The organism is Flavobacterium algoriphilum (assembly GCF_048158655.1).
Classification (GTDB): domain Bacteria; phylum Bacteroidota; class Bacteroidia; order Flavobacteriales; family Flavobacteriaceae; genus Flavobacterium; species Flavobacterium algoriphilum.
This window is the reverse complement of the sequence record NZ_JBLNKY010000004.1, coordinates 173015-230685: the sequence shown is the minus strand read 5'-3', so window position 1 is coordinate 230685 and position 57671 is coordinate 173015. Positions and strand designations below refer to the sequence as shown.

The window sequence follows — 57671 nt, the reverse complement described above, 5'->3', positions numbered from 1 at the left end:
GTTCCGTTTTTTCCAATGATTCCAATGCGTTCCCCACGTTGAAAATCAAAACTGAAATTATTCAAAATCACATGATCTTTGAATTTCTTGGAGATTTTGTGAAGCTCGATAATCTTGCTTCCCATGCGTTCCATGTTAATTTCCAGCTCTACTTTATTTTCACGACGGCGACTTTGCGCTTTTTCCTTGATGTCATAAAAATCATCCTGACGCGATTTCGATTTTGTCGTTCTCGCTTTTGGCTGACGGCGCATCCATTCCAATTCTTTTACAAAAAGATTCTGCGCTTTATCCACACTCGAATTCTCTGATGCGATGCGTTCCTCTTTTTTCTCTAAATAATAAGAGTAATTTCCTTTGTATTGGTATAATTTTCCGTTGTCTAATTCTATGATTTCGTTACAAACACGCTCTAAAAAGAAGCGGTCGTGCGTCACCATAAACAACGTAATGTTTTCTTTAGCAAAATAACTTTCCAACCATTCAATCATCTCTAAATCCAAGTGATTAGTAGGTTCATCCAGAATTAATAAATCAGGACGATTGATCAAAATGATAGCCAGTGACAACCTTTTTTTCTGTCCACCAGAAAGATTTTTCACTTTCAGTTTGAAATCTTCCAACTTCAGTTTGAACAAAATTTGCTTATACTGCGTTTCAAAATCCCACGCATTGTGCTGATCCATTCCGTCAAAAGCTTTTTGGTACGCTTCTTCGTCTTCAGGATTTTCTAATGCTTTTTCATACGCCTCAATCACTTTCAAAGTCTCATTATCCGAAGCAAAAATGCTTTCTTCGATGGTCAATTCGTCTTGCAAATTGTTATTTTGCGAAAGGAAAGCCATTTTTATGCCTTTTCTCAAAACTACTTGTCCTGTATCAGACTCTTCTAAACCATTAATAATACTCATAATGGTAGTTTTTCCAGAGCCGTTTTTGGCTATGAAGGCAATTTTTTGGTCTTTATTGATTCCAAAAGAAATGTTTTCAAAAAGCGTTCTTTCTCCAAAAGATTTCGAGATATTTTCGACAGATAAGTAATTCATGGTATAATAGTTCTTAAAATAAAGCTTTTATGTGTGTTTAAAATGAAGAGGTCTTTAATTAGGTCTCTAATTTTAAATAGGAGTTTAATATTGACGGTGCAAAGATACCTTTTTTGAATCAAACAAAAAAGATAGCTTTACACTATCCAGAGAAACGCATCAGTTTTATTTTAAAAAATTATTAATTTAAGAAAGAAATAACTTGTTAAATAAACTTAAAATTGTTTTATTAAACAATTTTTAATCAATAATATAGGTGTTTTATGACAGGTAAAATATTAATAGAGCTGCTTGAAATTGAAAATGGCATCTTAACCTTTGATATTATGGGGTATCAGACTGATATTACAGATAAAATCATTGAGAAAAAAGCGGATTATGTTTAGCTGTAAAAGGGAATCAACCAAAACTGCTTGAAGAAATTGAAGATGAATTCAGATTTACAAAAGATATTAGCCACTCCGAAACTATGGAAAATATGAGCAGAAAAATAATTGAAAATAGAACCCATAACTTTTTTGTTAATTACTAAAATAGCACTAAATTTTTTAGAGAATGACAATTCTTCAAAATTAGGAATTAAAGGAAAACACCTTAAAGCTGGCTAGAGTAACAGTTATCTTGAAAAATTATTGGGTATTAATAAAAAACTCATGCGTTTGCCCTGTTACACTATCTCTTACGTTAAATTTTTAATAATTTATTGACCTTATACCTTTTTCTATTACTAAAGGTCAATATACGTTTATCTTTGAAAATATTTCATATTTCCCAATTGTGTTTTAACTAGTAATTCCTAAAACCAGCATTGTTTCTTTAGTAGTTCCATATTGTTCTATAATTTATTTTTTTAAATACTCGATCTCCAATTTATTACTCATTGAATTATTTAATGTTTTAGAAATATAATCCGAAGGTGACAGTTTGAAGTGTTTTTGAAAATTCCTTCCAAAACTAGTTTGTGATTTATAACCCACAATATCAGCGATTTCATACATTTTATAATCATCATTCAACAACAATTCAGCAGCTTTTTTTAGCCTAACCAAGTTGATTAATTCATTCGGGCTCATATTTGAAATATCTTTAATTTTTCTATATAACGTAGATCTACTCATATTCATTATTTCAGAAAGTGATTCAACACTTAAATTTTGATCCGCAATATTTTTTATAATTTCTTCATCTAATTTTTTTAAAAAGTTTTCATCTGTCTTATTGTTTGCCATGCTTTTGATATGAGAAAGAGGAGAGCTAGCATAATAATTCATTATTTGTTTCCTGTTTTCGATTAGATTTGAAGACTGAACTTTTAAGTATTCCATAGAAAAAGGTTTAGCAACATACGAATCTGCTCCAACTTCTAACCCGTCAATTTGGGATTTTAGGGAATTTTTTGCGGTTAGTAATATTACAGGGATATGACTTGTTTCAAGATTGGTTTTAATTTTTTTACATAGTGTAATTCCATCCATAATAGGCATTTCTATATCGCTTATCACTAATGCAATATTTTCGTTATGAATTATTTTAAATGCCGCTTCTCCATTATTCGCTTTTAAAACAAAATAAAACGGCAGCAATTCTTTGGTTATAAAATTTAATAAATCTTCATTATCTTCTACAACCAGTATAGTCGTTTTTTTATTTTTTATTACGGGTTCTATTACTTCACTCTCATTACTATCGATGTCTTTGGCAAGACCGTCATATAGCATAAATTCTTCTTCTTGACGTAAAGGAACGACGAACTCAAATACATTCATTTTTGGTTCAGAAAAAACCAGCTGCAAACTACCATTATGAAGCTGCGTTAAGGACTTTACTAAAGACAATCCAATTCCGGTTCCGGAATTATTATCCATATTGTCTACTCTAAAAAAAGGTTCAAAAATCTTGTCTTTCAAATAACTTGGAATTAAATCCCCATCGTTTTTAACTGTTAATTTTAGTTTTTTATCGTCTCTGATTAAACTCACAATAACTTTGTTTTCTGAATATTTGATTGCATTATTGAATAAATTACTGAGTATTTTTTTTAAGGCTTCTTTGTCTATATAAGCGTAAATGTCTTTATCGCTTAATTCTAATTCAAAATCAATATTTTTCTCTTCAATAAGTTGACTAAATCTCAAATGCATGTTCCTGACCAATGCTGATATATTTACTTCAACAAAGGTTAGTTTTAAACCGCCAATTTCTGTTTTTCTAAAATCTAAAAGTTCATTTACAAGTTTTAATAATCTTGAGGTATTCTTTTTCATTATAGAGAGATTTTGCGGAATCTCGGGAGTTTGATATTCAAACTTTAAAAGTTTTTCTAAAGGGCTTATAATAAGTGTTAGCGGTGTCCTGATTTCATGTGCAACATTTGTGAAAAATTCTATCTTGGCTTGATATATTTCTTTTTCTTTTTCGTCATTTAAATGTTTAATTTTCCTGTCATTTTTTTCTTGGCTTAAATTAGTAGAATAGCGAATAATCAGGAACAAGCCGTAACAGATTAATATAAAATACAATAGATAAGCATAAGTGCTTGCCCAAAATGGAGGTAGTATTTTTATTTTAACAGCAATTTCTTTACTCCAAACACCAAAACTATTGCGTGATTTTACTTTAAAAACATAGGAGCTGGGAGAAAGTTCAGTAAAGAAAACTTTATTGTTTCTTTCTAAGTAAACCCATTCCTTGTTTACATTTTCTAATTTATACCAATATTCTGTCAACTCTGCTCCGGTATAATTTAATGCTGAAAATTCAATATTAAAAGAAGATTGATTGTGTTTTAATTCTAGTTCGTCTATATGCGAAATAGATTTTTTTATGGGAGAGTCAATATCGTTTGGTTGCACTTCTTGATTATTTATCTGTAAACTAGTTATAAAGATTTTTGGAGCGTATTTGTTTTTACTAAAATGTTTAGGATTGAAGCTAATCATACCGTTTAAGTTGCCAAAATACATATCTCCATTAGTGTCCTTAAAAGCAGAATTGTAGTTAAATTGATCACTCAATAAACCATTTGCGGTTGTGTAAATTTTAACACTATTGTTTTTAGGATTAAACTGGACTAATCCTTTAGAGGTTGTTATCCATAAATTTTTCTTGTCATCTTCTAAAATAGAATAGTAAACATTGCTTGGAAATCCTTTTTTGGTGTTGAATTTTGTAAAAGTTCTTGTTCTTTTGTCAAATAGATTTAAACCGTTTTCTGTGGCAATCCATAAATTTTTCTTGGTGTCCTCAAAAATGGAGTTGATAGAATTATTGCTTATTCCTTTACTATCTTTATAATTGTATCTAAAAATTTCTTTTTTCTTATTTTTAGAATTGTAAAATAATAATCCATCTCTATAGGTTCCCGCCCAATAATTCCCATCATTATCTTCCTTAAATGAAGTATAATGCATGTTTTCAGGGAAATTCTTTAAAACATCAAAATTGTCATTTGTTTGATTGTATTTGTAAATTCCAACGGAGGTTAACACCAAAAAATCTTTATTTTTAGTTTCATAGAAACTAAAAATAAAATTACTTTTAAGAGCTCCTATTTCATTGCGCGCATTGTAATGTTTAATTACTTTTCCGGATTTACGATCCATTACATCTAAACCATGTTCAAAAGTACCTATCCAAATATTTTCTTTTCGAGGCAGTAAAGCATGAATGTTGTAATAGGATACTGAACCAGAAGTACCCTTTGTTTTATAAGTAGTAAATACCTGAGTTTTCGGGTTGAATTTATTGAGTCCTGCGTCTTCAGTTCCTATCCAAAAATCGCCTTTATCATCTTTTTGGATTTCTCTGACAGCGCTTCCGCTAATCGAATTTTGATTGTTCTTAGGGAAGTATTTTTTAAATTGCGTGTATTGTTTCTGATGATAGTTGATACCTCCAAAATAAGTTCCAATCCAAACTCCATTTTCTTTATCAATAGTAATAGAATAGGCCGCATTATCTGAAATACTAAAAGGGTCGTTGAAATCTTTTTTTAGATTCGTGTGTTTTTTTGTTTGAAGATTATAAATATAAACGCCTGATTCGCTTGCTATCCAAATTTCATTTTTCCCATTTTTTTTGAATTGTCTTACAAACAAAGGATCTTTAGTGGCAAAAGGTAAGCAAGATGTACTTTTATCTATGCGATTATAGGAAAGAACACCACGATCTTGTGTTCCTATCAAAATATTGTTTTTGTCTAAAGCATAAATTACTGTTATTCTATAAGGTGCGTTATTATAATTTAATGGTACGGTCTCGAATGATAAACTTTCCTCTGAATAATGATATAACTTGTTTAAAGAAGAAACCCATATTTCTCCTCTTGTATCTCTGGTAATAGAAGTAGCTATGAAATAATTATTTGGATTAAATGTAGTGGTTTCGTTTTTTGCAGTTGAATATTTATAGAGAATATTCCCTGAAATGAACCATATATTGCCGTGTTTATCATGCTCAATTGCTGCTATTCTATCATTAATGGCTTCGTTCTGAATACTAAAACTATCTAGCTTTTTATTGTATTTATACAATCCTTTGTCAGTTCCTACCCAAATAATACCTTTGTATTCATGCAAAGATTGAATGTAATTGCTTCCTAAACTATGAATCGGGTCTGAATTACTTCGATAGGTCTTGAAACGATACCCGTCAAATCTGTTTAAACCATCTTTTGTCCCAAACCACATAAATCCATCTTCATCTTGTAATGATGTCAAAACAGTATTATTTGAGAGACCTTCTTCTACTTGATAATGCTTAAAATAATATTCTTGCGCTTGCAAAGAATCTATGGTAAAAATAAAAAAAATACAAAAAAATAAGAATTTACGCATATTAATGATTTTGATGTTTTATACTGACTTCAACGAATCGTCTCAATTGTATTCCAAATGATGCAAATGTCTATTTTATTTGAACTAAACAGATAATTTGCACCAATAGTAGGAAATATTGACACAAATGAATTGATTTTTTTTGAATAAAAATGACCTAATTTGAATTTTAAATTAAAAGATATTGATAATTAATTGGCTTTAAAATTATTATATCTATAAAAAAAATCAACAAAAATTCACATTATTAATTTACAAAAAAAATGAAACACATTTTATTGGAGAGCAACATGAATTGCTTTTTTGTTCGAATCAGAGACGATTAAACTCTCGCAATTATTTAATAAACCAAAATAAATTAAAACTATTTAATATGAAAAATCAATGAAAACAAAAATCAACCAAATTTTAAAACAGAGATATTACCTCTTACTTTTTTTTAGTTTTTTACTACAACAAAGTTATGCTCAAGAGCAAATTAAAATTACGGGAAAAATAACAGCTGCTGTCAATGGAGATGGTATTCCACTTGCCAATATTCTTGTGAAAAATACTTCAAACGGTACCGCAACAGATTTTGATGGAAATTTCTCCATTATGGCTAAACTAGGCCAAGTGCTTGTTATTACCTATCAAGGTTACAAAACGAAAGAGGTTACTGTAAATAAAGAAACTGTAATCAATATTTCTTTGGCTGAAGATATTCTTGCTTTGAATGAGATTGTAATCGTAGGATATGGCTCGCAAGAAAAGAAAAATCTTACTGGCGCAATTTCAATAGTCAAAGCGGACGAAATTCAAAAAAGACAAGTCACTACAATGGCCGAAGGCTTACAAGGTTTAGTTACCGGTGTTAAAGTTCGAGGCGGAGGAAGACCCGGTCAGGAAGCCAGTATTGAAATTCGTGGACTTAAAAATCTTCAAAACGCAAACCCTCTTTATGTTGTTGATGGGTTAATTACTACTGCAAACAGAGATTTTAATCCAAACGACATTGAAACCATTCAGGTTTTAAAAGATGCTTCTGCAGCTGCAATTTACGGTTCCAGAGCCGCAAACGGTGTAATTATTATTACCACTAAAAAAGGTAAAAAAGGTCCTATGAAAATTGAAGTTTCTTCAAAAACAAGTTTTTCAACAATGCCGAAATATGATTTGATGAGAACAGAAGAATTTTCGAAATTTAATTTTCAAGCCTATGATAACGCCGTTATTCCGAGACAAAACTTAAACCTTGGCGTAAACACGGATTGGCAAAAAGAGATTTTTAAACAAGGATTGCTTCAGGATTATAACGCCAGTTTTTCAGGCGGTGGAGACAATTCAACTTTCTTCATGTCAGCAAACTATTTTGGAAATGAAGGAACTGTAATCTCAACTGATTTTAATCGTGTTTCTTTTAGAGTTAATTCAAGCGGTACTAAAGGAATTTTTAGTATTGGTGAGAACTTGGCTATCAGTAATTCAAGAACTGATGAAATGTCAGGTAATCCAATCATAGATTCATACCGATTATTCCCAACCATACCTGTTTATGATGAAGCTAATCCGGGTGGTTTCGGTTATGGAAAACAAGGCGTTGCAAATACTTTTGGAACAAATCCAATTGCACTTGCCAATTTATTAGACACTAAAAATGAGAATTTTAGAATTAGAGGAAATTTATGGTCTGAAGTTAAATTGGCTTCTTTTTTAAAGTATCGCTTTAATTTTGGATACGAAACCAGTTTCGACAGTTACAACTTTATTAGAAAACTAGGAAACTGGACATTAAATCAACCATATGAACAATCATTCATTAACCAAAATAAAGGTCGTTCAGAAACTAAATTATTTGAAAACACATTGACTTTCAAAAAAGAATTTGGAAAACATGATATTACCGTTTTGGTAGGTCAAACATTTCAAAAAGACAATTACGAACAAATTTATGGTACCAAAAGAAATCTTTTAGTTAACCCAAGTACAGGTCAATATTTTGATGTTTTAAATTTAGGAGACCAAGCAGAAGTTGGTGGTTTTAGAAATGAAGCTGCATTAACCTCTTATTTAGGAAGATTAGAATACAACTATGACGACCGTTATTTATTTAATGCTGTTTTCAGACGTGACGGTTCTTCAAAATTTAGTGATGCTAACAAATGGGGGAATTTCCCGTCGGCTTCATTAGGATGGAGAATAAGCAACGAATCCTTCTTTAAATCTGAATTTATAAATGATTTGAAACTAAGAGCCAGTTATGGTGAATTAGGAAGTGGGAATATTGGAAACTACGAATACCAAGGATTTATAAATACTTTTGGGGCTATTGTTCTTGGAGATGGACAAACTTTATATCCATCAGCAACTCAAGTGCGATTAGCAAACGCTGAATTGCGTTGGGAAAAATTAAAACAAACCAATATTGGAGTGGATTTAGGAATGCTTGATAGCTCTTTGCGTTTAACTGCTGATTATTTTATTGCACGAACCGAAGATGTTTTGTTTGGATTTCCAATATTAATGACAACTGGTAATGACGGAGGAAATCCTATTTCGAATGCAGCTACAGTAGAAAACAAAGGATTTGAATTGGATTTAAGCTACAGTAAAAAAATCAATGATTTCTCATTCAATGCTTCTATAAACTTTACAAAAGTAGATAATAAATTGGTTTCTCTAGGTAACGGACAAAACGAAAGCATTCAAGGAAACACGATGACAAGAGCTGGGAATGCTGTAGGAATGTGGTATGTATTAAAAACTGACGGATTATTTCAAAATCAACAAGAAATTCAAAATTATGTGAATTCAGCAGGAGCAATAATTATGCCAAATGCACTACCTGGTGACATTCGATTTAAAGATGTTAACGACGACGGAGAAATTACAAACGAAGACAAAGACATTGTAGGCAGTCCTTGGCCGGAATTTGAAATGGGTTTTAATGCCGGTGCTTCATACAAAGGATTTGATTTTTCTATGAACTGGATTGGTTCACACGGAGCAACTGTTTACAATGGTTTTAGAAGTACGGTTGACCGTTTTGATGATGACAGTAACTACAGAACTGGAATTCAACCTTGGACACCTGAAAATCCAAACACAGATTTTCCTAGAATTGTAAAAGGAACTACCTTAAATGCTAGAGGTGATAGTGACCGATTTTTAGAAAGCGGTGATTTCATCCGACTTAAATACATTGGATTTGGTTACAACTTACCTGAAAATATTTTACAAAAAGTAGGTTTAACAAGTGCCCGATTTTCTTTATCTGCACAGAACGTGATTACAATTACAAAATATTTAGGATTAGATCCTGAATTCAGTAATGGTAATATTTTTGAAAGAGGTGTAGATGTAGGTTCTTTTCCAAACCTAAAAACCTATTCGTTCGGTGTGGAGTTTAGTTTTTAATTTTAAAAAAATAGCATAATGAAAAAAATATTTTTAATAACTGTAGTTTTTCTCAACCTCCTATCCTTGTCTTCATGTGATAACGAGTTGGAACTTGACAATCCAAATACATTAACAACAACTCAATATTGGGCTACAGAAAGTGATGCGCAAGCAGGAATAAACTCTGTTTATGCAATGTTTTACAAAGATGGTTTGTGGGCAAGATGGATTTATTTCCGTCTGGATTTAACCTCCGATGAAGGCTATAGCCAAAGTCCGTGGATAGAGTTAGCAGACTGGACCCGATTTAATTACATCAATTATAATTTCTGGGAAGGAAACAGCGTAACCTGGAGAGATACTTACAAAGCCATTTTTCGATGCAATCAGGTTATTGCTAATGTTCCAAAAATTGAATTCAAAAATGAAGACGACAAAAAGAAAATTTTAGCAGAAGCAAAATTTTTAAGAGCATTACATTATTATTATGCTGCAATCCTTTGGGAAAATATTCCAATTGTTTTAGAGCCGTCAACACCAAATGATCGTCCAGAACAAAAAAACATCACGGAAGTTTGGACACAAATAGAAAAAGATTTAAATGATGCCTATACTGATTTACCTACTGAATGGGCTGGGGATCAAACGGGAAGACCAGACAAAGGTGCTGCAAAAGGAATGCTTGCAAAAGTATACATGCAACAACGCAAATGGACGGAAGCTAAAGTTGCTTTAGAATATTTGATTTCGGGTGCTGGAGCAAAATACAGTTTGGTAGCTAATTATAGAGATAACTTTACCGCTGTAAATGAAAACAACAATGAGTCTGTTTTTGAAATTCAGTTTGGAGACCAAAGAAAAGGTGGGACTGACGAAGGTCCAAGTGCTGCAGTTTCGAGTAACCGTGCCCAATTTTTTGCCCCAAGAAGTATTGGATGGTCAGACGGACAAGCCAGATTTTGGTTAGTTGACGCTTTCAAAAAAGAAAAAAACAAAAATGGAGGTTTAGACATCCGATTAAAATACACCTTGTTTTATCCTGATTTATTGGCCGATTTTGGTGACAAAACATACAATAAAACCTGGCAGTGGGGAACTGAAGCTTGGTTCAGAAAAGGCAGTAGAGATTATTACAGAGACAATGAGGATTATTATAGTCAAGTAAACTACCGATTAATTCGCTATGCAGATATTTTATTGCGTTACGCTGAAGTCTTGAATGAAACCGGAAACACTGCCGGTGCTTACCAATATGTAGACATCGTAAGAGCTCGTGTAAATTTAACAACTTTGAAACTTGCTCATCCAGAAATTGGAAATGATAAAGCTAAATTCTTGGAGCGATTAAAAATGGAACGCGTTCTAGAATTGGCTGGTGAAAGTGTTCGTTGGGAAGATTTAAAACGTTGGGGAGATTTAGACTCACAAGCTGCTGTAGATAAAATTTCATTACGTGATCCTGATTTTAAAAACTTTAAGGTTGGTAAAAATCAAAGATTACCAATTCCTCAAGTAGAGGTTGATAACAACCCTAATTTAAGCCAACATCCTGAATATTAACTAGTAATTTTTATGGGAATGGTTATAGAATCATTCCCATAAAATTAGCAAACACAGATTTGTTCCAATAAAATAAATTATAATGAAAACGACTAAACTTTACCTGGCACTTGTGCTGGCAGGAATACTATTCCTTAGCTGCAACAAAACTAAATCAAGTTCAGAGGGGAATAATACTCCGGCAACAGCCGCAGTTGAAAAAAGAGAAATTTGGACAAAAGAACAGGCTAATTCATGGTATGCAAAACAGCCGTGGCTTGTAGGATCAAATTACAATCCAAGTACCGCCATAAATCAACTGGAAATGTGGCAAGAGGAAACTTTTGATCCTAAAAGAATTGATGAAGAACTAGGTTGGGCAGAACAAATAGGAATGAATACCATGCGTGTTTATTTACATGATTTATTACACAAAGATGATGCTGAAGGTCTTTACAAACGAATGAATATCTTTCTAGAAATTGCTGATAAACATCATATAAAAATTTTATTTGTGCTTTTTGATTCTTGTTGGGATCCATTTCCAGAATCAGGGAAGCAAAGAGCTCCAAAACCACATGTTCACAATTCAGGGTGGGTACAAAGTCCAGGACAAAAAGCATTGCAGGATGAAACACAATATCCTCGTTTAGAAAAATACGTAAAAGAAACGGTTACTCATTTTAAAGAGGATCAAAGAATATTAGGTTGGGATGTTTGGAATGAGCCTGATAACATGACAGGTCCTTCTTATGAAAAAGTTGAGATCGCCAACAAGGTTGATTTAGTGTACACTCTTTTGGGGAAAGTATTTAAATGGGCTAGAGAAAGTAATCCTTCACAACCACTAACCTCTGGTGTTTGGGCTGGTGATTGGACAGAGGCGAATTTAAAACCCATTTTTAAATTACAGTTAGACCAATCGGATGTGATTTCTTTTCATTGTTATGATAAACCCAAAGATTTTTTAAAACGTATAAATGAGCTAAAACGCTACGGAAAACCAATGTTGTGCACGGAATACATGGCGCGTCCTAATGGAAGCACATTCGAAGGATTCTTGCCAATTGCAAAAGAAAATAAAATTGCTATGATCAATTGGGGTTTAGTTGATGGTAAATCACAGACTAAATACTCTTGGGACAGTTGGACTAAAAAATACGATGCGGAACCCCAATTATGGTTCCACGAAGTATTTCATACGGATGGTACGCCGTATAAAAAATCAGAAACTGATTTAATTAAAAAAATGACTTCTGAGGCTAATGACAAATAAAAGAAGTTAAAAACTAACCCTATTTTAATTCCTTAAAATAGGGTTATAATACCCAAAAGAATGAAAAACAGGATTCTAAATACGGTTTTAATACTCGCAGTTTTAGTATTAGAAACAGCATTATTTGCACAGCAACCTAATCCGCCGGGGCAAGTACAAAATGGTTCAAAAGCAAAGAACGAAGCTTATTTATTTGCACACATGACGCATACGGATTACGGAAGATTGTATTATTCAGTAAGTCTTGATGGCTTACATTGGACTAATTTAAACAACGAAAAAAGAGTCTTTCCGGAATACCAAGGACACCCGGACATTTGCAAAGGTCCAGACGGCAAGTATTATATAGCAGGCAACATCAGCGATGATTCACCAGAAATTAATATATGGATTTCTGATGATTTAATAACTTGGAAAAAGCATGCTGTTTACACGCCAAATCTAAAAAGCACTCCCGATTATTCCAGTGCATTGCAAAGAATAGGCGCTCCAAAATTGTATTACGACAAAGACTCCGCAAAGTTTATGCTAACCTGGCACACGCCTCACAAGCAAGGCTCTAAAGAAGATCCCGAAGCCTATTGGGCAAGCCAAAGAACACTTTATGTCATGTCAAAAGATTTAAAAATGTTTGAAGGCACTCCAAATCGATTGTTTGATTGGGACATGGGAACGATTGATGTCTTCATCAGAAAAGTGGGAGATTCCTATTACGCAATTTTAAAAGATGAAACCTACCCAACTTTATATTGGACAACGGGAAAAACCATCCGAATTGCTAAATCAAAATCGCTATTAGGGCCATATTCATTGCCACAGGAATCAATCAGTCCGAATTTTAGGGAAGCACCTATGTTGATTCCATCTCCGGACGATAAAATCTGGTATATGTATTACGAGCAGTATCCCGGAGTTTCTTATGGATTATCCATTTCAGATAATTTAAACGGCCCTTGGTTTCAAGCATCAGGATACACTTTTTACAGCGATTGGGACAAATATAGTTTGCCTGAAAAAGCAAGACATGGTTGCATGATTTCAATTTCTACAAAAGAGTATGATGGTTTGGTACAAAAATTTGGTTTAACCAAAACAGAATCGAATCCCAAAAAGTAAAAAATGAAAAAAATAAATTATGCGTTTCTAGGACTTATTTTTATTCCATTACTTTCGTGTAGTGATTCTCAGGATGGGAATGATGAAAAACCAGTTGTAGAAAACATCGCATCCAAACCAGCTGTGGAAGGTATAAGAATTGCTTGGGATTACAACTCTTTAATTCTGGTTTCGGATAAAAACAGCACCGATTACAATGGATACGCCAGATTGGTGCAATTAAATGACAAGAAATTAATGTGTACTTATGAATCCGGCGGAGCGATTTTAGTGAAAACAAGCACTGATTTTGGCGGTACTTGGAGCGCACCCATTACAGTAGTTTCCGGAAATGCTTTGGTGAACATGACCACGCCGGATATTTTACAATTAAAGGATAATTCTATTTTGATTTGTTACAATCCAAGACCAATTGCAGGGAACGGTACTGTAAAATTTTCTATCAATACGATTAAAAGTTTTGACGGAGGTTTGACTTGGAAGGAAAATCGACTCGTATATGAAGCCAGTTCTGATTTTGAAAATGGCTGTTGGGAACCTTCGGCGTTACAAATTCCGAGTGGCGAAATTCAATTGTTTTTTTCCAATGAAAATGTGTACCGCAATTCTAATGAGCAAAATATTTCCCTGATCCGTTCATCAGATAATGGATTAGCATGGTCAACAATACCAGAAATTGTGAGTTTCAGAGCCGGAAAAAGAGATGGAATGCCCTCTCCAATTCTACTAAAAAATCAAACTGAAATTGTTTTTTCTATTGAAGATAATGGCATTGAGAATCAATTTAAACCGTATATCATTCGGAATTCAATTACAGAAAACTGGAAGCAACCAGTCGATGCAAATAGCAATAATAGAAATTATGCTTTGGAAGAAGTCTTGAGTAACCCCGTTTATGCAGGCGCTCCGTATCTGTCCCAAATTAGCACTGGAGAAGTTTTGATGTCCTACCAAGGAACTGAAAACAGAACAACAAACGATATTAATAATGCCGATATGAAAGTGGTTATTGGAACTAATGACGCTAAAAATTTCAACAGAAAATCTACTCCTTTTATACTTTCCATCGGAAAATCGGCTTTATGGAACAGTATTGCTGTTTTAGATGACGATACCGTTATAGCTTTAACCACTACGAATCAATTTTCAAATTCATCCCAAATTTAGATGATAAAAGGACGTGTTTTACCCGAAATTAATGCCACAAAAGAAACAGCCGTAATTGACGGGCTAAACAATGAAGTGGTTTGGCAAAAAGAAAGTCCAGTTTTCATTGGTCAAAAAAGCAGCACTCAATTAGAAGCCAATTTTACGTACGACACCGAATTTTTATATGCTTTTGCACAAGTGAAAGACAGCCAAATTGTAAGTACAGATGCCTTAACCGGAAGTGATGGTTTGAATTTGTATTTAGACCCTAAAAATAAAAGTTTAATTGCCCCGGGAAATTCCATTTTTAAACTGGAATTAGGGCAATCCAATCTGTTTTCGATATATGAGGGAGAAAACAGCAAATGGAAAAAATTAGACAGTCCAAAAGGAATGGTAACAACGACTGTCAAAACTTCAAACGGTTATCGAATAGAAGTCAAAATACCGTGGAATGTATTAGGTGGAATGCCTGCAAAACAAACCAGAATAGGTTACAACGTAGAAATTAGAGAAAAAGGAACAAATAATTATACCGAAAGTATTGCAACCAATAGTAGTGACAAACCGTATTCTTGGTCCACTTTAAAACTGGTGAATTAATACAAAAAGGTAAAAAAACAGGGCGTTTATAATGGTTTAAAACGTCACTAAAAGGAGGTTAGTTAAGTTAGGTTTGTTTAATTACCGGGCTATTTTTAAATAGTCTGGTAATTTTTTAGTAACAGAAATAGAAAAATAGCACGTCAATTTTATTGAGGTGCGCCAAAATAAATTATATATCAATGAAAAAAAATGCAACAGTACTTCTCTTTTTATGCTTAGGATTATCATTATCTGCGCAATGGAAACCGGCTGGAGAAAAAATCAAAACAGAATGGGCTAATAAAGTAAATCCAAAACAGGTACTTCCTGAATATCCTCGTCCGATAATGGAGCGCAAGGAATGGAAAAACCTCAACGGATTATGGAATTATGCTATCCAAGAAGCAGGAAAACCAACCCCTACAAAATACGACGGTCAAATTCTGGTTCCTTTTGCAGTAGAATCCAGTTTATCTGGTGTGATGAAAGAAGTGGGTTCTAAAAATGAACTTTGGTACACCACCACTTTCACGGTGGAATCCAATTGGAAAGGTCAGAACATTTTGTTGCATTTTGGCGCAGTGGATTGGAAAACCGAAGTTTGGTTGAATGGTGTTAAAATCGGTTCGCATACCGGTGGATATACTCCGTTTTCTTTTGATATAACACCTTTTATAACTGGAAAAACGCAACAGTTAACAGTAAAAGTTTGGGATCCTTCCAATGAAGGACCACAACCAAGAGGAAAACAAGTTAAAAACCCGGAAGGAATCTGGTACACGCCGGTTACGGGAATTTGGCAGACGGTTTGGATCGAACCTGTACATAAAAAGAATATTACAACTATCAAAACCACACCAGATATTGATCAGAATGTAATTAATATAAAACCCGAAGTTGCCGGAGCAAGTTATGGCGATGTAATCGAAGTAACCGTTTATGATGATTCAAAAACAATTGCAAGCGGGAAAGCTTCCGTTGGAGAAAACTTGGAAATTGTTTTAAATAATCCAAAATTATGGTCTCCGGAATCTCCTTTTTTATACAAAACCAATGTTAAATTAATTAGCAATGGAAAAGTTGTCGATCAGGTAAAAAGTTATTTTGCAATGCGAAAAATTGGCTCTAAAAGAGATGTAAATGGTGTGCTTAGAATGCAATTAAACAACAAAGACTATTTCCAATTTGGGCCTTTAGATCAAGGTTGGTGGCCAGACGGATTATATACTGCTCCTACCGATGAAGCTTTAAAATATGATATTGTTAAGACCAAAGAATTAGGTTTTAATATGCTTCGCAAGCATGTCAAAGTAGAACCGGAACGTTGGTATACGCATTGTGATCAACTTGGGATTTTGGTATGGCAAGATATGCCTAGTGGTGACGAGCAACCTTTATGGCAAAATAAAAAATATTTTGAAGGTACTGAATTGCAAAGAACTCCTAAATCGGAAGCAATTTATAAAAAAGAATGGAAAGAGATCATGGACCATTTATATTCGTATCCAAGTATTGTCGTTTGGGTACCTTTTAATGAAGCATGGGGACAATTTAAAACGGTTGAAATTACCGAGTGGACCAAGAATCACGATCCAAGCCGATTAGTCAATTCATCCAGCGGAGGAAATCATTTTCAGACGGGAGACATATTGGATTTACACAATTATCCCGGTCCGGAGATGTATCTTTATGATGCCCGAAGAATTACCGTTCTGGGCGAATATGGCGGAATCGGATTGCCTTTGGAAGACCATTTGTGGAGAGCAAACGACAATTGGGGTTATATCAAGTTCAAAAACGCCACAGAAGTAACCAATGAGTATATCAAGTATGCCAACGAGTTAAAGAAATTAGTCAAAACTGGATTTTCTGCTGCGGTTTATACGCAAACAACTGACGTAGAAGGTGAAGTAAATGGATTTATGACCTACGACAGAAAAGTGGATAAAATGGATTTCGAAAAAGTAAGCGCTATCAACAAAGAAGTTATCGATGCTCTAAATCATCAATCGAACTAAAAGCTATTGAAATGAAAAAATATTTAATACTAATTGTATACTTAATTGCCTCGGGCTGTAATTCAGAAGCCTATTCGCAACAAGAAACCTTTACTAACCCTATTTTACCATCTGGTGCAGATCCTTACAGCACCTATTACAAAGGATATTATTACTACACCCATACGTTGCAAAATAAACTGGTTTTATGGAAAACTAAAAGTTTAGCTGATTTAAAAAATGCGGAGAGCAAAACCATTTGGACAGCACCAAAAAACACAGACTATTCCGCAGATATTTGGGCACCGGAATTTCATATTATCAATGGCAAATGGTACGTCTATTTTGCTGCAGACAATGGATATAATACGACTCATAGAATGTACGTTTTAGAAAATAAATCGGATGATCCTTTTAAAGGAGAATGGGTATTTAAAGGAAAAATAGCCGCAAAAACTGATAAATGGGCCATTGACGGAAATGTATTCAACTATAAAAACAGTCTTTACATGATTTGGGCAGGATGGGAAGGCGACACTAATGGACAACAGAACATTTATATTGCTAAAATGAAAAACCCTTGCGAAATAGAGGGCGATCGGGTTTTAATTTCGTCACCAACATTCGATTGGGAAACACACGGCACTTTAAACGACCCGAATAATCCGCCTCAAGTGAATGTCAATGAAGGACCACAATTTTTAATGCACGACGACAAGGTATTTGTCGTGTATTCCGCCAGCGGTTGTTGGACTGATTTTTATGCTTTGGGCTTGTTGCATTTTCAAGGAAATGGAGATTTACTGGAAGCTTCTTATTGGGTAAAAACAGAGAAACCATTATTCCAACAATCTGTAAAAAATCAGGTTTTTGCTCCCGGACACAATTCGTTTTTCAAATCTCCAAACGGAAAAGAAGACTGGATTTTGTACCATGCAAATTCTAATCCCGGAGAAGGCTGTGGGAATAAAAGAGCACCAAGAATGCAAAAAATAAACTGGGATTCGAATGGATTTCCTGTGTTTGGAGAACCCGTTAGTGAAGGAACAAAATTAGAAATTCCCGCGGAATAGTTTTTTATTAAAACAATATAAAATTTAAAACAATGAAAAAAATTCAGATTTATACAGTCCTTATTCTTGCTGTATTTCAGGTTTCCTGCAAAGAAAATAAAAACAATAATTCAACTCAAAAAGAAATGAATCAAGAAAAGACTGCTAATTCGCCTCAAACTTTTTTAGAAACTAAAAATTTTGAAGCGGAGATAGACAACAAAAAAACAACTTTATATTGGATTGAAAATAACGGTTTGAAAGCGGCTTTTACCAATTATGGGGGAAGATTAGTAGGATTATGGGTAGCGGATAAAAACGGAAAGCTCACTGATGTTGTTGTTGGAATGAACAGCGTTGCCGGATTTCAAAAATCGACAGAACCTTATTTTGGAGCTACAATCGGCAGAGTTGGAAACCGAATTGCTAAAGGAAAATTTACTTTGGAAGGAAAAGAATACAATGTTCCTTTAAATAACGGAGAAAATGCACTGCATGGCGGAAAAAAAGGATTTCAAGGTGTGGTTTGGAATGCGGAAAAAACGGATGACCATACTTTAGTTTTTACCTATACTTCTCCCGATATGGAACAAGGGTTTCCAGGAAAACTAGAAGTAAAAGTGACTTACACCATTACAGCAGATAAAACTTTAAAAATGGAATACGAAGCCACCACTGATAAAACTACGGTTGTCAATTTGACCAATCATGCTTTTTTTAATTTAAACGGAGAAGGCAGTGGAAGTGTTTTGGATCATGAATTACAATTATTTGCCAATAAATACACGCCTGTAAATGCTGGTTTAATTCCAACAGGAAAGTTAGAAGACGTTACCCATACTCCTTTCGATTTTCTTGAAAAACATACTATTGGAGAACGCATTGAAGTGACCAATGAACAATTAAAATTCGGAAAAGGATACGACCATAATTATGTCCTAAACGGAACTATCAAAAACGGAATCAATCATGCCGCAACCATCACCGGAGACCAATCAGGGATTTCTATGGGTATTTATACTGCAGAGCCTGGGATTCAGTTTTACAGCGGAAACTTTATGCAAGGTAAAAACACGTTTAAGTCTGGAGTAAAAGATGATTTCAGAACGGCTTTCGCTTTAGAAACCCAACATTTTCCAGACGCACCCAATCAACCTAGTTTCCCATCAATTACTTTGAAACCAGGGAAAAAATACCAAACCGTTTCGTATTACCAATTTTCCATTCGTAAATAAAACGAATTCTAAAACAGCTCAAATGAAAAAAATATTTATAATTCTATTTTTAGGGCTAAGTCTAAATTCATGCTCCCAACAAAAAGAAGAGAAAACTGAAACAACTCCCCCGCCTGCTGCTGTATTAAAAGATATTTTTCTGGCAGACCCGACCATTTTTTACAATGAAGGCACTTATTATCTTTATGGAACAACAACTGGAAACACCCCGTTAAACGGAGAAGGTTTTCAGGTCTATACCTCTTCCGATCAAAAAAACTGGAAAGGACCAGTTGGTACTCAAAGTGGTCTTGCGCTTAAAAAAGGAGATGCATATGGTACACAAGGATTTTGGGCTCCACAAATATTGAAGTATAACAATCAGTTTTACATGTTTTATACAGCCAATGAAAATATTGCTGTAGCAACAAGTAATAACCCAGTTGGGCCTTTCAGAAACACCTCTAAAGAACCATTAGCCGCCTCCGTAAAGCAAATTGATCCTTTTGTTTTTATAGATGATAACGAAAAAAAATATTTGTATCATGTTAGGCTTACGAATGGAAATCGAATTTTTGTAGCGGAATTAAATGACGACCTTTTAAGTGTTAAACCAGAAACACTTACAGAATGTATCGCTGCAGAATTACAATGGGAAAACACCCAAAATGTGAATTGGCTGGTTGCAGAAGGGCCTACAGTATTGAAAAAAGATGGTTTGTATTATTTAATTTATTCGGCAAATGATTTTAGAAATCCAGATTATGCCGTTGGATACGCAACCAGTAAAAGTCCTTTGGGTCCTTGGAGAAAATCGACAACCAGTCCGATCATATCTCGAAATTTAATTGGAGAAAATGGATCTGGCCACGGCGATTTATTTTTAGACAAAGACCACCAATTGCAATATGTTCTTCATACCCATTTCAGCGCAACGAGTGAAGCGCCTAGAAAAGCAGCAATTATTGAAATGAATTTTGTTGAAAAAAACCAAGAATTACAATTGCAAGCAAAAAAGAAAAGCTTTCGATTTTTAAATAAAAATTAATTGTTTCAAAAAAACGCTTTAATAATTCGATATTATCGTTTGCAATATAGGTTTATTACTATTTGATATGTAAAAAAAAATACATGTTAAGCTAAGCTAAATTTTTGTAATTAATTTAATGTTAAATTTTTTAATAGTTACATAATTCAAATCAGAATGCCTCCTTTTTTTCTGTTGTAACAAATTCAATGTATTCAAAGATTTCCAGTTTCATTCGTTCTTTAGAAATTAGTTTGTTTCTATAAATATTCAGTTTTTAAGGATTTAAAAAAGCTTTCCGATACCGCATTGTAACAACAATTTCCTTTGCGAATTATACTGCGGGTTATTTTTTTATAGCAATCAAGAAAATTTACAAACCTTTTGCTGGCTTATTGAACCTTTTGGAATGAAAAATTAAATCTTCCTCAATATTTCGGTTTTTAACCGCCATTTTCCAAGCTCCAAGCGTAGTTTACTTCACCTGTTCGCTATCGCTCGGGTCATCTGTACTCATTCCATCGGTCAAACTCAAACTATAATTTTTAGATCGTATAATTCCATACTGATTGTCAGGTATATAAATCCTTCTTTGATTTTTATATAGTATACAGGTGTTTTTATAAAAAAAATCTCTATTTAATATATTTTCAACAATTCAACAATTATGATTAGAATTGGTTTTATTTTAAGAAAATCGAATACTAATGAAGTTGAGAAATTTATACTATTAGTTTAAAGTTTTATTGATCTTTTGATTCAAAATCTGACCATTGGCAAGTATAGTCCAAAACGTAAAATTTATTCCTTAGTTATTTCAAAACAAACAACATTATATTACATTATTTTAAAGGATAAAAAACAAATTGATTTGGTGTTATTTTGGAACAATAAATAAAATCCAAGTCTTCTCAATAAATTATTAAGATAATTTTCTAATTTTCTAATTGGTAAATTTTCTAATTATATTTGCTCAATGCAACTATCTGTCATCATCCTCAATTACAATGCACGCTATTTTCTGGAACAATGTGTTTTAAGTGTCCAAAATTCTTTAGAAAGAATTGACAGCGAAATCATTGTAGTCGATAATAATTCCCAAGATGACAGTTGTGAAATGATGAAAAAGCGTTTTCCAAACGTAAAACTCATTCAAAACAAGGCGAATTTAGGTTTTCCTAAAGGCAATAATATAGGAGTTGCGCAAGCTCAAGGCAAATACATTTGTATTCTCAATCCAGATACAGTTGTAGCCGAAGATACGTTTACGAAAGTATTGGCTTTCGCCAAAAAACTACCTGATTTAGGAATCCTAGGGTGTAAACTTATTGATGGCACCGGAACTTTTCTGCCCGAAAGCAAACGGGGCGTTCCAACACCTTGGGTCGCTTTTACCAAAATTACATGTCTATACAAATTGTTTCCCAAATCAAGAACTTTTGGGAAATATTATGCACAGCATTTGAACGAAAACGAAACGGGAAAAGTAGATATTCTCGTGGGTGCTTTTATGTTGATGAAAAAAGATTTGTATCTTGAAGTAGGCGGGTTTGATGAAGATTGCTTCATGTATTCAGATGATATTGATTTGTCTTATCGGATTTTACAAAAAGGAAAATCCAATTATTATTTCCATGAAACCACCGTAATACATTATAAAGGGGAAAGCACCGTTAAGGACGAAACCTACATGAAACGTTTTCAGGAAGCCATGAATTTCTTTTATAAAAAGCATTTTCGTAGATCCGTATTATTCTCTCTTTTTATAAAAGTAGGAATTGTCTTTTTTTCTTTTGTAAAAATGTTTCAAGGGAAATCTACACTAAAAAGGACTCCAAAATCATATCTATTGTATTCGGCTAACCAAAAATTAGCAGATAAACTCCGTTTAGTTTTGCAAAAAAAAGTTTCATTTCATGATTTAAAAACAGAAAAAATGGTAATTTCGTCTTCGCTAAGAAGCGGGTATGGAACCGAAATTATTTTGGATAACGAATTTGTTTCTTTCAAAGAAAGTATCGCAATTCTCGAATCCTCAATAAATAAGTCACGAAGCCTCGGGATTACTTTTAAAATCATACCAAAACAAGCTAATTTTTTAATTGGAAGTAATAATAGTAACGAAAGAGGTGAGGTTATTAAAATTGAGTGAAAAATTACATTTAATGTAATTTATATTTAAAATATTTAGTAATTTCGCAAACTGAAAATCAAAAACACCTTCTAGGTTAACAATATGGCAAGATTTGAATTAAAGCTTCCTAAAATGGGAGAAAGCGTTGCAGAAGCGACTATTACAAATTGGTTGAAACAAGTTGGAGACAAAATTGAAGCCGATGAAGCAGTACTTGAAATTGCTACTGATAAAGTCGATAGCGAAGTGCCAAGTGAAGTTTCGGGTGTTTTAGTGGAACAATTGTTTGGTAAAGATGATTTGGTTCAAGTGGGGCAAACTATTGCCATTATTGAAACAGACAGCGTTACGGAAACAGTGCAAGAAATTCCAGCTCCGGTTGCCGTTGCAGCAATTGAAAAAACTGTTGATGCAGCTAAAGAAGCGGTTGCGGTTCCAGTAGATTTCTCAAATTCCGAAAAATTCTTGTCACCCTTGGTCAAAAATATTGCCAAAGAAGAAGGTGTTACTGTTGCCGAATTAGAATCGATTTCGGGAACGGGGAAAGATGGAAGAGTTACTAAAAATGATATTTTAGAGTTCGTAAAAGAGAGAGCAAGCCAACCTGTAGTTTCAACTGCGGTTGCAGCAGTTCAAAAATCAATAACAGCTCCAGTTGTTCAAAAAGCAGCTCCGGTATCTTTAAGTGGTGGGGATGAAATTATAGAAATGGACAGAATGCGCAAGCTAATTGCGGGTTATATGGTCGCTTCGGTACAAACATCAGCTCACGTTCAGTCCTTTATTGAAGTGGATGTGACGAATATTGTAAAATGGAGAGAAAAAAATAAAGTTGCATTCGAAAAAAGAGAAGGCGAGAAGTTGACTTATACTCCAATTTTTATGGAAGCGGTTGCGAAAGCACTAAAAGATTTCCCTGGAATGAATATTTCTGTAGATGGTGATTTTATCATCAAGAAGAAAAATATCAACCTTGGAATGGCGGCGTCATTGCCAAACGGAAACTTGATCGTTCCAGTAATTAAAAATGCAGATCAATTAAATTTAGTTGGAATGGCAAAAGCGGTCAACGATTTAGGAAGCCGTGCAAAAGCAGGAAAACTAAAACCAGATGATACACAAGGCGGAACCTACACCGTTACGAATGTGGGGACTTTTGGAAGTGTTTTTGGTACGCCAATAATCAATCAGCCGCAAGTTGGGATTTTAGCGCTTGGAGCAATCCGAAAAATGCCAGCGGTAATCGAAACTCCAGAAGGGGACTTCATTGGTATTCGCCAGAAAATGTTTTTGTCGCACAGTTACGATCATAGAGTTGTGGATGGCGCATTAGGAGGTAGTTTTGTAAAACGAGTAGCCGAATATTTGGAAGCTTTCGATGTCGACAGAGATTTTTAAACGAAAAATAAAAAATAAAGTCCGACTGGAATTCTTCAGTCGGACTTTATTTCTAATAATATACACAACGCTTTTTTAGAAACTCATTTGAACTTGCAATCGGAGCAGGTTGCCTTTTTGATGATTGTCACGTTTTACGGCATCTTCATATCTTCTGTTGGCAATCGTATAATCGGCAACGATTTCAAGGTTTTTAAAGAACTGCCATTCAAAACCCATCTCTAAATCATTTACAGAATAGCTTCTGGCATCTAATTCATGTTTCTTTCCACCGTGATACATTTGGTATTTAACAAAAGGTAAAATGGTCTGTTTTTTTATGTCTATTTTGTAGAAAACCTGTGCGTAACCACCGTATAATTTTTTTTGTTCAATGGTGTTATTTCGAGTATTAAATTCAGGGCCGTTACCAATATTGTACTCCGCTTGAAAACCAAATGGTTTTGGGTAAAGTACAATACTCGCGGCCACACGTTGGTCTAAATATTCTGCATCCGTTTTTGTAATCACAGTACTGGTTATTGAATTGACTACGTATTTCCCTGTATAACCCTGTAAGCCTAATTCAAGAATTTGGTTTCGGTTTAGTTCAAATGGGTACGATATACGGGCAACTATATGTTTGTTTTTATTGGCTTCGGGTCTATTGGCTGTTTGTCCATTGTAAATTCCTAATCCAAAAACACCGTAATCTCCTGTTCCTTTAAGTCCGTCTTTAACTAATTTTGAGAACAACGCTCTTTTTTTGGCAGGAGCCCAATAGAATAGTATTCCTAAATCACGTTCATTCGCAACAGCACTGTTTAATGCGTCGTTACGGTCTAATGTCAATCGGTTTTGGCTGGATTGTAGGTTTTCAAAACCATATGGTATTTTACTTTGTCCTATTCTTACGCGGTATTCTTTTTTGGAATCAAGAGACACATCAAAATAAGCATCTCTAATTTGTAAAATATTATTAGTGGAAGAAGCCGATGAGGCAAAATCAGGTTGAATGTAAACATAGATATGTTCGTTTATATCACCCGAAAGTACAATCCGGCCTCTTCTTAAAGAAAATCCATTATTGTCCCCTCCCCATGTTTTATCGCATTGTTCACAGCCCAAATCTGGATTGGTTTCTAATAACCCATTGTATCTCACTTGTACGTAACCTCTCAAACTAATGTTTTCAAACCATTTTTTTTGAATGCCAAGGATTTCTTTTTTTTCTTCTTTTTTAGAAATACTGTCAGTTTTTGAATCCACATTTTGAGAGTTAGTGGTATAAATTGTAATTATACAACCAATAACGGCAATTATTGATTTCTTCATTTTTATGTAAGTGTTAATTTTTTGCAAATTTATAGTTATTAATTACCCTGTATATTAAGAGAATGTTACCATTATTAAATATTGATAAGTATCTGTGGGAAAAATTAGCTGTTTGTTTTGAGAGCGGTATTAAATGGGGTAAAATTCCGAATCTTTTTATCTACACAGGAATGATTACTTTTTATGTTATTTTAGAATAGGAAAGAAAGTGAATTTATTTTGTTAAGGAATAAAAAATAGATTCTAATAATGAAATTGCTTCAGTCAATTTGATATTCATTTCAAACACTTATATTTGTACCTAGACAAAATAAAGACATGGAATTAAAGTTAAGTAAACCAATTTGCTTTTTCGATCTTGAAACCACAGGAATAGATATCGGAAAAGATAGAATTGTAGAAATATCAATATTTAAAGTTTTTCCAAACGGAAATAAAGAAAGCAAAACGTGGTTAGTGAATCCAACTATTCCTATTCCGCCTCAAACAACGGCTGTTCATGGAATCACTAATGAAAAAGTAGCTAATGAACCTACTTTTAATGAATTAGCGACACAGGTTTACAATATGATTAAAGATAGCGATTTGGCTGGGTTTAATTCAGATCGTTTTGATATTCCGTTATTGGCTGAAGAAATGTTGAGAGCAGGAGTAGATTTTGATATGAAAGGTAGGGTTTCAGTAGATGTGCAAACCGTATTTCATAAAATGGAAGAACGTACATTAGGCGCGGCGCACAAGTTTTATTGTGGAAAAACGCTCGAAAATGCACATTCTGCCGAAGCGGATACTATGGCGACTTACGAAATATTAAAAGCGCAACTGGACCGTTATCCTGACTTGGAAAATGACATGAAATCATTGTCGGAATTTACTACAAGAAAGAGAATTGCTGATTTTGCAGGGATGATTGCTTTTGATAAAGATGATGAAGAGATTTTTGCTTTTGGAAAACACAAAGGAGTAAAAGTAAATAAAGTTCTAGAAACAGAACCAGGTTATTTCAGTTGGATGCAAAATGCTGATTTTCCTTTGTATACCAAGAAAGTTTTAACAGCAATCAAACTTCGAAAACTGAATACGAAATAGGTATTATTTTGTAAGGTGTTGGGTACAAAGTGCTCCAAAAACCAGAACTCAAAATCCAAACCCTAAGTTATGAAAATAATCTGCATTGGTAGAAATTATGCCAACCATATAGCTGAATTGCACAACGAAAGACCCACAGAACCGGTGGTTTTTATGAAACCGGATTCCGCTGTATTATTGAAACAACATCCTTTTGTAATCCCGGAGTTTTCGGAAGATATTCATCACGAAATTGAAATTATTGTCAAAATAAATAAGGTTGGTAAATACATCGAGCCTAAGTTTGCTCATAAGTATTATGACGAAATTAGTGTGGGAATTGACTTTACTGCACGTGATTTGCAAAGTAAATTAAAAGCTAAAGGTTTGCCCTGGGAAAAAGCAAAAGCATTTGATGGCTCAGCCGTTATAGGGGAATTTTTACCAAAAAATCAATTTAGTTCATTAGAAAATATTACTTTTGAATTAACCAATAATAATAAAACGGTACAAATTGGTAATTCTGGTCTTATGTTGTGGAAAATTGATGAGCTAATTTCTTATGTTTCTCAGTTTTTTACGTTAAAGATCGGTGATATCATTTTTACGGGAACACCCGAAGGAGTAGCTGCTGTAAAGCCAGATGACGTTTTAGAAGGGTTTTTAGAAGGACAACAACTATTTAGAATACAAGTAAAATAATGGCTATAAATTACAACCTTTCAAAAGTGTACGCGCTTTCAGACAACGATCCAGAATTTGTGACTGAAATTTTGACTTTGTTCGTTACTGAAGTTCCAGACGATTTACTGCAAATCAAAGAAGGAATAAAAAAGAAAGACCATAAGCATGCTTATGCTTATGCGCACAAGATAAAACCAACGCTCGATTTAATGGGTTTAAACGTGGCTTTCGAAGAAATTCTTCAAGTTGAAGCCTGGACCAAAGCGGAAGGTAAAAAGAAAGACATCAAAGAAACTTTCAAGAGCGTTAAGAATCAAGTTAACGATGCGATCAAAGAAATCAAAAAAGACTTTAATTTGTAAAATTTGGGTGTGACCCCTGAAAAAGCGGGTCGGGCTATCCGTTACAAACGAATTTCACTGAGCTCTATAAAAACAACTATTAGGTGAAGTAATCTCCCGAAGAAAAATCGGGAAGATTTTCACTTTATTCCTCACGAAAAAAAAGGAATACATTAATTGATATCTTCTTTTTTTGGATTGCAATCTCACAAACAAATAGTGCTAAAATATGAAAGCAACCATAGTTACTATAGGTGACGAAATTTTAATAGGCCAGATTGTTGATACAAATTCTGGTTTTATTGCCAAATCGTTGGACAAAATTGGTGTTGAAATCAACGAAATGATTTCGATAAGCGACGATAAAAAACACATTTTAGATACGTTTACGAAGCTTCAAAACACAGTGGATCTGGTTATTATTACCGGCGGTTTAGGCCCTACAAAAGATGATGTTACCAAGAAAACATTTTGTGATTATTTTGAAGATGAATTAATTGTTGATCAAAAAGTTCTTGCTCATGTTACCCATCTTATAGAAGGTTTTTATAAACGGACAATTACTCAAATCAATAAAGATCAAGCACTGGTTCCGTCAAAATGTACTGTACTTCACAATCAGGTAGGTACGGCACCAGGAATGTGGATGAAAAAAGAAAATACGGTGTTTATTTCGCTTCCAGGAGTCCCTTTCGAAATGAAATATTTAGTAGAGCAAGAGATTGTCCCGAAAGTAGTTCGAGAATATAAACGCCCATACATTCTGCATAAAACAATTCTTACTTACGGTCAAGGCGAAAGTATGGTTGCTGAACGGATTGAAGAATGGGAAAATAACCTTCCTGAATTTATAAAATTGGCTTATTTACCTGCTCCGGGAAGAGTTCGTTTGCGCCTTTCAGCGCGAGGTACCGATAAAGAAAAATTAGAAGCGGCCATTGAAGAAAACGTAAAATCGCTGGACGCCATAATCCATGATATCATTGTTGGTTTTGATGATGATGAGACACTGGAAGTTGTGGTAGGAAGAATATTGACAAAACAAAATAAAACCATTTCCACTGCCGAAAGTTGCACTGGAGGAAAAATCGCTGAGGTTTTGACTTCAGTTTCAGGTTCATCCCAATATTTTAAAGGAAGTGTAGTTTCTTACGCGACGGAGGTTAAAACTAATGTATTGGGTATTCCGGAAAGCCTCATAAAAGAACATTCTGTTGTGAGTAGAGAAGTAGTTTCGGCTATGGCTTTGAGTGTACAAAAGATGATGAAAACGGATTATGCAATTGCTACAACCGGAAATGCAGGACCGTCAAAAGGAGACTCAGATGCTGAAATTGGATCCGTTTTTATCGCATTGGCTACACCAAGCGAAGTAATTGTTGAAGAATTTAATTTTGGTCAACCACGTGAAAAAGTGATAGATAGAGCGGTAATTAAAAGTTTAGAGCTATTACAGAAAGAAATTTTGAAAAATGTGTAATATTTTCTTTGTTTAATAGGTTTATTTTTCTTTTCTTTGCACCCTGATTTTGAATAACGATAAAAGATAAGTATAATGTCAAGAGTTTGTGACCTTACAGGTAAAAGAGCGATGGTAGGAAATAACGTTTCTCACGCTATGAACAAAACTAAGAGAAAATTTTCTGTGAACTTAGTTAAAAAGCGTTTTTATCTTCCAGAAGAAGATAGATGGATTACTCTAAGAGTAGCTGCATCTACGATAAAAACAATTAATAAAAATGGAATTGCTGCGGTTTTGAAAAAAGCTCAGTCAGAAGGATTTATTAAATAATCCCTTCCAAAATAAAAAAATAGCAAGATGGCAAAGAAAGGTAATAGAATCCAGGTAATTTTAGAATGTACTGAACACAAAACATCAGGTGTTGCAGGGACTTCAAGATACATCACAACAAAGAACAAGAAAAATACTCCAGACAGATTAGAGATTAAAAAATTTAATCCAATCTTGAAACGTGTAACAGTTCATAAAGAAATTAAATAATAATTAGTCATGGCAAAGAAAACAGTAGCATCGTTACAGACATCTTCTAAGAGATTATCAAAAGCCATCAAAATGGTGAAATCTCCAGTAACAGGGGCATATACATTCGTAGAATCTATTATGACTCCAGAAGCAGTTGATGAATTCTTGAAAAAGAAATAATTCAGAAGCATATTATATAGAAAAGCTACTTTCATTCGGAAGTAGCTTTTTTATTTTCTATATTTACCGATTAGAAAAACGGATAGTTTTTTAGGAATTATGCATCATTTTTTATACCACAAATACAATGAGTTTTTTTAAAAGAATATTTTCTTCAGAGAAAAAAGAAACATTAGATAAAGGTCTTGAAAAGTCAAAAACAAATTTCTTTTCGAAATTAACTAAAGCTGTTGCCGGAAAGTCAAAAGTTGACGATGAAGTTTTAGATAATTTAGAAGAAATCCTTGTTGCCTCAGATGTTGGTGTGAATACCACATTGAAAATAATCACCCGAATTGAAAACCGTGTTGCCTCAGATAAATATCTGGGTATAGAAGAATTGAATGAAATTCTGCGAGAAGAAATTGCTGCTTTATTATCGGAGACCAACTCAGGTGAAGCAATCGAATTTGTAATTCCAATACAAACGAAACCTTACGTTTTAATGGTGGTTGGGGTAAATGGAGTGGGGAAAACTACCACTATTGGTAAGTTAGCCTACCAATTTAAAAAAGCGGGTTATAAAGTAGTTTTAGGTGCAGCTGATACTTTTCGTGCTGCAGCCATTGATCAATTGCAAATATGGGCGGATAGAGTAGGTGTTCCCATTGTAAGACAAAATATGGGAAGTGATCCAGCTTCTGTAGCTTTTGATACTTTGCAATCTGCAGTAGCACAAGATGCGGATATTGTTATTATTGACACGGCAGGACGTTTGCATAATAAAGTTAATTTAATGAATGAATTGACTAAAGTAAAACGTGTGATGCAAAAAGTTGTTGGTGATGCGCCACACGATGTGTTATTGGTTTTAGATGGATCTACCGGGCAAAATGCTTTTGAGCAAGCGAAGCAATTTACTGCAGCTACAGAGGTTACTTGTTTAGCGGTTACCAAACTTGACGGTACTGCCAAAGGTGGTGTTGTCATAGGAATTTCAGATCAATTTCAAATTCCTGTAAAATACATAGGTGTTGGAGAAGGAATCGAAGATCTTCAAGTTTTTAATAAATACGAATTTGTAGATAGTTTTTTTAAATAATATTTAGGCAATGAATTTTTCTTCTATCAAAAACTGTAACCCAATTTATTTTTATTTTGTAAGTATTGTTTCTTTTATATTGGCAAATCTTATCCGAGATAAAAGCATTGGTTTCTATTATTTCTTGTTAGTAATAGGTTTGGTTTTCTTTATTTTAGGTTTTATCAAACGATTAAAAACGAAATAGACTACAGATACAAAGCATTAATTTTTAACCACAGCGTTTCGTCAAAATCCGATAAGTTATATTGCTATTAGGGTAGTATCTCCTTTTGTGATTGCGTCAATTTTCCTTTGTTGTATAAAGACCTAATTGTGTTTTACTACATTATCTCTTAATTTTCATTAAATTCTACCGTGAACCAGAATGGAAACCTTTTGAAAGTTTCAGTTCTAAATAATCTAAAAGTGGCTGTACAGCGGTTTTTTTTCAACCGAAACTTGCAATTGATTTTGTTTTCCAAGTTGTTCCTGACATATAAAATAGTTTAAAGGGTGTTGAATTTTTTGTTTTTGTTTGAGTTTATTAAGTTTAACTTTGTTTTTGGAATTAAGCTTCTTTTTAATTCGAATGCCATAGCCCTGATTGTAACGTAAATCCTTTCCCGTCCTGAACTTGTTTCAGGATTCTGAAACAAAGTTCAGGACGGGAAAGATTGAAGTGGAAAGCGGGAAATAGCTCCTAAAAATAAATTAAATATGAAAAATACATTTTGCATTCTTTTTATAGCACTCTTTTTTGTGGGGTGTCAACAAAAGATAAAACCTGCCGATATTTCAAAATTAGATGGGTATTGGGAAATCGAGAAGGTTACTTTTGATACCTTAAAAGAGAAGGACTACAGTATAAATGAAAGTTATGATTATTTCAAAATTGACAAAAATAATAAAGGAATTCGGAAGAAAGTGATGCCGCAATTAGACGGGACTTTTTTGGTGAATGATGCTTATGAAAACGTGACGGTACGATTCAAAGACGACAAAGCTTATATCGATTATTCGACTCCTTTTACGAAATGGAGTGAGGAATTAATCACTTTGACCGATGAAGAATTAGTGTTGCTGAATGCAGAAAAAAAAGAATATCATTACAAGAAAACGGGACCAATAAATTTACTGGGAGATGGCAAAAAGGTTAAATAATCAAAGTACGATTGGGGATGTTTTGAAACAAATCATCCAGGTGAATAAACTGCAACCCGGAATGGATCAAATTGACGTTAAAGACGCATGGAAAAACCTGATGGGGAACGGTGTGAACAGTTATACGAATAATGTGGTTTTGAGAGGAAGTACATTGTACGTGGAGCTAACTTCATCGGTATTAAGGGAAGAATTGAGTCATGGCAGATCAAAAATTGTTGCCATGATTAACGAGGAATTGCGTCGTGATGTTGTTAAAGATGTTGTTTTGAGATAAATATTTTAGATTTCTGTGATTTTAAATAAAAATCCCGTTTCAAATTTTTGAAACGGGATTTTCTGTTTTATAGGATTTTTTAAATCTTAATTCAAAAATCTTTAATCTGCAATCATAAATTAAAACTGCTCTCTTCCAGCAAAATGGAAAGCACCTTCGATAGCAGCATTTTCATCGCTATCAGAACCGTGAACTGCATTTTCTCCTATAGAAGTAGCGTATGCTTTACGGATAGTTCCTTCAGCAGCTTCAGCAGGATTTGTAGCACCAATTAAAGTTCTGAAATCTTCAACAGCGTTGTCTTTTTCTAAAATAGCAGCAACAATTGGTCCTCTTGACATGAATTCCACTAATTCACCATAAAATGGTCTTGCAGCATGAACTTCATAAAATGCTTGTGCATCAGCTACAGTTAATTGTGTTAATTTCAAAGAAACAATTTTGAAACCTGCAGTGGTAATCATAGCAAGTATGTTTCCGATGTGTCCGTTAGCAACAGCATCAGGTTTAATCATTGTAAAAGTTCTATTCGTAGCCATTTTTGTGTTTTTTAAATTTTGTGCAAAAATAGTATTTTTTTATGGAATGGTTTTACAAATAATGTATTGAAATATTACGGATTTTAATTAAAGTACAATTATATCAAAATTAGATTGCAACGGTTTTAATTGTTTTACCAATGTGGGAATTAAATTTTCTCCGTTTTCCAAATAGAATTCCGAAAAATTAGCTTGACGTTCCTGTAAACTTTGGTTGGGAAACAATTCGTTTTGTAAGTCAATAATGCGTTGTAAAATAGCGCTTAAATTTCTTTTTTGCGCCTTCAGTAATCGCTTTTCCAGATTTTCTAATCCTTTGGTTTGTTTTACTTCCTGCGCTTTTACCGCACCAATAAAAGAGTCATCGGTTTTATTTGCTACTTCATAAAGCGCTTCAAATTGTTTTTGTAATTGCTCTTTCAGATTAGTCAAATCGATTGGAAATTCCGATAATTGTTTGGTTCTGTTATTTATTAAATTGGCTTGCTTTGAAAATAAATCATTCCAAGTCAAATCCAATTTATCTGCTTTTTTTGACTGTTTTACAGTCGCTAATACCACTGAATTTCTTAGCAAAAGTATTGGGAAAGTAATATTTACTGCTTCAAAAAAAGATTTCAATTCCAACCAATACGCAATTTCTCCACCTCCGCCAATGTAACATAAATTGGGTAAAATCACTTCTTGATACAACGGTCGCATAATCACATTAGGACTGAATTTTTCAGGATGGTTTTCTAATAGTGTTAGAATTTCCGTTTCAGAAAATTCAATTTTTGTATGGTTTACTTTGTATGTATTGTTTTCAAATAGGATGCGTTCACGTAAATTATCCTCGATATAAAACAAGTTGATCTCACGAGGATTTACTTGAACGGTATACTCTTTTAGTTTTTCGGCAGTTTCAAGTACTAATGAATGAGAAGATTGCTGGAGTAGTTCTTCTTTTATATAAGGAATAAAATTGCGTTTTAAATCTTGATCATCAGCGTCAAGAATTACTAATCCGTAAATTCCAAACAAAGCATTCGCTAAATGTCTAGTGGAATCGGCTAGATTGCTATGATTGAGATACGAATCTTGAAATATTTTTTTTATGGCGTTTGCATTCAAACTTGAACCAATTTCCAATGCAAATATTTCAAGAAATTCATCCAAACCTTCAGTGGATAATCTCCCAACAGGACCAGTACTTTCTCTGTTCCAATGGAATTTTTTACCTTTAAAACTAAAATAATTGATTTCTTCAAAATCATGGTCTTCGGTTGCCATCCAATAAATGGGGACGAATTGATACGTTGGGTATTTCGCTTTTAATTCGTTTGTTAAATTAATAGTAGAAATAATTTTATACAAGAAATATAAAGGACCACTGAATAAATTTAATTGATGTCCTGTAGTAACAGTAAATGTATTGGTAGTACTTAAAGCGTCAATATTTTGTTTGGTCAAAGCCGAAGTTTCAATATTTAAATATTGTTTCTGTAAAACGGAAACCAATGTTTTTCGGGAAGTATCATCAAAATTTGCTTGCTTCTCCAGAATTTGCCCTTCAAAGTTTTCAAGCGTTGGAAATCTGTTATATAGGGATTGTAAGTTTGTTTTCTGGTTTAAATAATCATTCATCAAAGGAGAGAAATATCCGGAATTCTGATAGCTGATACAGTCGATTGGCATAATAAATTTTTATATGTTGCTAAATTAACAATAATAATTGGAACTATAATATTTGTTACTTTCGAAAAATAATATCAATTTTATCGAAATATTTTAACATTCCTATGAAAGATAATTCAAATCCGAATAAAGAAAATTCATTAAAACATGTTCTTTTTGGCAGTTTAATTGGTACAACTATAGAATTTTTCGATTTTTATATTTATGCAAATGCAGCCGTTTTGGTTTTTCCTCAATTATTTTTTCCTTCAAAAGATAGTACTAGTTCGGTTTTGCTATCTCTGGCGACGTTTTCGATTGCGTTTCTTTCCAGGCCTCTTGGCTCGGCGGTTTTTGGTCATTATGGAGATAAAATCGGTCGCAAGACTACCTTAGTAATCGCTTTATTAACGATGGGTATTTCAACGGTGAGTATTGGTTTTTTGCCAAGTTATGCTAGCATTGGAATTGCTGCCCCTTTATTACTAATGTTGTGCCGCTTTGGGCAAGGAGTGGGTTTAGGAGGAGAATGGGGTGGAGCCGTATTATTGGCCATCGAAAATGCTCCGCCTAATAAACGCGCTTGGTATGGTATGTTTCCCCAATTGGGAGCTCCTATAGGCTTATTGCTTTCGGGAGGGACTTTCTTGATTTTGACAGATACGATGACTGCCGATGCTTTTCTGGATTACGGCTGGAGGATTCCGTTTATTGCGAGTTCGTTATTGGTAGTCGTAGGTTTTTATATCCGATTAAAAATCACCGAAACTCCCGCTTTTGAAAATTCTAAAAAAGAACAAGAGGAAGTGAAAATTCCATTTTTTACTTTATTGAAATTTTATAAAAATCAATTGATTTTTGGAACATTTGCCGCTATTACTACTTTCTTAGTGTTTTATCTTATGACGGTGTTTACGCTCAGCTGGGCAACTTCTGATTTGGGTTATTCCAAAAGAGATTTTCTATTAATGCAGTTGTTTTCGGTATTGTTTTTTGCACTTTTTATTCCTGTATCGGCCTTAATTGCTGATCGTATTGGACGTAGAAAGATGCTAATTTATGCCACGACAGCTATTGCTTTTTTTGGTTTTGCATTTTCTTTTTCCTTAAACTCAGGCAGTACTATTTTAGTGACTCTGTTTTTATGTATTGGAATGGCTTTGATGGGATTTACTTATGGTCCTTTGGGGACTTTCTTGTCGGAATTGTTTCCTACTACCGTTCGTTATTCGGGTACTTCTTTGGCATTTAATTTGGCAGGAATCATCGGAGCAGCTTTTGCACCCATGATTGCAATTTGGTTGGCAACGCAGTATAGTTTGACCTATGTTGGTTTTTATTTGAGTACCGCAGCCTGTATCTCTTTATTTTCGTTGTTGATGATTAGCAAAGAAGAGCATAAGTTTTGATCGCTGTCTACTTCAATCTCATTCGCACATTCAGTACAATCAAGAAGATTTCTTTTAGTGCCATTCTATTTAATTCTAACCGTTTCCAATCAATGAAAATAATAAAGTGAAAAGAGGGTTTTTTATAGAAAGTGTGGGGCAATGAATATAAATTATTGACCTAAAGATATACAAATTACCTAAAAATTGAAAAGAACTATATTTTGTACTTGAATCCAAAGAATAAATAAAAATGTAGCCTTTCACTTTTGTGGAAAGAACAGAATTATCCCTTATTTTTGCACCAAACTTATTCCTTTTGAAAACCAAACTTTTTCTCATCACGCCTCCTTTTACCCAACTGAATACACCGTATCCGGCAACTGCTTACATCAAAGGGTTTCTGAATACCAAAAATATTGAGTCCGTTCAAGCGGATTTGGGTATCGAAGTGATTTTGAAATTGTTTTCAAAAGAAGGTTTAGAGAATGTGTTTACTGTTCCAAAATCCAAAATCCAAAATCCAACAGCTAATAGCCAAAGAATTCTGGCTTTACAAGACGAATATCTTAAAACCATCGATCCTGTTATTGCTTTTTTACAAGGGAAAAATCCAACCTTGGCTCTTCAAATTTGTCAGGAAGATTTTTTGCCGGAAGCTTCTCGATTTGCACAATTGGAAGAACTCGACTGGGCTTTTGGAACTATGGGAACACAGGATAAAGCGAAACATTTAGCAACTTTATACCTTGAAGATATTTCTGATTTTATTGTGGAATGTGTGGATGCTAATTTTGGTTTCAGCCGCTATGCAGAACGTTTGGGACGAAGCGCCAATTCTTTTGACGAGTTGTACGAAGCTTTACAACAAGAACCAACCTATATCGATAAAATACTTCTTTCGATTCTAAAAGAGAGAATTGAAACCATTCAACCTACATTATTCCTGATTTCGGTTCCGTTTCCAGGGAATTTGTATTCGGCTTTTCGTTCGGCACAATGGGTGAAAAAGCATTATCCTGAAATTAAGATTTCAATGGGTGGCGGTTTCCCAAATACGGAATTGCGGTCGCTTTCAGATGCACGTGTTTTTGAGTTTTTCGATTATATTACATTGGATGATGGCGAAGCACCAATTGAAGAATTAATTTACAATATTGAAAATCCAGAATACAATTCCTATAAGCGTACCTTTTTGTTGGAAGAAGGAAAAGTCGTTTACAAAAATAATTCTCTAAAACACGATTACAAACAATCACAGGTAGGAACGCCCGATTATTCTGATTTGCTTTTGGATAAATACATTTCGGTTATCGAAATTGTGAATCCCATGCACCGAATGTGGAGCGACGGACGCTGGAATAAACTCACTATGGCGCACGGTTGCTACTGGGGGAAATGTACGTTTTGTGATATTTCTTTGGACTATATCAAAGTCTACGAACCTGTTGCTGCCAATTTATTGTGCGACCGAATGGAGGAAATGATTGCTCAAACAGGCGAGAACGGATTTCATTTTGTTGACGAAGCGGCACCACCGGCTTTGATGCGTTCGCTCGCGCTCGAAATCCTTCGCAGGAAATTAGCGGTAACGTGGTGGACCAACATTCGATTTGAAAAAAGCTTTACCAAAGATTTGTGTTTGCTTTTAAAAGCTTCAGGGTGTATCGCCGTTTCAGGCGGACTCGAAGTGGCTTCGGATCGATTATTGAAATTAATAGACAAAGGCGTAACGGTCGAGCAAGTGGCCAAAGTCACCCGAAATTTTACTGAAGCAGGCGTAATGGTGCATGCGTATTTGATGTATGGTTACCCAACGCAAACCATTCAGGAAACTGTGGATAGTCTCGAAATGGTTCGGCAATTATTTGAAGCTGGAGTATTGCAATCGGGATTTTGGCATCAATTTGCGATGACGGCGCACAGTCCCGTGGGCTTGTACCCCGAGAAATTTGGTGTGATAAAGGAAGCCCAAATTTTGGGAACTTTCGCTAATAACGATATTAATTATACCGATGCAACAGGAATCGATCATGATAAATTCAGTTTTGGACTCAAGAAATCCTTGTTTAATTTTATGCACGGAATCTGTTTTGATTACGAATTACAGGATTGGTTTGAATTTAAAATTCCAAAAACCAAAATTTCACCTGATTTTATTTTTGATGCTTTGCAAGAGGACAATGATTTTAACATCAAACCCACTGCTAAAATCGTTTGGCTAGGAGGAAAGCCATTCATAGAATATTTTACAAAATCCAAAAAAGGAAATTCCTGGGAAATGATGACTTTGACTTTCCATGACAAAAAAGAAAGTTTCACCATTCAGACCAATAAAAAGGAAGGGGAATGGCTGGTTGGAATGCTACAAAAAGTGGCTGTTTCGAATGCTAAAATCCATACATTTCAGGAAACCAAAACTGATTTCGAAACGCATTTGGAAGATTTTGAATTGTTTTGGTACTCAAAACCAGTCAAAATCCTGCAGGAATTTGGATTGTTAGTTTTGTAAATTTAATTTTCCAGGACTATATTAAATTAGCATAAAACTTTCTTTTTTGGTTTACGAAAACGTTTTCTTTTTCCTATTTTTACAATTATAAAATAAGAAAAAAATGAGTATTGTTTATAAAGTTAATGTAAACGACACTTTTTCCTTTGATTTTGAAAAGAAAAGTGTTTCACAACTGGACGCAGTAGGTGTGCAAAAAAATAAGTTCCATATTTTACACGAAAACACTCCCTATAAAGCGGAAGTCATTGCTTCTGATTTTCTTCAAAAAAAATATACCGTTAAGGTAAACAACAACACCTACACCGTTGCTATTTCAAATCCATTGGATATTCTTATCAAAGATATGGGATTTGAAACGGGACTTACCAAACAAGTCAATTTTATCAAAGCACCAATGCCCGGATTGATTTTAGAAATCAGTGTTGTGGTGGGGCAAACTGTAAAAGAAAACGACCACCTAATTATTTTGGGCGCGATGAAAATGGAAAACAGTTTTCTTTCTCCTCGTGATGGTATTATCAAAACGATTTCGGTATTGATGGGAGATGCAGTAGACAAAGGTCAGTTATTAATTGAATTCGAGTAAAGAGTGAATAAGTAAGAAATAAGAAGAAAGAACCAAGAAAATAGTTAGAGATGATTTATCTAGACTCTAACAGCAAAGCGCTCTTTACTCTTTTATCTATTTTAAAAATATGAAAAAAATATTAGTAGCCAATAGAGGGGAAATTGCCATCAGGGTCATGAAAACGGCAAAAAAAATGGGTATTAAAACCGTAGCAGTATATTCTACGGCGGATAGAAATGCACCTCACGTAAAATTTGCTGATGAAGCGGTCTGGATTGGAGAAGCCCCTTCGAGCCAATCGTATTTATTGGGAAGTAAAATCATTGAAGTGGCTAAATCATTAAACGTCGATGCGATTCATCCCGGTTACGGATTCCTAAGTGAGAATGCGGATTTTGCAGAAGAGGCCGAAAAAAACAACATCATCTTTATCGGTCCCAAGTCGAAAGCGATAAAAATCATGGGAAGTAAATTAGCGGCCAAAGATGCCGTTAAGCAATACAATATTCCAATGGTTCCCGGTTTTGACGAAGCGATTACCGATGTCGAAAAAGCTAAAGTAGTTGCTAAGAAAATTGGTTTTCCAATTTTGATTAAAGCTTCAGCAGGTGGCGGTGGAAAAGGAATGCGTGTGGTAGAAGGTGAAGCCGATTTCGAATCCCAAATGGATCGCGCCATCAGTGAAGCGATTGCCGCTTTTGGAGATGGTTCGGTTTTTATAGAAAAATATGTGAGCTCGCCAAGGCATATCGAAATTCAAATTATGGCGGATAGTCACGGCAATGTGTTGTATTTATTCGAAAGAGAATGCAGCATACAGCGTCGCCATCAAAAAGTGATAGAAGAAGCGCCTTCTTCGGTTTTAACACCGGAATTGCGTAAAAAAATGGGAGAAGCAGCCGTTTTGGTTGCCAAATCTTGTGATTATTTAGGAGCAGGAACGGTCGAATTTTTATTAGATGAAAACAATAATTTCTACTTTTTGGAGATGAATACCCGTTTGCAAGTGGAACATCCCGTTACGGAATGGATTACAGGAACTGATTTAGTCGAATTGCAAATCAGAGTCGCACGGGGAGAAGCATTGGTAATCAAACAAGAAGATTTGAAAATAAAAGGACATGCGATGGAATTGCGTGTGTATACCGAAGATCCGATGAATGATTTTCTGCCAAGTGTAGGTCATTTGGATGTGTACCAATTGCCTAGTGGGGAAGGTATTCGGGTGGATAACGGTTTTGAGCAAGGGATGGATATCCCGATTTATTATGACCCGATGTTAGCTAAATTAATCACTTATGGGGAAACCCGTAATGAAGCGATACAAATTATGATCAAAGCCATTGAAGCCTATCAGGTGGAAGGTGTTCAGACGACGCTGCCTTTCGGGAAATTTGTTTTTGAACATGAGGCGTTTCGTTCCGGGAAATTTGACACGCATTTTGTAAAAAAATATTACAATGCCGATGTATTGAAAAACCAAATGGCGCAAGAAGCCGAAATCGCTGCTTTGGTGGCGTTGAAACAGTATTTTGAAGATCAAAAAATCGTGCGTTTACCAATTCAATAAAGTATGGAATCTAAAATAAAAACACTAAACGATAAAATTACCGAAGCGCATTTGGGTGGTGGTAAAAAACGCATCGAAAAACAACATTCGAATAAAAAACTGACTGCAAGAGAACGCGTCAATTATTTGATGGATGAAGGTTCTTTTGAAGAAATCGGGATGTTAGTAACGCACCGAACGTCTGATTTTGGAATGGAAAAAGAACTGTATTATGGTGACGGAGTCATTACAGGATACGGAACGATAAACGGGCGATTGGTTTATATTTTTGCTCAGGATTTTACGGTTTTTGGCGGTTCGTTATCCGAAACGCATGCCGAAAAAATATGTAAAGTTATGGATATGGCTGTCAAAATGGGAGCACCAATGATTGGACTGAATGATTCTGGTGGAGCTCGTATTCAGGAAGGCGTTCGTTCTTTGGGTGGTTATGCCGATATTTTTTATAGAAACGTACAAGCTAGTGGGGTGATTCCGCAAATCTCTGCGATTATGGGACCCTGCGCCGGTGGAGCGGTATATTCTCCCGCCATGACCGATTTTACGATGATGGTCGAGGATACCAGTTATATGTTTGTAACAGGGCCAAATGTGGTGAAAACCGTAACCAATGAAACCGTGACTTCGGAGGAATTGGGAGGGGCGAGTACCCATTCTACTAAGTCTGGTGTAGCACATTGCACGTCTGCAAATGATGTGGAATGTCTGGAAGATTTGAAGCGATTGTTGAGTTATTTGCCACAAAGCAATAAAGAAACACCTCGCAACTTACCTTACGAATTGAACGATGAGGTTAGAATTAAATTAGCGACTATTATTCCGGATAATCCCAACAAACCATACGATATGCACGAAGTCATCGGTGGGATTATTGACGAAGATTCATTTTTTGAAATTCATAAAAATTATGCCGAAAATATTCTCGTGGGTTTTGCCCGATTGGGAGGAAAAAGCATTGGAATTATAGCGAACCAACCGATGATTTTAGCTGGTTGTCTGGATGTGAACAGTTCGAAAAAAGCTGCTCGATTTACTCGTTTTTGCGATTGTTTTAATATTCCGTTATTGGTTTTGGTAGATGTACCGGGGTTTTTACCGGGAACTGACCAAGAATGGAGCGGAATTATCGTTCATGGTGCGAAATTGTTGTATGCCCTGAGCGAAGCAACTGTGCCTAGAGTGACCGTGATTACCCGTAAAGCCTACGGTGGCGCGTATGATGTAATGAACTCGAAACACATTGGTGCCGACATGAATTTTGCTTGGCCCACAGCCGAGATTGCCGTAATGGGAGCCAAGGGAGCCTCTGAAATTATCTTCAAGAAAGAAATTAACGAAGCCGAAGACCACGAGGCAAAACTCTTGGAAAAAGAAACGGAGTATGCCGATTTGTTTGCGAATCCCTACACAGCAGCCCAACGTGGTTTTGTCGATGAGGTAATCCTGCCGCAAGACACCCGACGCAAATTGATAAAAGCGTTTAGTATGCTCGAAAATAAAGTAAGTATGACTCCTAATAGAAAACACGGGAATATTCCTTTGTAAGTATTGGATAGAATTGAAAAACCACCCGATAAGGGGTGGTTTTTAGGATCTTGAATTCCGAAGATATTTTCAGAATGAATTAGTTGTGGATTACCAAAATTTCGCTTATTTTTCATAAGCTTCTATTGTTTTTAACAGTAAGTCAGAATAATTAAAAATTTCATCTAAATTTCCAATTTCGTTTTTAATTTCTTTTTTGTTCTCATCAAATGTTCCAATATATTTCTTACCTCCATTTAAGTAAAGTCTACACACTGCTTTTCGATTATTGTCGTCTAGAAATACAGCAAAATAGGATTGAGCATCTCGATACGTTACTCTTGTTGCAGGAGTTTTTTGGCGCAAAATTGTTTTGACAATCAGAAATCCTTCTAATTCTTCTCCAGTTGTATTAATTTTACTAATATCTTCTATATTTGGTTCGATAGAAATGTTAATCTCATTAATTTTTTCATCTTCTTTTGACAAGGCAGTTTTTAACCTTTCTGTGATTAAATCACTAATATGTTGTTGAACAGATTTTTTTGTTAATTCTGTAAACTGCTCTAAAATTTTTGCAGTTACAACACTCGGATATACTTGTTTTGCAAAATGTTTAACAAATTCGGGTGTTGGATTTGTAAGTTCTAGATTTAGTAAAATTTTTAATTCATTCATAAATTTCAATTCACTTGCGGTATTTACAATACTTTCAGCATCGAAATTAGTTTTATGAAATTTCTTCAATTCTTCAATTTGATTGTCTTTAACATCGATTATGTTGAATTCCAAGAATGGTTTTTCGTCCATTTTGTTTGGAGAAACTAAATCGGAATAAAAGCGGTAAATGATTCCGTTTGTTAAAATTCCAAATTTAGCTTTTGATACGTGAAAATATCTCAATAGTTGTCCATCATGAATATTTAAGTTTTGGGCCCAGTGTTTGCACTCAATCAATATTGTTGGATTTCCATCTTTAAAGATAGCGTAGTCAATTTTTTCACCTTTTTTAATTCCAATATCCGCTATGAATTCAGGTACAACCTCTAGAGGATTAAAAACATCATAGCCCAGACTTTGCAAAAACGGCATTACAAATGCATTTTTTGTAGCTTCTTCAGTTTGTATTTGGTCTTTGTGTTTTGTTCTGTCAGCAATTACTTTAATTTGGTCTCTTAAATCCATAATTTTTTTATCGTATTTGTTATTAATTTTTTTATTTTTAATCACCATTTATGCAATCAGTATTTGATGACTATATCTTTTTTTATATAGATCACTAAAACAGATTTAGTTAAATAAAATAATTTAGCATACAAATTACAATCTCTTTTTTTACTATTCCTTACGGTTTCCCGTAAAAGGGAACATTTTTTCAATCGATAAATTTTTAATTTATTTTTTGTCAGTAAAAAAAACCGGTTGATGTTTTTTTTAGTATCATTGGACATTTTAGTATCTTTCGCAACTGACTAAAAAAAACTTAAATTAGAATTAGATTAAAAAAAAAACAGATAAATGAAATACAATAGATGTGGAAAAAGTGGTTTATTACTGCCACAAATTTCTCTTGGCTTATGGCATAACTTCGGTTCAGTGGATAATTTTGAAAATGGAGAAAACATCGTTAAAGCAGCTTTTGATAAAGGAATTACCCATTTTGATTTAGCCAACAATTACGGTCCGATTCCGGGTTCGGCAGAGACTAATTTTGGAAAAATCCTAAAGAATAATTTTCAGGGAAACTTGCGCGATGAAATGGTAATTACGACTAAAGCCGGTTACACGATGTGGGACGGCCCTTATGGCGACTGGGGTTCCCGAAAATATTTATTATCAAGTTTAGATCAGAGTTTGAAACGTATGAATCTGGAATATGTGGATATTTTTTATTCACATCGTTTTGATCCGGAAACACCTTTGGAGGAAACCATGATGGCCTTGGATTATGCTGTGCGAAGCGGAAAAGCTTTGTACGCTGGGATATCCAATTATAATGTAGAACAAACTAGAGAGGCAACTGAAATTTTGAAACGATTGGGAACACCTTGTTTAATTCATCAAGTAAAATATTCGATGTTTGTTCGACAGCCAGAAGCAGGTTTATTAGATGTTCTAGAAGAAAAGGGAGTGGGATGTATTGCTTTTTCACCTTTGGCACAAGGACTTTTAACAGACAAATACCTAAAAGGGATTCCAGAAAATTCGAGGGCTTCGAATCCAAACGGTCATTTAAAAACGGATGAAGTCTCGGTGGAAAGAATCCAGAAAATCATTCAGCTGAATACCATTGCACAGGAGAGAAATCAGTCTTTGGCTCAAATGGCTTTGGCTTGGTTGTTAAAAGACAACCGAATCACTTCTGTTTTGATTGGCGCCAGCTCTGTGGCGCAATTGAATAATAATATCGACAGTTTGCAGAACTTGGATTTCTCCACAGCCGAATTATTGGAGATGGAGAGGATTTTGGAATAATAATGATACAGTGGAACCGTATGGGTCATTACTTTTAAGAAAGTAAATTTCTAAAAATAGTTATGAAAAAGGCTGTCTATAAAGCCAGCTTTTTTTTATAACTAAAACGGAAGGATTAAATCACATATTCATCGGCAATGCTTAATGCCTGAGAAATGATGGCTAAGCCTTCATCAATTTGTTCCTCATTTATCATTAATGGTGGAGCAATAAAAATGTAACCCCAACGCACAAAAGTGTACAATCCTAATTCTCTTAATTTAGCACCCACTTTATTCATAACTTCCATTTCGGTAGCATTAGCATTAAAAGGAGCCATCAACTGATAGGGTTCTTTACTTTTTACAACATCTAAACAACCTAATAATCCTTTGTTTCTAAAGTCACCTATTGAAGGATGTTGCGCTCGCATTTCGTTAAGCCGTTTCTCCATATAAGCACCCATTTTATTGGTGTTTTCTATCAAATTATCGCTTTCATAAATGGTAACAACTGCTAGTGAAGCCGCCAAAGAAACCGGATGTGAATTATAGGTCAATCCCAACCATAAAGGGGAATCCTCATATTTTGCGGCAATTTTATCCGAAACCATTAAACAGCCCAACGGTAAATAAGAGGAAGTCAACCCTTTTGCCATGCAAATCATATCTGGGATGATATCGCTATGTTCAAATCCGAACCATTTTCCGGTTCTTCCAAAACCGCTCATTACTTCGTCGGCAATAAAAAGGATTTCATATTTTTCGCATAACACTTTGATGCCTTTTAAATATCCGTTTGGATAATGGAGACAACCGGAGGAGCCGCTTTCTCCTTCGAAGATAAAAGCAGCAATAGTATGACCTCCTTCATAGCGAATAATTCTTTCTACAGCATCTAAGCTCCATTTTAATCTTGTTTCCTCATTTTGATCGCTTAATCCATAAAAATCATAAGGATCATCAAGATGAAAAATATTAGTCGATTGCTGCGCATCAGTATATTGTTTTCTAGGATCGCCACCAACAGTCATACTTGCGGATGAATTTCCGTGAAAGCCTCTGTATCTTCCAAATATTTTATGTTTTCCAGTATACAAACGGGCTAGTTTTATGGCATTTTCAATGGATGAAGCACCGCAAAGCGTAAAAAAAGCCTTATTTAAATCTCCAGGACAAATTTCCGCTAGTTTTTTAGCTAATTTGGCTCGGATTTCGGTGGTACAAGAAGGCGTTACATAACTCACTTTTTGCATTTGCGCTACTACGGCATCCGTAACACGCTGGTCGCCATGACCTATATTCACCGACATTAATCCGCTCGAGAAATCGATGATTTTTTTACCGCCTACTTCATATAAATAAACGCCTTCGGCTCTTTCTATCGGAATAGGATTTACATTTTTTTGGGCAACCCAAGTAAACAAGCTGTATTGTTTACTATCATTTATTATTTGGTCTTTGGTCAACATGCTTTTATTTATATAGTTTATTTTACAGCAAGATCATAGCTGTAAAGATATTCGTCTCTTTTGAACCCCATTTTGTGATAGAGCCCTTGCGCTGTGCTGTTGTTTTTTGCCGTTCTCAATCGAATTAAATCAGAGCCTAATTCTTTTGCCAAATCAACAGTTTTTAGAATCAATTGTTCTCCAATTCCTTTTTTTCGAATAGCAGAATCAACAAATAAATCATTTAAAATCAGTATTTTATTCAATGCCAAAGACGAGAAAGTGATATAGATTAAAGTAAATCCGATGACTTTTTCTTTATTATCTTCATCAAAAGCTAAAAAAATAATAGCTTCATTATTCTCTATTCGTTCTTTTAAATAGGATTTGTGTTTTTCGTAATTAGATGGTTTTTTATAGAAAATCAAGTATTGATTAAACAATGGTGCCAATTCATCCAAATCTTGTAGAGTAGCTTTTCGTATCATATCTGTTTATTTTAAATGGTTTAGAACTTAAAAATACAAATTATTATTTAATTTTCAGCTTTCTCTCCTTTAGGAGCTTAGTAGGCTTATTGAATGGAAGATTTAACTCATCCAGTTGGTTCCCGCTTCCGGATTCCATTTGGTAGTAGTTTTCTTTTCTTTGGTAAAAAATCCAATAGCACTTTTCCCTGTAATATCTCCTGAACCAAATTTCGATTCATTCCATCCGCCAAAACCAAAAGGTTCTCTGGGAACAGGAACACCAATGTTTACACCGCACATTCCTGCAGATGCATTTTCAGTTACATAATTTGCCAAACCACCGCTTTGTGTAAAAACGGAACAAGCATTTCCATAAGGATTTCTATTTTCAATTGCTAAAGCTTCATCAATCGTGTCCACGCGAACAATAGTAAGGACTGGCCCAAATATTTCTTCTTTTGCCACACGCATAGCTGCAGTCGCATAATCTACAATAGTTGGTCCAACATAAAAACCGTTTTCTTTTCCGGGAACAATAGTATTTCTTCCATCCAAAATGATTTTGGCACCTTGTTGTTCGGCTTCAGTTATATAGGACTCAATTCTTTCTTTGGCCGCTTTCGTAATAACGGCACCCAATGTTGTGCCACATTGAATTTTAGTAGCATCATTAATTAATTTGTCTAGAATAGCATCGCAATTTCCTACTGCTATTAAAGTAGCCGCAGCCATACAGCGTTGTCCTGCACAACCAGTCATAGAAGCCACAATATTTGAAGAAGCCATATCAGGATGCGCATCTGGAAGAAGAATGATATGGTTTTTTGCGCCGCCAAGGGCTAAAACTTGTTTCAAATTTTGACTGGCTCTTTGATACACTATTTTAGCCACTTTCGTAGAACCTACAAAAGTGATGGCTTTGATAGCTGGGTGATCACAAAGATTCTCAACAGTAGCTTGTGTTCCATTTATAATATTGAATAAACCATCAGGAAGTCCGGCTTCTTTCAATAATTTCGCGATATATTGACTACTGATTGGCACTGCTTCAGACGGTTTTAGAATAAAAGCATTTCCCAATGCAATTGCATTTACAATGGTCCAATGAGGAACCATACTTGGGAAATTAAAAGGCACAATTGAAGCTACAATTCCCAACGGTAATTTAGTGGAAGAACAGTAAACCCCTTTACTGACTTCCATATTCTCTCCATTTACAAATTGGGGCAGTGAACAGGCAAATTCGGTTAGTTCAATGGCTTTATCAATTTCAGCTTTGGCTTCGCCGTGAATTTTCCCATTTTCACGGTAAATAATTTCGGTTAGTTCACTGCTGTTTTGTTCCAGTAATTGTTTGTATTTATAGAAAACCTGTACGCGTTCTTTTAAGGTAATTTTTTGCCAGGCTTTTTGTGCTTTTTGTGCAAAACTGATAATTTCATTCAAATCTTCCATAGTAGATTCGTTGAAAGTAGATAATTCAGTTCCGTCCAAAGGGGATATAACAGTATGAATTTTGCTGGAGCTTCCGGATTTAAACTCCCCATTTATAAAGTTTTTGACTTCCTCAAATACCATAATTATACTTTTTAGTTTTTTTTAAATGTACACTATTTTGTAAAAATACAATAATATTTTTTGCGTATATTATAAATATTGTTAGATTTACAAAAGAATACTATTTATTTTAACTTTTTTACAATATGTAATAATTAAGTGGATCCAAAAGTTTAAAAGCTAACCTATTTAAATTATTTTTAATTAACCAAAAAAAATCAATGAAATCAATCTCAACCTTTATTGGAGTAGCCTTACTGTTTTTGGCAGCACTTTGTTATTTTATCAATTGGCATGCTTTAATACCTGCGTTTACTGTGTTAGGGATTGCGATTATAACAAGAAAAGCATTAGAACCGTTGGTTATTGGATGTGGTGTTGGATTTGTATTGTTAGCCATGCATGGTGGATCCAAAGAATTTTTTCCTGATGGAGAAGGAATGATTTTTCCTTTGAATATGTTTGATGGAATGTTTTCATCGATTTCCAGGGATGCTCATGATCAAGGACTTATTTGGGTAATTTTAGTTTGTATATTATATGGTGCATTTGTGCAATTGTTAGTGGCTTCTGGTGGAATTAATGCTGTGGGAAAGTATTCAGAAAAGCATGTTACTAATAAAAAACAGTCGCTAATTATGACTTATTTTCTAAGTTTTTTCTTTTTTCTGGATGATTATTTAAGTGCATTGTCTATTGGTAATACGATGAGACCCATTACAGATAAATTTGGTGTTTCAAGAGAAAAATTGGCTTTGGTTTTGAGTTTTGTATGCGTACCGTTGACGATAATAGTGCCCATTTCGACTTGGACTATTTTTTATGGAACTCAAATAGCAGCTATTGAAGGAGGTGTTTTAAATAGTGCTGGAAAAGTTATTACGAGTCCTATTGAAGCATTTTTGGGAACAATTCCTTATAATTTTTCGGCTTGGATTTCTTTAATTCTTGGCGCACTAGTAGTATTCCAGTTAATTCCGGATTCAAAAGCAATCAGGCAAGCGGAGGCCAATGTGAAAGTAATTGATGCCGAAATTGTAAATGTTAAGAAAAAATTAGCCAGAGAAGGGAAGTTAGTATATTTCATTTTGCCTTTGGTTATTTTAATTTGGTGTACTATTTTACCTTATCCCTATGATTCAGAATATTGGGGTAGTGTTACTTTTTCTTCTGAATCTATTTTTAGTAGTATTGATGCACTCCGTGGAGTAGCCACCGCTTGTGTTTTTACGTACTTGTTTTATTTAGTATTAGGAGTAATTAAATTCAATAAGATATCAAACAACTTCGTTAAAGGGATGGAATCAATCACTTTTGTGTTGGTAGTTTTAGGAATGACCTATTTGTTAAAAGATGTACAAAACGGATTGGGTTTTAATGAATTTGTAGCCGAGAAATTACAAGGAATTAGCTGGTTGAATAGCGTGACACTTCCTTTTGTTGTTTTTGCTTTAGTGGCATGGATATGTTGGGCTACAGGTTCTAACTGGGGAATATATGCGATTTTAGTTCCCACAACTGCTATATTATCACGCACAATAGGAGCTGATTTTTGGTTGACACAAGGAGCGTTGGCATCTGGAACCGTATGGGGAGCTGCAGCTTGTTTCTTCTCTGATAATAGGGTTCTTACGGCGCAATCTTGTAAAATAGAGATGATGAAACATGGTATCTCACAATTTCCATATCAGTTAGTAATATTTGGAGTGTCATCACTCTTCTATTTAATAGCCGGATATGTAATTTAAAAGTAAAAAGATGATAAGCAAAAGTGTTTTTGAAAATCAATTTGTAATTCGGAATGCTAAATTAGAAGATGTCATTCAGATGGAGTATGTACAATCGCAATGTTATCCAACTTTGCACGAATCAGAAATTTTGAATAGAAAGCATTTTGCAAATCATATTAAAATATTTCCAGAAGGCCAAATTGTAGTAGAAAATGAAGGGAAGGTTATAGCATCTGCAAGTACTTTCAGGTGCAATTTCCCGGAACACGACAGTACTTTTTTGGAAGAAACAGATAATTTGTGGCTTACAAATGTTCAGGTACCCGATGGAGATTGGTTGTATGGGATTGATATGGGTGTGTTACCTGAATATCGTGGTTTAGGACTTTCTAAAGAACTGTATAAAGCACGGCATGACGTATGTAAAAGCCTTGGAATCACAGGACAAATTATTGCGGGAATGACTATTGGTTACGGAAAAGTAAAAGATAAAATGACCATTGCAGCATATTGTGAAGCATTAGAGAAAAAAGAATTTACGGATCCAACTATTACGCCACAACGAAATGCAGGGTTTATATGGATAAGGGCTTTGTATAATTATATCAATGATCCAGAAGCGGGATATGCCAGTGTTTTAATGTACTATCCGGTCGATGAAAATTATAGTTTATAATTCCTGAGTAAAAAAGAAGAATAGCAAGTTTGAATAAAATTCAGAATATAATTAAATAGAAAAAAATGGGAACTCAAATTAAGAAAGTATCAGAAATTCCTGGACCAAAGAGCAAAGAAATGTTAGCAAGAAGAGCCGCCGCTTTACCTGCTGGTTTGGGAAAATCTACCGAAGTGGTTGTTGAAAAGGCTGAAGGCGCTTTAGTATGGGATGTAGATGGAAATCAATTGATTGATTTTGCGGGAGGAATCGGGATGGTAAATTTGGGTCACAGACCAAAAGCAGTTGTTGATGCAATAAAAGCCCAAATGGATAAATACCTGCATACGGGTGCATTGGTGACTACTTTTGAACCCTATTTAGAGTTTGCCGAATTACTAAACAAAATTACACCCGGAGATTTTCCTAAGAAAACATTATTGGCTTGTTCCGGATCTGAGGCGGTAGAGAATGCAGTTCAAATTGCACGATATTATACGAAGCGACCAGCCGTAATTTGTTTCGAAGGAGCGTATCACGGTAGGACTTTGCTTACGTTGAGTTTAACTAGTAAATACGCTTTATTTAAAAAAGGGTTTGGTAGCTATGCCCAAGATATTTATCGTTTTCATTCTCCAAATGTATATCGCAAACCCGATAATTTTACGGAAGAGGAATATATAGATTTTTGTATCGAGCGTTTTGACCAGAATTTAATTTCACACGTTGATCCTTCTTCGGTTGCAGCAATTATTATCGAACCGGTTCAAGGAGAAGGTGGTTTTATTCCTGTACCAAAACGTTTCTTGGAAAAAATCAGAAAAGTTTGTGATGAACATGGTATCGTTTTCATTGCCGATGAGGTTCAGGCAGGAGCCGGTAGAACAGGGAAATTTCTTTCCATTGAGCACAGCGGAGTGATTCCTGACATGGTGACTATGGCAAAATCGATTGGTTCAGGTTTGCCAATTAGCGCCGTAACTGGTAAAGCAGAGATGATGGATGCACCGCATTTAGGAGGTGTTGGAGGAACGTATTCTGGAAGTCCAATTGCTGTAGTGGCAGCACTTGAAACCGTTAAACAAATTAATACACCGGAATTTTTGGCAAAATCGGTTCATGTGGGTGAAGCCATAAGAACACGATTAAATGCGATGGCAGATAAATTTTCTTGTATTGGAGATGTAAGAGGCGTAGGAGCGATGCTAGTAGTAGAATTTGTAAAAGATAAAAAAACCAAAGAGCCTGATATGGATTTTGCAATGGCAGTAATCAAAAAATCAGTTGCAAACGGATTGATATTGATCAGAGCTGGATTGTATACCAATTGTATTCGTTTTTTGCCTCCAATTGTTATCACTGACGAACAATTACACGAGGGATTGGATGTAATTGAAAATGCTATTCAAGAAGTATTGAACGAAAGAAAATAATTTGACGAAAGTTTTAATGTCGAAAGTCATAAAGACTTTGTTGATATTGAAACTTTATGACAGTAGACTTTATGACTTTTAAACTGATATATAATGCTAATATTATAACCATGGATCCTGCTTTTGCAAAAGCGGATTCCATGGTAATTAACCATTTGGGGAAAATTGAAGGAACTGGAACTGAATCCGAATTGCGAAATCAATTTGGTTCTTTTTCTAAAGAATTTGATTTTAACGGACAAACAGTTGTTCCGGGTTTGAATGATGCCCACATCCATGTTTGGAAAATTGGACATCTTAGAACGTATATGTTGGATGTTCGAGGTGTAAAATCCATTGTGGAATTCAAAAAATTATTAAAAGATTTTGCCGAGAAAAACGCGACTTCGGAGTGGATTATGGCTCGTGGAATTAATGAAATGGTACTCGAAGAAAAACGATTGCCAACCAAAGAAGATTTGGACGATATTATTTCTGACAGACCTGTTTTTGTAATTAGAACTTGCGCTCACATTGGAATTGCCAATTCAAAAGCCATAGCTATTTCAGCAGTTGATGAAGCTACTGAGGTTCCTTTTGGAGGAGAAATTCGCAAAAATCAAGATGGAAGTTTACAAGGTATTTTTACCGAAAGAGCTTTGGGATTAATCATGAATAACATTCCTCCATTTACTTTCGAAGAATATAAAAACATGATTCTGGAAGCACATCAATATTTGTTGACTTTGGGAATTACAAGCGCTACTGATCCGGCTGCAAATGAGGAATTATTGGCAGCTTATATTAAATTAGATCAAGAAGGATTGTTGAAAGTGCGAATGAATGTTTTTCCGCTTAGAATTCCGGATGGAAGTGATGAAATCCAGGTTTTACCCGAACAATACGAATCGGAATTTTTGCAAATAAAAACCGTGAAGTTTTTTTCAGATGGTGGTTTGAGTTCGGCTACTGCGGCATTGAATGTTCCGTATAAAAATACGGACGGATATAAAGGCGTTCTGAGATTGGATTACGATAAGTTTTATCAAACAGCAAAAGAAGCTGTTGAAAAAGGATTCTCGGTTGCCACACATGCAATTGGGCATCAAGCGGTTGATTTGACTTTGAAAGTGTATCGCGATTTGTTCAAAATAGATGATACTATAAAACACAGGATTGAGCATGTTGGATTTTTATCCAATGAAAATATAAAAGATTTTAAACAGATGAATATGACTGCAGCGATGCAACCGATATTCATTTATGAATTGGCAAACAATTTCAAAAGCACTTTGCCAGACGCATTATTAGAGGTGGTTTACCCTTGCAAAACGGTTTTGGATAATGGAATAAATTTAGCCTTATCTACCGATGGACCCGTGGTGAAAGAAATAAATCCCTGGGTTAATATGGAAACGGCCGTTACCCGAAAAGCAATGGATGGGTTTGTCATTGGCGAAAGCCAGAAAATAACTTTCGAGCAAGCTTTACGCGCCTATACTGTAGGAAGTGCGATTGCGGATAATTTAGAGAATATAAAAGGAAGTCTTTCCACAGGGAAATATGCCGATTTTATTGTTTTGAATAAAAATCCATTTAAATTAGACGATGTCTCTACCGTTGAAGCCAATGAAACTTGGGTAGATGGAGAATTAAAATATAAAAGAGAGTAGAAATTATACCTTATCAGGCTTTTAAAATATGATAGGGTTATTAAAATAGAAAAAAGATGAGCGCATTAGATGATGAACTAGATTACCAAATATTGAAGCTGCTTCAAAAAGATGGCAGAATGTCGTTTACTGAAATATCAAAAGAAATTAATGTGGCAGTGAGTACCATAAGACACCGTTATATTAACTTAATTGAAGATGGCACTTTGCAAATAATTGGAAGGGTCGATCCTAATAAAATTGGGTTTAATGCATACGCAAGTGTCTTGATTTCGGTTAAACCAAAATCATACATGAAAACCATTTTTGAGGAATTAACAAAGTTGCCAGAAATTAGTTTTTTGGCATCTGTTTCAGGGGATTATGATATTGAAGCTAATATTATGTGTCGGGATATGGAGCATTTGAATGAATTGTTAGGCGATAAAATTCATGCGATGGAAGGTGTTTTTGATACCAAAACAAATATGTATATGAAAATTTACAAATTCGCGCAACCCGATTTAGAATTGGCAAAATTATCAAGCAAGCAACATGAATAATACAGACAAATTATACGAAAGAAGAAAGAAAAGTGTTCCAAACGCTTTAGGAATTTTCAATCTATCTAGTATCCAATCTGCCAAAGGAGCTATAATTATTGATGCTGATGGAAGAGAATTGATTGATTTTGCGGGAGGAATTGGGGTAAATAATGCAGGACACGGTGTGCCAGAAATTATTGAAGCGATCAAAAGTCAAGCAGATAAATTCATTCATGCCTCCTTCAATATTTCCGTTTACGAACAATATTTAGACTTAACGGAAAAATTGTGTGAGATTTTGCCGCATGGTGAATCTACTAAAGCAATGCTGACTTTGTCTGGTGCTGAATCCGTTGAAAATGCCATAAAAATTGCTCGTGCCGTAACCGGAAAAGCAGGAATTATCTGTTATGACGGTTCCTTTCACGGACGTACAATGATGGCGATGACTTTGACATCTAATGTGAAATACAAAGAAGGTGCCGGGCCTTATGCTCCTGAAGTATACCGTTTGGAATTTCCGTATTATAAACCGAGTATGAGCGCCAGAATGACTGCCGATGAGTTTGATGATTTGATGATTATGAAGTTGCATAAAACGTTTTCATCAACCGTTTCAGTAAGTCAAACGGCTGCAATTATTTTGGAATTAGTACAAGGTGAAGGTGGCTTTACGGTTGCTTCCAAAAAATATGTTCAATACTTGCGTAAATTCTGTACCGAAAATAACATTGTCTTGATTTTTGATGAGGTGCAATCCGGTTTTGGTCGTACAGGAAAATGGGCCGCTTATGAGCATTATGGAGTAACTCCAGATTTGTCAACTTGGGCTAAATCTATGGGTGGCGGAATGCCAATTGGTGCAGTTATAGGTAAACAAGAAATTATGGATGCTGTAAAGCCCGGACTTATTGGAGGAACGTATTTGGGAAATCCATTGAGTTGTGTGGCTTCATTGGCAAGTATCAATTACATGCAAAAAAATAATATCAATGCGGCTGGAGATAAAGTAGGTAAGATAGTTCGAGACAGATTCAATCAGTTACAGGCAAAATATCCGAAAAACATTACTGATGTTCGTGGATTGGGAGCTATGTTGGCAATCGAATTTTTTAATCCAGAAACTAAAATGCCTGATGGTGATGCCACAAAATCCATTGTCAATAAATGTTTAGAGAAAGGACTAATCGTAATCACTTCTGGAACGTACGGAAATTGCATCCGAATTTTAAGTCCATTATTTATAGAAGATGAAATTTTAGAAAAAGGCTTGTCAATTTTAGAAGAAACAATAAAAGAAATACTACTATGAGAAAGCAATATATAAATGGAGCATGGTGTGATGCATTGGATGGCACCACTTGGGATTTGCAAAGTCCCGCTACCGAAGAACTAATTGATAAAGTACCTTTTGGAAACGTTGCTGATTGTAATTTGGCAATTGCAGCCGCTGATGCTTCTTTCAAAGAATGGAAAAGTACAACGCCTTATTTTAGGGCTGAAATATTAAAAAAAGCAGCGAATTATATTCGGACAAACGTAGAGACTTTCGCAAAGGAAACCTCATTGGAGACAGGAAAACCAATGTTGGAATCAAGAGGAGAATGGCAAGTTTCTGCTAATCTTTTTGAATGGTTTGCAGAGGAAGGAAAAAGAAATTATGGACGAGTAGTTCCTACGAATAGAGCCGATAAAAGAGCGATGGTTATTTATCAGCCGGTAGGAGTTGTGGGAGTGATTACGGCTTGGAATTTTCCGGCTTATAATCCTTCACGTGCTGTTGCCGCCGCTTTGGCCGCTGGTTGCTCCGTAGTAATGAGAGGTTCAGAATTTACGCCTTTGTCGAGTTTTAATTTGGCTACAGCCCTACACGAAGCTGGGATTCCTAATGGAGTTTTCAATTTAATCAACACAGAACCGGTTTCCACAGGAACCGAAATGATCGATAATCCTTTGTTGAAAAAAATAAGTTTTACCGGAAGTACCCGAGTGGGGAAAATACTTATGGATGGCGCATCAAAAACGGCTACTAAATTATCTTTGGAACTTGGTGGAAATGCGCCAGTAATTATCGATAAAGATGTAGATGTAGATGTAATTGCTCATCAAGCTTTGATTGCTAAATTGAGGAATTGTGGCCAAGTTTGTGTTTCACCACAACGGTTTTATGTTCATGCAGCCATTTTTGAGCAATTCGTTGCTATTGTGAAGGATGATATTTCAAAATTGAAAACTGGTATTAACGGTGGAGATATCGATTTTCTGGGGCCACTTATTAATAAAAAACAACAGGAACATTCCTTGGTTATGCTTGAAAAAGCGAAAAGCGAAGGAGCAACAATTCATATTGGAGGTGAACCTGCTGAAAAAGGATTTTTTGTGCATCCGGCATTAATTGAAGCACGGCAAAGTCAATCTTTTATCAAAACAGAAATCTTTGGACCTTTGATGATTGTGATTCCTTTTGAAACTAAAGAACAGGTTATCGAATGGGCAAATGATACTGAATACGGCTTGGCTTCTTATGCCTTTACCAATCATATAAAAACAGCTAATTTCTATGCTGAAAATCTTGAATTTGGAATGGTAGGAATTAATGAATGGGCTCCTCAAGGAACGGAGTTACCATTTTCGGGTTGGAAAAGTAGCGGAATAGGTCATGAATCCGGGTCTGAAGGATTAAAAGAGTACATGGAATTAAAATTAATCAGTTACGGCAATATGTCATAAAGATTTTTGATTGCAGATAGTGAATCTGTTTTTATCATCACGAGCGCGGTTGAGAGAGGTGTTCTAAATGATAACAAGATTAAATAAAAAATTATGAAAAAAGAAATTTCAGGTAAATACACATTGCAGACGCCTTTGCCGGAACATGCAAAACAGCAAGCGGAATTGCAAGAAATAGTTTTTCCTACTTTATCTGCTGAGGAATTAATTACGGAGGAAAAATATAAAAGACATTTAGAGATTTTTCCAGAAGGCCAGTTTATTGTTTTGGATGGTGATAAAGTAATTGCTTCCTGTACGACTTTGCGTCAAAATTATCACAAAGGACATCATACTTTTTTGGAAATTTCAGATGATTTATGGTTGGGAACACATGATCCTGAGGCCGACTGGATTTATGGATTGGATGTTTCTGTTCATCCGGATTACCAGGGAAAAGGGATTGGAAGAGCAATTTATAATGCCCGTCAAGATGTGGCGAAAGAATTGGGTTGCAAAGGACAAATGACGGCTGGGATGCCTATTGGCTTTGACAAAGTAAAAGATCAAATGACTATTGCAACATATTGTGATAAACTGATAAAAGGTGAAGTTGTTGATCCAACAGTTACGGCTCAAACCAAATGCGGATTCATTTTGGTAGAGCCTTTGTTTGATTATTTAGATGATCCCAGAAGCGGAAATTGTTCGGTTTTGATGTATTGGCCTTTGGATGCAAACACTAAATTAATAGAGAACCATTAAAAAAGTATTCAGTTTTAGTATTCTGTCCTAGTTAACAGCTAAATAAATTTCGATTTATTATTTGAACTTATTAACGGTACTACATTAATAATTCAAAAGTGGAAACTTTTAAAAAAAAACAAAATGATATTCAAATCAATAAATCCATTTTCAACAGAAATTATTGCGGAACACGAAGTGTTGACAAATGCACAATTAAATCAGAAATTGGAATTGTCAGAAAGTGCTTTTAAAAATTGGCGGAATACGTCTTTTCAGGAAAGAGCTGATAAAATGAAAAATCTAGCCAATATTCTTCGAGAAAAAAAGGAAGAATTAGGTTTATTGATCACTATTGAAATGGGTAAAATTTTATCCGAAGGAATTAGTGAAGTCGAGAAATCAGCAGGAAATTGTGACTTCTATGCAGAGAATGCAGAGAAAATGCTAAAAGATGAAAAGTACGATACACCTTTTACAAGCATGTCTGTCTATGAACCGATGGGTGCAGTTTTTGCGATTATGCCTTGGAATTATCCTTTTTGGCAAGTATTGCGTTATGCTGCGCCGGCAATTATGGCGGGGAATGTGACACTTTTAAAACATGCACCTAATGTTATTGGCTGTGCCAAAGCAATCGAAAATGCATTTCTGGAAGCCGGTTTTCCAGAGGGTGTTTTTCAACAAATAACCATTGATATTGCTCAAGTCGAAA

47 protein-coding genes (2 of these 47 running past the window's edge) are annotated in these 57671 nt (G+C 34.8%); 38 read left to right on the top strand and 9 right to left on the bottom strand.

Features of this window, described 5'->3' with window-relative positions; genetic code table 11:
* On the bottom strand, positions 1 to 1046 hold the 5' portion of the coding sequence (locus tag ACM55G_RS09415) for an ABC-F family ATP-binding cassette domain-containing protein (RefSeq protein ID WP_416843654.1). 817 nt of this gene lie to the left of the window's left edge; the window shows 1046 of its 1863 coding nt (coding positions 1-1046); the start codon lies at positions 1044 to 1046; its stop codon lies off the left edge, out of view.
* Positions 1047 to 1309: 263 nt separating this feature from the next.
* Between ACM55G_RS09415 and ACM55G_RS09410 the strand changes: the two genes are divergently transcribed.
* Positions 1310 to 1432 carry a hypothetical protein gene (locus tag ACM55G_RS09410; protein WP_416843653.1) on the top strand — a complete coding sequence of 41 codons (123 nt, stop codon included), beginning with the start codon at positions 1310 to 1312 and terminating at the stop codon, positions 1430 to 1432.
* A gap of 456 nt (positions 1433 to 1888) precedes the next feature.
* On the opposite strand, the gene ACM55G_RS09405 is transcribed toward ACM55G_RS09410, so the two are convergent.
* Positions 1889 to 5881 carry a hybrid sensor histidine kinase/response regulator transcription factor gene (locus ACM55G_RS09405; protein WP_416843652.1) on the bottom strand — a complete coding sequence of 1331 codons (3993 nt, stop codon included), beginning with the start codon at positions 5879 to 5881 and terminating at the stop codon, positions 1889 to 1891.
* Positions 5882 to 6265: 384 nt separating this feature from the next.
* Between ACM55G_RS09405 and ACM55G_RS09400 the strand changes: the two genes are divergently transcribed.
* The 12 genes from ACM55G_RS09400 (at position 6266) to ACM55G_RS09345 (ending at position 23746) form a co-directional block, all read left to right on the top strand.
* The gene (locus ACM55G_RS09400) at positions 6266 to 9277 is read left to right on the top strand and encodes a SusC/RagA family TonB-linked outer membrane protein (protein WP_416843651.1); all 3012 of its coding nucleotides are present in this window, start codon (positions 6266 to 6268) and stop codon (positions 9275 to 9277) included.
* Between the two features lie 18 nt (positions 9278 to 9295).
* Positions 9296 to 10819, top strand: a complete 1524-nt coding sequence (locus tag ACM55G_RS09395; protein WP_416843650.1) for a RagB/SusD family nutrient uptake outer membrane protein — start codon at positions 9296 to 9298, stop codon at positions 10817 to 10819.
* Positions 10820 to 10901: 82 nt separating this feature from the next.
* Positions 10902 to 12074, top strand: coding sequence for a glycoside hydrolase 5 family protein (locus tag ACM55G_RS09390; protein WP_126458181.1), 1173 nt, complete (start codon positions 10902 to 10904; stop codon positions 12072 to 12074).
* Between the two features lie 60 nt (positions 12075 to 12134).
* On the top strand, positions 12135 to 13190 hold the full coding sequence (locus ACM55G_RS09385) for a glycoside hydrolase family 43 protein (RefSeq protein WP_416843649.1): 1056 nt from the start codon (positions 12135 to 12137) through the stop codon (positions 13188 to 13190).
* Between the two features lie 3 nt (positions 13191 to 13193).
* Positions 13194 to 14357 (top strand): exo-alpha-sialidase, encoded by a 1164-nt coding sequence (locus ACM55G_RS09380; RefSeq protein WP_416843648.1) that lies wholly within the window; start codon positions 13194 to 13196, stop codon positions 14355 to 14357.
* Positions 14358 to 14942, top strand: a complete 585-nt coding sequence (locus ACM55G_RS09375) for a sugar-binding protein (protein WP_416843646.1) — start codon at positions 14358 to 14360, stop codon at positions 14940 to 14942.
* A gap of 182 nt (positions 14943 to 15124) precedes the next feature.
* Positions 15125 to 16942, top strand: a complete 1818-nt coding sequence (locus tag ACM55G_RS09370) for a glycoside hydrolase family 2 protein (protein ID WP_416843645.1) — start codon at positions 15125 to 15127, stop codon at positions 16940 to 16942.
* Positions 16943 to 16953: 11 nt separating this feature from the next.
* Positions 16954 to 17994 carry a glycoside hydrolase family 43 protein gene (locus ACM55G_RS09365; protein ID WP_416843644.1) on the top strand — a complete coding sequence of 347 codons (1041 nt, stop codon included), beginning with the start codon at positions 16954 to 16956 and terminating at the stop codon, positions 17992 to 17994.
* Between the two features lie 32 nt (positions 17995 to 18026).
* Positions 18027 to 19208 carry an aldose epimerase family protein gene (locus ACM55G_RS09360; RefSeq protein ID WP_416843643.1) on the top strand — a complete coding sequence of 394 codons (1182 nt, stop codon included), beginning with the start codon at positions 18027 to 18029 and terminating at the stop codon, positions 19206 to 19208.
* 22 nt (positions 19209 to 19230) lie between these two features.
* Positions 19231 to 20235, top strand: coding sequence for a glycoside hydrolase family 43 protein (locus ACM55G_RS09355; protein ID WP_416843642.1), 1005 nt, complete (start codon positions 19231 to 19233; stop codon positions 20233 to 20235).
* Between the two features lie 955 nt (positions 20236 to 21190).
* Positions 21191 to 22366 (top strand): glycosyltransferase family 2 protein, encoded by a 1176-nt coding sequence (locus ACM55G_RS09350; protein WP_416843641.1) that lies wholly within the window; start codon positions 21191 to 21193, stop codon positions 22364 to 22366.
* Positions 22367 to 22450: 84 nt separating this feature from the next.
* On the top strand, positions 22451 to 23746 hold the full coding sequence (locus tag ACM55G_RS09345; RefSeq protein ID WP_416843640.1) for a dihydrolipoamide acetyltransferase family protein: 1296 nt from the start codon (positions 22451 to 22453) through the stop codon (positions 23744 to 23746).
* Positions 23747 to 23821: 75 nt separating this feature from the next.
* Here ACM55G_RS09345 and ACM55G_RS09340 read toward each other — a convergent pair whose 3' ends face one another.
* A complete protein-coding gene (locus ACM55G_RS09340) occupies positions 23822 to 25060 on the bottom strand; it encodes a porin (protein WP_416843639.1) in 1239 nt (412 codons plus the stop codon).
* A gap of 318 nt (positions 25061 to 25378) precedes the next feature.
* On the opposite strand from ACM55G_RS09340, the gene ACM55G_RS09335 reads away from it, so the two are divergent.
* From ACM55G_RS09335 to ACM55G_RS09290, 10 genes are all read left to right on the top strand, one after another.
* Positions 25379 to 26149 (top strand): exonuclease domain-containing protein, encoded by a 771-nt coding sequence (locus ACM55G_RS09335; RefSeq protein WP_416843638.1) that lies wholly within the window; start codon positions 25379 to 25381, stop codon positions 26147 to 26149.
* A 69-nt stretch (positions 26150 to 26218) separates the two neighbouring features.
* On the top strand, positions 26219 to 26830 hold the full coding sequence (locus tag ACM55G_RS09330; RefSeq protein ID WP_416843637.1) for a fumarylacetoacetate hydrolase family protein: 612 nt from the start codon (positions 26219 to 26221) through the stop codon (positions 26828 to 26830).
* A complete protein-coding gene (locus ACM55G_RS09325) occupies positions 26830 to 27174 on the top strand; it encodes an Hpt domain-containing protein (RefSeq protein ID WP_416843636.1) in 345 nt (114 codons plus the stop codon). The genes ACM55G_RS09330 and ACM55G_RS09325 overlap by 1 nt, the downstream gene beginning before the upstream one ends.
* A gap of 208 nt (positions 27175 to 27382) precedes the next feature.
* Entirely contained in the window at positions 27383 to 28633 is a 1251-nt protein-coding gene (locus ACM55G_RS09320) for a CinA family nicotinamide mononucleotide deamidase-related protein (protein ID WP_416843635.1), read from the top strand.
* 75 nt (positions 28634 to 28708) lie between these two features.
* Positions 28709 to 28945, top strand: coding sequence for a 50S ribosomal protein L28 (gene rpmB / locus ACM55G_RS09315; protein ID WP_024980263.1), 237 nt, complete (start codon positions 28709 to 28711; stop codon positions 28943 to 28945).
* Positions 28946 to 28972: 27 nt separating this feature from the next.
* Positions 28973 to 29155, top strand: coding sequence for a 50S ribosomal protein L33 (rpmG, locus tag ACM55G_RS09310; RefSeq protein ID WP_017495179.1), 183 nt, complete (start codon positions 28973 to 28975; stop codon positions 29153 to 29155).
* Between the two features lie 9 nt (positions 29156 to 29164).
* The gene (locus tag ACM55G_RS09305) at positions 29165 to 29317 is read left to right on the top strand and encodes a DUF4295 domain-containing protein (protein ID WP_143386768.1); all 153 of its coding nucleotides are present in this window, start codon (positions 29165 to 29167) and stop codon (positions 29315 to 29317) included.
* 127 nt (positions 29318 to 29444) lie between these two features.
* Complete coding sequence (ftsY, locus tag ACM55G_RS09300; RefSeq protein WP_416843634.1) at positions 29445 to 30398, top strand: signal recognition particle-docking protein FtsY; 954 nt, start codon at positions 29445 to 29447, stop codon at positions 30396 to 30398.
* Positions 30399 to 31097: 699 nt separating this feature from the next.
* Positions 31098 to 31541: a hypothetical protein gene (locus ACM55G_RS09295; protein WP_416843633.1), complete on the top strand. Its 444-nt coding sequence runs from the start codon at positions 31098 to 31100 to the stop codon at positions 31539 to 31541.
* Positions 31522 to 31818, top strand: coding sequence for a DciA family protein (locus tag ACM55G_RS09290; protein WP_416843632.1), 297 nt, complete (start codon positions 31522 to 31524; stop codon positions 31816 to 31818). The genes ACM55G_RS09295 and ACM55G_RS09290 overlap by 20 nt, the downstream gene beginning before the upstream one ends.
* A gap of 119 nt (positions 31819 to 31937) precedes the next feature.
* Here the strand turns inward: ACM55G_RS09290 and ACM55G_RS09285 are convergent, their stop codons facing one another.
* A complete protein-coding gene (locus ACM55G_RS09285; protein WP_039109514.1) occupies positions 31938 to 32357 on the bottom strand; it encodes a nucleoside-diphosphate kinase in 420 nt (139 codons plus the stop codon).
* An 87-nt stretch (positions 32358 to 32444) separates the two neighbouring features.
* Entirely contained in the window at positions 32445 to 34034 is a 1590-nt protein-coding gene (gene bshC / locus ACM55G_RS09280) for a bacillithiol biosynthesis cysteine-adding enzyme BshC (RefSeq protein ID WP_416843631.1), read from the bottom strand.
* Between the two features lie 104 nt (positions 34035 to 34138).
* Here bshC and ACM55G_RS09275 point away from each other — a divergent pair, with 104 nt between their 5' ends.
* The 5 genes from ACM55G_RS09275 to ACM55G_RS09255 all read left to right on the top strand — a co-directional run bounded on the left by ACM55G_RS09275 (position 34139) and on the right by ACM55G_RS09255 (position 41599).
* Positions 34139 to 35422 carry an MFS transporter gene (locus ACM55G_RS09275; protein ID WP_416843630.1) on the top strand — a complete coding sequence of 428 codons (1284 nt, stop codon included), beginning with the start codon at positions 34139 to 34141 and terminating at the stop codon, positions 35420 to 35422.
* A 298-nt stretch (positions 35423 to 35720) separates the two neighbouring features.
* Positions 35721 to 37913: a B12-binding domain-containing radical SAM protein gene (locus tag ACM55G_RS09270; RefSeq protein WP_416843629.1), complete on the top strand. Its 2193-nt coding sequence runs from the start codon at positions 35721 to 35723 to the stop codon at positions 37911 to 37913.
* A gap of 103 nt (positions 37914 to 38016) precedes the next feature.
* The gene (locus ACM55G_RS09265; RefSeq protein WP_416843628.1) at positions 38017 to 38502 is read left to right on the top strand and encodes an acyl-CoA carboxylase biotin carboxyl carrier protein subunit; all 486 of its coding nucleotides are present in this window, start codon (positions 38017 to 38019) and stop codon (positions 38500 to 38502) included.
* 109 nt (positions 38503 to 38611) lie between these two features.
* Positions 38612 to 40054 (top strand): acetyl-CoA carboxylase biotin carboxylase subunit, encoded by a 1443-nt coding sequence (accC, locus tag ACM55G_RS09260; protein WP_416843627.1) that lies wholly within the window; start codon positions 38612 to 38614, stop codon positions 40052 to 40054.
* A gap of 3 nt (positions 40055 to 40057) precedes the next feature.
* Entirely contained in the window at positions 40058 to 41599 is a 1542-nt protein-coding gene (locus ACM55G_RS09255; protein ID WP_416843626.1) for an acyl-CoA carboxylase subunit beta, read from the top strand.
* Positions 41600 to 41704: 105 nt separating this feature from the next.
* Here the strand turns inward: ACM55G_RS09255 and ACM55G_RS09250 are convergent, their stop codons facing one another.
* Positions 41705 to 42763, bottom strand: a complete 1059-nt coding sequence (locus ACM55G_RS09250) for a type I restriction endonuclease (RefSeq protein ID WP_416843625.1) — start codon at positions 42761 to 42763, stop codon at positions 41705 to 41707.
* 333 nt (positions 42764 to 43096) lie between these two features.
* On the opposite strand from ACM55G_RS09250, the gene ACM55G_RS09245 reads away from it, so the two are divergent.
* Entirely contained in the window at positions 43097 to 44053 is a 957-nt protein-coding gene (locus ACM55G_RS09245) for an aldo/keto reductase (RefSeq protein WP_416843624.1), read from the top strand.
* A gap of 115 nt (positions 44054 to 44168) precedes the next feature.
* Here ACM55G_RS09245 and ACM55G_RS09240 read toward each other — a convergent pair whose 3' ends face one another.
* From ACM55G_RS09240 to mmsA, 3 genes are all read right to left on the bottom strand, one after another.
* Positions 44169 to 45503, bottom strand: coding sequence for an aminotransferase family protein (locus ACM55G_RS09240; RefSeq protein ID WP_416843623.1), 1335 nt, complete (start codon positions 45501 to 45503; stop codon positions 44169 to 44171).
* A gap of 17 nt (positions 45504 to 45520) precedes the next feature.
* On the bottom strand, positions 45521 to 45970 hold the full coding sequence (locus tag ACM55G_RS09235) for a GNAT family N-acetyltransferase (protein WP_416843622.1): 450 nt from the start codon (positions 45968 to 45970) through the stop codon (positions 45521 to 45523).
* A 102-nt stretch (positions 45971 to 46072) separates the two neighbouring features.
* Positions 46073 to 47530 carry a CoA-acylating methylmalonate-semialdehyde dehydrogenase gene (gene mmsA, locus ACM55G_RS09230; RefSeq protein ID WP_416843621.1) on the bottom strand — a complete coding sequence of 486 codons (1458 nt, stop codon included), beginning with the start codon at positions 47528 to 47530 and terminating at the stop codon, positions 46073 to 46075.
* 200 nt (positions 47531 to 47730) lie between these two features.
* Here mmsA and ACM55G_RS09225 point away from each other — a divergent pair, with 200 nt between their 5' ends.
* From ACM55G_RS09225 to ACM55G_RS09185, 9 genes are all read left to right on the top strand, one after another.
* Positions 47731 to 49257: a Na+/H+ antiporter NhaC family protein gene (locus tag ACM55G_RS09225; RefSeq protein ID WP_416843620.1), complete on the top strand. Its 1527-nt coding sequence runs from the start codon at positions 47731 to 47733 to the stop codon at positions 49255 to 49257.
* Between the two features lie 10 nt (positions 49258 to 49267).
* Positions 49268 to 49915: a GNAT family N-acetyltransferase gene (locus tag ACM55G_RS09220; RefSeq protein WP_416843619.1), complete on the top strand. Its 648-nt coding sequence runs from the start codon at positions 49268 to 49270 to the stop codon at positions 49913 to 49915.
* 65 nt (positions 49916 to 49980) lie between these two features.
* Positions 49981 to 51327, top strand: a complete 1347-nt coding sequence (locus ACM55G_RS09215) for an aspartate aminotransferase family protein (RefSeq protein ID WP_416843618.1) — start codon at positions 49981 to 49983, stop codon at positions 51325 to 51327.
* Between the two features lie 56 nt (positions 51328 to 51383).
* The gene (locus tag ACM55G_RS09210; protein ID WP_416843617.1) at positions 51384 to 52979 is read left to right on the top strand and encodes an amidohydrolase; all 1596 of its coding nucleotides are present in this window, start codon (positions 51384 to 51386) and stop codon (positions 52977 to 52979) included.
* A 56-nt stretch (positions 52980 to 53035) separates the two neighbouring features.
* Positions 53036 to 53521, top strand: a complete 486-nt coding sequence (locus tag ACM55G_RS09205) for an Lrp/AsnC family transcriptional regulator (RefSeq protein ID WP_416843616.1) — start codon at positions 53036 to 53038, stop codon at positions 53519 to 53521.
* Positions 53514 to 54815: an aspartate aminotransferase family protein gene (locus tag ACM55G_RS09200; protein ID WP_416843615.1), complete on the top strand. Its 1302-nt coding sequence runs from the start codon at positions 53514 to 53516 to the stop codon at positions 54813 to 54815. The genes ACM55G_RS09205 and ACM55G_RS09200 overlap by 8 nt, the downstream gene beginning before the upstream one ends.
* Positions 54812 to 56233 carry an NAD-dependent succinate-semialdehyde dehydrogenase gene (locus ACM55G_RS09195; protein ID WP_416843614.1) on the top strand — a complete coding sequence of 474 codons (1422 nt, stop codon included), beginning with the start codon at positions 54812 to 54814 and terminating at the stop codon, positions 56231 to 56233. The genes ACM55G_RS09200 and ACM55G_RS09195 overlap by 4 nt, the downstream gene beginning before the upstream one ends.
* A gap of 93 nt (positions 56234 to 56326) precedes the next feature.
* Complete coding sequence (locus tag ACM55G_RS09190; protein ID WP_416843613.1) at positions 56327 to 56977, top strand: GNAT family N-acetyltransferase; 651 nt, start codon at positions 56327 to 56329, stop codon at positions 56975 to 56977.
* Between the two features lie 123 nt (positions 56978 to 57100).
* Positions 57101 to 57671, top strand: partial view of an NAD-dependent succinate-semialdehyde dehydrogenase gene (locus ACM55G_RS09185; RefSeq protein WP_416843612.1) — the 5' end (the start) only. 782 nt of this gene lie beyond the right edge of the window; 571 of the gene's 1353 nt are visible here — the first part of the coding sequence; the start codon lies at positions 57101 to 57103; its stop codon lies off the right edge, out of view.

Excerpts from the sequence above, each read along its gene's own strand:
- ACM55G_RS09265 (WP_416843628.1), top strand. The coding sequence starts at position 38,017 with ATGAGTATTGTTTATAAAGTTAATGTAAACGACACTTTTTCCTTTGAT.
- mmsA (WP_416843621.1), bottom strand. The coding sequence starts at position 47,530 with ATGGTATTTGAGGAAGTCAAAAACTTTATAAATGGGGAGTTTAAATCC.
- ftsY (WP_416843634.1), top strand. The coding sequence starts at position 29,445 with ATGAGTTTTTTTAAAAGAATATTTTCTTCAGAGAAAAAAGAAACATTA.
- ACM55G_RS09285 (WP_039109514.1), bottom strand. The coding sequence starts at position 32,357 with ATGGCTACGAATAGAACTTTTACAATGATTAAACCTGATGCTGTTGCT.
- ACM55G_RS09215 (WP_416843618.1), top strand. The coding sequence starts at position 49,981 with ATGGGAACTCAAATTAAGAAAGTATCAGAAATTCCTGGACCAAAGAGC.
- ACM55G_RS09400 (WP_416843651.1), top strand. The coding sequence starts at position 6,266 with ATGAAAACAAAAATCAACCAAATTTTAAAACAGAGATATTACCTCTTA.
- ACM55G_RS09410 (WP_416843653.1), top strand. The coding sequence starts at position 1,310 with ATGACAGGTAAAATATTAATAGAGCTGCTTGAAATTGAAAATGGCATC.
- ACM55G_RS09275 (WP_416843630.1), top strand. The coding sequence starts at position 34,139 with ATGAAAGATAATTCAAATCCGAATAAAGAAAATTCATTAAAACATGTT.
- ACM55G_RS09325 (WP_416843636.1), top strand. The coding sequence starts at position 26,830 with ATGGCTATAAATTACAACCTTTCAAAAGTGTACGCGCTTTCAGACAAC.
- ACM55G_RS09220 (WP_416843619.1), top strand. The coding sequence starts at position 49,268 with ATGATAAGCAAAAGTGTTTTTGAAAATCAATTTGTAATTCGGAATGCT.
- ACM55G_RS09330 (WP_416843637.1), top strand. The coding sequence starts at position 26,219 with ATGAAAATAATCTGCATTGGTAGAAATTATGCCAACCATATAGCTGAA.
- ACM55G_RS09380 (WP_416843648.1), top strand. The coding sequence starts at position 13,194 with ATGAAAAAAATAAATTATGCGTTTCTAGGACTTATTTTTATTCCATTA.
- ACM55G_RS09245 (WP_416843624.1), top strand. The coding sequence starts at position 43,097 with ATGAAATACAATAGATGTGGAAAAAGTGGTTTATTACTGCCACAAATT.
- ACM55G_RS09295 (WP_416843633.1), top strand. The coding sequence starts at position 31,098 with ATGAAAAATACATTTTGCATTCTTTTTATAGCACTCTTTTTTGTGGGG.
- ACM55G_RS09340 (WP_416843639.1), bottom strand. The coding sequence starts at position 25,060 with ATGAAGAAATCAATAATTGCCGTTATTGGTTGTATAATTACAATTTAT.
- ACM55G_RS09360 (WP_416843643.1), top strand. The coding sequence starts at position 18,027 with ATGAAAAAAATTCAGATTTATACAGTCCTTATTCTTGCTGTATTTCAG.
- ACM55G_RS09225 (WP_416843620.1), top strand. The coding sequence starts at position 47,731 with ATGAAATCAATCTCAACCTTTATTGGAGTAGCCTTACTGTTTTTGGCA.
- ACM55G_RS09200 (WP_416843615.1), top strand. The coding sequence starts at position 53,514 with ATGAATAATACAGACAAATTATACGAAAGAAGAAAGAAAAGTGTTCCA.
- ACM55G_RS09385 (WP_416843649.1), top strand. The coding sequence starts at position 12,135 with ATGAAAAACAGGATTCTAAATACGGTTTTAATACTCGCAGTTTTAGTA.
- bshC (WP_416843631.1), bottom strand. The coding sequence starts at position 34,034 with ATGCCAATCGACTGTATCAGCTATCAGAATTCCGGATATTTCTCTCCT.
- ACM55G_RS09405 (WP_416843652.1), bottom strand. The coding sequence starts at position 5,881 with ATGCGTAAATTCTTATTTTTTTGTATTTTTTTTATTTTTACCATAGAT.
- ACM55G_RS09190 (WP_416843613.1), top strand. The coding sequence starts at position 56,327 with ATGAAAAAAGAAATTTCAGGTAAATACACATTGCAGACGCCTTTGCCG.
- ACM55G_RS09370 (WP_416843645.1), top strand. The coding sequence starts at position 15,125 with ATGAAAAAAAATGCAACAGTACTTCTCTTTTTATGCTTAGGATTATCA.
- ACM55G_RS09195 (WP_416843614.1), top strand. The coding sequence starts at position 54,812 with ATGAGAAAGCAATATATAAATGGAGCATGGTGTGATGCATTGGATGGC.
- ACM55G_RS09345 (WP_416843640.1), top strand. The coding sequence starts at position 22,451 with ATGGCAAGATTTGAATTAAAGCTTCCTAAAATGGGAGAAAGCGTTGCA.
- ACM55G_RS09250 (WP_416843625.1), bottom strand. The coding sequence starts at position 42,763 with ATGGATTTAAGAGACCAAATTAAAGTAATTGCTGACAGAACAAAACAC.
- ACM55G_RS09390 (WP_126458181.1), top strand. The coding sequence starts at position 10,902 with ATGAAAACGACTAAACTTTACCTGGCACTTGTGCTGGCAGGAATACTA.
- ACM55G_RS09305 (WP_143386768.1), top strand. The coding sequence starts at position 29,165 with ATGGCAAAGAAAACAGTAGCATCGTTACAGACATCTTCTAAGAGATTA.
- ACM55G_RS09375 (WP_416843646.1), top strand. The coding sequence starts at position 14,358 with ATGATAAAAGGACGTGTTTTACCCGAAATTAATGCCACAAAAGAAACA.
- ACM55G_RS09255 (WP_416843626.1), top strand. The coding sequence starts at position 40,058 with ATGGAATCTAAAATAAAAACACTAAACGATAAAATTACCGAAGCGCAT.
- ACM55G_RS09395 (WP_416843650.1), top strand. The coding sequence starts at position 9,296 with ATGAAAAAAATATTTTTAATAACTGTAGTTTTTCTCAACCTCCTATCC.
- rpmB (WP_024980263.1), top strand. The coding sequence starts at position 28,709 with ATGTCAAGAGTTTGTGACCTTACAGGTAAAAGAGCGATGGTAGGAAAT.
- ACM55G_RS09205 (WP_416843616.1), top strand. The coding sequence starts at position 53,036 with ATGAGCGCATTAGATGATGAACTAGATTACCAAATATTGAAGCTGCTT.
- ACM55G_RS09355 (WP_416843642.1), top strand. The coding sequence starts at position 19,231 with ATGAAAAAAATATTTATAATTCTATTTTTAGGGCTAAGTCTAAATTCA.
- ACM55G_RS09365 (WP_416843644.1), top strand. The coding sequence starts at position 16,954 with ATGAAAAAATATTTAATACTAATTGTATACTTAATTGCCTCGGGCTGT.
- rpmG (WP_017495179.1), top strand. The coding sequence starts at position 28,973 with ATGGCAAAGAAAGGTAATAGAATCCAGGTAATTTTAGAATGTACTGAA.
- ACM55G_RS09235 (WP_416843622.1), bottom strand. The coding sequence starts at position 45,970 with ATGATACGAAAAGCTACTCTACAAGATTTGGATGAATTGGCACCATTG.
- ACM55G_RS09210 (WP_416843617.1), top strand. The coding sequence starts at position 51,384 with ATGACAGTAGACTTTATGACTTTTAAACTGATATATAATGCTAATATT.
- accC (WP_416843627.1), top strand. The coding sequence starts at position 38,612 with ATGAAAAAAATATTAGTAGCCAATAGAGGGGAAATTGCCATCAGGGTC.
- ACM55G_RS09240 (WP_416843623.1), bottom strand. The coding sequence starts at position 45,503 with ATGTTGACCAAAGACCAAATAATAAATGATAGTAAACAATACAGCTTG.
- ACM55G_RS09290 (WP_416843632.1), top strand. The coding sequence starts at position 31,522 with ATGGCAAAAAGGTTAAATAATCAAAGTACGATTGGGGATGTTTTGAAA.
- ACM55G_RS09350 (WP_416843641.1), top strand. The coding sequence starts at position 21,191 with ATGCAACTATCTGTCATCATCCTCAATTACAATGCACGCTATTTTCTG.
- ACM55G_RS09335 (WP_416843638.1), top strand. The coding sequence starts at position 25,379 with ATGGAATTAAAGTTAAGTAAACCAATTTGCTTTTTCGATCTTGAAACC.
- ACM55G_RS09320 (WP_416843635.1), top strand. The coding sequence starts at position 27,383 with ATGAAAGCAACCATAGTTACTATAGGTGACGAAATTTTAATAGGCCAG.